This is a genomic window from Citrobacter amalonaticus (assembly GCF_037053465.1).
GTDB classification, from domain to species: Bacteria; Pseudomonadota; Gammaproteobacteria; order Enterobacterales; family Enterobacteriaceae; genus Citrobacter_A; species Citrobacter_A amalonaticus_H.
This window is the reverse complement of the sequence record NZ_JBALIF010000005.1, coordinates 253,715-308,408: the sequence shown is the minus strand read 5'-3', so window position 1 is coordinate 308,408 and position 54,694 is coordinate 253,715. Positions and strand designations below refer to the sequence as shown.

General features: G+C 50.1%; 63 protein-coding genes and 2 pseudogenes (2 of these 65 cut by a window edge). 29 read left to right on the top strand and 36 right to left on the bottom strand.

Translation table 11 applies throughout. The features are described 5' to 3' along the window. The 3 genes in view from spoT to gmk are tightly spaced (at most 54 nt apart) and all read right to left on the bottom strand, a layout consistent with a single transcriptional unit that may run on beyond the window. Positions 1–1,701, bottom strand: partial view of a bifunctional GTP diphosphokinase/guanosine-3',5'-bis pyrophosphate 3'-pyrophosphohydrolase gene (gene spoT / locus WB371_RS11165; protein ID WP_336220123.1) — the 5' portion only. 411 nt of this gene lie to the left of the window's left edge; the window shows 1,701 of its 2,112 coding nt (coding positions 1–1,701); it begins with the start codon at positions 1,699–1,701; its stop codon lies off the left edge, out of view. Between the two features lie 18 nt (positions 1,702–1,719). Then, positions 1,720–1,995, bottom strand: a complete 276-nt coding sequence (rpoZ, locus tag WB371_RS11160) for a DNA-directed RNA polymerase subunit omega (RefSeq protein ID WP_000135058.1) — start codon at positions 1,993–1,995, stop codon at positions 1,720–1,722. A gap of 54 nt (positions 1,996–2,049) precedes the next feature. Beyond that, on the bottom strand, positions 2,050–2,673 hold the full coding sequence (gene gmk, locus WB371_RS11155; RefSeq protein WP_336220193.1) for a guanylate kinase: 624 nt from the start codon (positions 2,671–2,673) through the stop codon (positions 2,050–2,052). 256 nt (positions 2,674–2,929) lie between these two features. Between gmk and ligB the strand changes: the two genes are divergently transcribed. Further along, positions 2,930–4,615, top strand: coding sequence for an NAD-dependent DNA ligase LigB (ligB, locus tag WB371_RS11150; RefSeq protein WP_336220122.1), 1,686 nt, complete (start codon positions 2,930–2,932; stop codon positions 4,613–4,615). Here the strand turns inward: ligB and WB371_RS11145 are convergent. The 7 genes from WB371_RS11145 to WB371_RS11115 form a co-directional block, all read right to left on the bottom strand. Beyond that, positions 4,612–5,229: a trimeric intracellular cation channel family protein gene (locus WB371_RS11145; RefSeq protein ID WP_336220121.1), complete on the bottom strand. Its 618-nt coding sequence runs from the start codon at positions 5,227–5,229 to the stop codon at positions 4,612–4,614. The genes ligB and WB371_RS11145 overlap by 4 nt on opposite strands. 725 nt (positions 5,230–5,954) lie before the next feature. Then, complete coding sequence (locus tag WB371_RS11140; protein WP_336220120.1) at positions 5,955–8,702, bottom strand: DUF927 domain-containing protein; 2,748 nt, start codon at positions 8,700–8,702, stop codon at positions 5,955–5,957. Further along, positions 8,699–8,920, bottom strand: coding sequence for a hypothetical protein (locus tag WB371_RS11135; RefSeq protein WP_218506282.1), 222 nt, complete (start codon positions 8,918–8,920; stop codon positions 8,699–8,701). The genes WB371_RS11140 and WB371_RS11135 overlap by 4 nt, the downstream gene beginning before the upstream one ends. Then, the gene (locus WB371_RS11130; RefSeq protein ID WP_336220119.1) at positions 8,920–9,228 is read right to left on the bottom strand and encodes a hypothetical protein; all 309 of its coding nucleotides are present in this window, start codon (positions 9,226–9,228) and stop codon (positions 8,920–8,922) included. Before WB371_RS11130 ends, WB371_RS11135 begins: the two co-directional genes overlap by 1 nt. Next, on the bottom strand, positions 9,221–9,409 hold the full coding sequence (locus WB371_RS11125) for a hypothetical protein (protein ID WP_000271786.1): 189 nt from the start codon (positions 9,407–9,409) through the stop codon (positions 9,221–9,223). Before WB371_RS11125 ends, WB371_RS11130 begins: the two co-directional genes overlap by 8 nt. Further along, positions 9,402–9,596 carry a hypothetical protein gene (locus WB371_RS11120; RefSeq protein ID WP_336220118.1) on the bottom strand — a complete coding sequence of 65 codons (195 nt, stop codon included), beginning with the start codon at positions 9,594–9,596 and terminating at the stop codon, positions 9,402–9,404. The genes WB371_RS11125 and WB371_RS11120 overlap by 8 nt, the downstream gene beginning before the upstream one ends. Beyond that, on the bottom strand, positions 9,589–9,789 hold the full coding sequence (locus tag WB371_RS11115) for a host cell division inhibitor Icd-like protein (RefSeq protein ID WP_336220117.1): 201 nt from the start codon (positions 9,787–9,789) through the stop codon (positions 9,589–9,591). Before WB371_RS11115 ends, WB371_RS11120 begins: the two co-directional genes overlap by 8 nt. Before the next feature lie 136 nt (positions 9,790–9,925). Between WB371_RS11115 and WB371_RS11110 the strand changes: the two genes are divergently transcribed. Continuing rightward, entirely contained in the window at positions 9,926–10,120 is a 195-nt protein-coding gene (locus WB371_RS11110; RefSeq protein WP_336220116.1) for a hypothetical protein, read from the top strand. Positions 10,121–10,267: 147 nt separating this feature from the next. Here WB371_RS11110 and WB371_RS11105 read toward each other — a convergent pair. The 4 genes and pseudogenes from WB371_RS11105 to WB371_RS11090 form a co-directional block, all read right to left on the bottom strand. Then, positions 10,268–10,387 (bottom strand): annotated as a pseudogene (locus tag WB371_RS11105) (hypothetical protein); the annotation flags it as partial. Positions 10,388–10,482: 95 nt separating this feature from the next. After that, positions 10,483–11,211 (bottom strand): hypothetical protein, encoded by a 729-nt coding sequence (locus tag WB371_RS11100; protein ID WP_336220115.1) that lies wholly within the window; start codon positions 11,209–11,211, stop codon positions 10,483–10,485. Between the two features lie 454 nt (positions 11,212–11,665). Beyond that, positions 11,666–12,187: an ImmA/IrrE family metallo-endopeptidase gene (locus WB371_RS11095; RefSeq protein ID WP_336220114.1), complete on the bottom strand. Its 522-nt coding sequence runs from the start codon at positions 12,185–12,187 to the stop codon at positions 11,666–11,668. Between the two features lie 8 nt (positions 12,188–12,195). Next, entirely contained in the window at positions 12,196–12,555 is a 360-nt protein-coding gene (locus WB371_RS11090; RefSeq protein ID WP_023240550.1) for a helix-turn-helix domain-containing protein, read from the bottom strand. 428 nt (positions 12,556–12,983) lie between these two features. On the opposite strand from WB371_RS11090, the gene WB371_RS11085 reads away from it, so the two are divergent. Together WB371_RS11085 and WB371_RS11080 are read left to right on the top strand one after the other, a co-directional pair. Then, positions 12,984–13,202, top strand: a complete 219-nt coding sequence (locus tag WB371_RS11085; protein WP_336220113.1) for a hypothetical protein — start codon at positions 12,984–12,986, stop codon at positions 13,200–13,202. Beyond that, complete coding sequence (locus WB371_RS11080) at positions 13,195–13,395, top strand: AlpA family transcriptional regulator (RefSeq protein WP_336220112.1); 201 nt, start codon at positions 13,195–13,197, stop codon at positions 13,393–13,395. Before WB371_RS11085 ends, WB371_RS11080 begins: the two co-directional genes overlap by 8 nt. Positions 13,396–13,463: 68 nt before the next feature. On the opposite strand, the gene WB371_RS11075 is transcribed toward WB371_RS11080, so the two are convergent. From WB371_RS11075 to WB371_RS11045, 7 genes are all read right to left on the bottom strand, one after another. Beyond that, positions 13,464–13,808 carry a hypothetical protein gene (locus WB371_RS11075; RefSeq protein ID WP_336220111.1) on the bottom strand — a complete coding sequence of 115 codons (345 nt, stop codon included), beginning with the start codon at positions 13,806–13,808 and terminating at the stop codon, positions 13,464–13,466. Continuing rightward, positions 13,805–14,365, bottom strand: coding sequence for a hypothetical protein (locus WB371_RS11070; RefSeq protein WP_336220110.1), 561 nt, complete (start codon positions 14,363–14,365; stop codon positions 13,805–13,807). The genes WB371_RS11075 and WB371_RS11070 overlap by 4 nt, the downstream gene beginning before the upstream one ends. Beyond that, the gene (locus tag WB371_RS11065; protein WP_336220109.1) at positions 14,365–14,541 is read right to left on the bottom strand and encodes a hypothetical protein; all 177 of its coding nucleotides are present in this window, start codon (positions 14,539–14,541) and stop codon (positions 14,365–14,367) included. The genes WB371_RS11070 and WB371_RS11065 overlap by 1 nt, the downstream gene beginning before the upstream one ends. Then, complete coding sequence (locus WB371_RS11060) at positions 14,522–14,710, bottom strand: hypothetical protein (RefSeq protein WP_336220108.1); 189 nt, start codon at positions 14,708–14,710, stop codon at positions 14,522–14,524. Before WB371_RS11060 ends, WB371_RS11065 begins: the two co-directional genes overlap by 20 nt. Before the next feature lie 12 nt (positions 14,711–14,722). Beyond that, positions 14,723–15,274, bottom strand: coding sequence for an XRE family transcriptional regulator (locus WB371_RS11055; protein WP_336220107.1), 552 nt, complete (start codon positions 15,272–15,274; stop codon positions 14,723–14,725). Between the two features lie 499 nt (positions 15,275–15,773). After that, on the bottom strand, positions 15,774–17,036 hold the full coding sequence (locus tag WB371_RS11050; protein ID WP_336220106.1) for a tyrosine-type recombinase/integrase: 1,263 nt from the start codon (positions 17,034–17,036) through the stop codon (positions 15,774–15,776). 187 nt (positions 17,037–17,223) lie between these two features. Next, positions 17,224–18,087 (bottom strand): YicC/YloC family endoribonuclease, encoded by an 864-nt coding sequence (locus WB371_RS11045; protein ID WP_336220105.1) that lies wholly within the window; start codon positions 18,085–18,087, stop codon positions 17,224–17,226. Positions 18,088–18,212: 125 nt separating this feature from the next. Here WB371_RS11045 and rph point away from each other — a divergent pair, with 125 nt between their 5' ends. Beyond that, on the top strand, positions 18,213–18,929 hold the full coding sequence (gene rph / locus WB371_RS11040; protein ID WP_336220104.1) for a ribonuclease PH: 717 nt from the start codon (positions 18,213–18,215) through the stop codon (positions 18,927–18,929). 77 nt (positions 18,930–19,006) lie between these two features. After that, positions 19,007–19,648 (top strand): orotate phosphoribosyltransferase, encoded by a 642-nt coding sequence (gene pyrE / locus WB371_RS11035; protein ID WP_336220103.1) that lies wholly within the window; start codon positions 19,007–19,009, stop codon positions 19,646–19,648. Between the two features lie 82 nt (positions 19,649–19,730). Here the strand turns inward: pyrE and slmA are convergent, their stop codons facing one another. The 3 genes from slmA to coaBC all read right to left on the bottom strand — a co-directional run bounded on the left by slmA (position 19,731) and on the right by coaBC (position 22,091). After that, complete coding sequence (gene slmA / locus WB371_RS11030) at positions 19,731–20,327, bottom strand: nucleoid occlusion factor SlmA (protein ID WP_336220102.1); 597 nt, start codon at positions 20,325–20,327, stop codon at positions 19,731–19,733. Between the two features lie 107 nt (positions 20,328–20,434). Next, positions 20,435–20,893, bottom strand: a complete 459-nt coding sequence (dut, locus tag WB371_RS11025; RefSeq protein WP_336220101.1) for a dUTP diphosphatase — start codon at positions 20,891–20,893, stop codon at positions 20,435–20,437. Further along, on the bottom strand, positions 20,871–22,091 hold the full coding sequence (coaBC, locus tag WB371_RS11020; RefSeq protein WP_336220192.1) for a bifunctional phosphopantothenoylcysteine decarboxylase/phosphopantothenate--cysteine ligase CoaBC: 1,221 nt from the start codon (positions 22,089–22,091) through the stop codon (positions 20,871–20,873). The genes dut and coaBC overlap by 23 nt, the downstream gene beginning before the upstream one ends. Before the next feature lie 172 nt (positions 22,092–22,263). On the opposite strand from coaBC, the gene radC reads away from it, so the two are divergent. From radC to mutM, 4 genes are all read left to right on the top strand, one after another. Next, complete coding sequence (gene radC / locus WB371_RS11015; protein ID WP_336220100.1) at positions 22,264–22,929, top strand: RadC family protein; 666 nt, start codon at positions 22,264–22,266, stop codon at positions 22,927–22,929. A gap of 265 nt (positions 22,930–23,194) precedes the next feature. Continuing rightward, positions 23,195–23,431: a 50S ribosomal protein L28 gene (gene rpmB, locus WB371_RS11010; protein WP_002436699.1), complete on the top strand. Its 237-nt coding sequence runs from the start codon at positions 23,195–23,197 to the stop codon at positions 23,429–23,431. A gap of 20 nt (positions 23,432–23,451) precedes the next feature. Then, on the top strand, positions 23,452–23,619 hold the full coding sequence (gene rpmG, locus WB371_RS11005; protein WP_001051798.1) for a 50S ribosomal protein L33: 168 nt from the start codon (positions 23,452–23,454) through the stop codon (positions 23,617–23,619). Positions 23,620–23,717: 98 nt separating this feature from the next. Further along, positions 23,718–24,527, top strand: a complete 810-nt coding sequence (gene mutM, locus WB371_RS11000) for a bifunctional DNA-formamidopyrimidine glycosylase/DNA-(apurinic or apyrimidinic site) lyase (RefSeq protein ID WP_336220099.1) — start codon at positions 23,718–23,720, stop codon at positions 24,525–24,527. An 18-nt stretch (positions 24,528–24,545) separates the two neighbouring features. On the opposite strand, the gene coaD is transcribed toward mutM, so the two are convergent. After that, the gene (coaD, locus tag WB371_RS10995; protein WP_336220098.1) at positions 24,546–25,025 is read right to left on the bottom strand and encodes a pantetheine-phosphate adenylyltransferase; all 480 of its coding nucleotides are present in this window, start codon (positions 25,023–25,025) and stop codon (positions 24,546–24,548) included. Between the two features lie 8 nt (positions 25,026–25,033). Then, positions 25,034–26,311: a lipid IV(A) 3-deoxy-D-manno-octulosonic acid transferase gene (gene waaA / locus WB371_RS10990; RefSeq protein WP_336220097.1), complete on the bottom strand. Its 1,278-nt coding sequence runs from the start codon at positions 26,309–26,311 to the stop codon at positions 25,034–25,036. 411 nt (positions 26,312–26,722) lie between these two features. Between waaA and rfaQ the strand changes: the two genes are divergently transcribed. From rfaQ to WB371_RS23795, 11 genes are all read left to right on the top strand, one after another. Further along, on the top strand, positions 26,723–27,793 hold the full coding sequence (gene rfaQ, locus WB371_RS10985; protein ID WP_336220096.1) for a lipopolysaccharide core heptosyltransferase RfaQ: 1,071 nt from the start codon (positions 26,723–26,725) through the stop codon (positions 27,791–27,793). Further along, the gene (locus WB371_RS10980; protein WP_336220095.1) at positions 27,790–28,914 is read left to right on the top strand and encodes a glycosyltransferase family 4 protein; all 1,125 of its coding nucleotides are present in this window, start codon (positions 27,790–27,792) and stop codon (positions 28,912–28,914) included. The genes rfaQ and WB371_RS10980 overlap by 4 nt, the downstream gene beginning before the upstream one ends. Further along, positions 28,907–29,704, top strand: coding sequence for a lipopolysaccharide core heptose(I) kinase RfaP (gene rfaP, locus WB371_RS10975; protein ID WP_336220094.1), 798 nt, complete (start codon positions 28,907–28,909; stop codon positions 29,702–29,704). The genes WB371_RS10980 and rfaP overlap by 8 nt, the downstream gene beginning before the upstream one ends. A 50-nt stretch (positions 29,705–29,754) precedes the next feature. After that, the gene (locus WB371_RS10970) at positions 29,755–30,684 is read left to right on the top strand and encodes a lipopolysaccharide biosynthesis protein (protein WP_336220093.1); all 930 of its coding nucleotides are present in this window, start codon (positions 29,755–29,757) and stop codon (positions 30,682–30,684) included. Between the two features lie 50 nt (positions 30,685–30,734). After that, on the top strand, positions 30,735–31,814 hold the full coding sequence (waaB, locus tag WB371_RS10965) for a lipopolysaccharide 1,6-galactosyltransferase (RefSeq protein ID WP_336220092.1): 1,080 nt from the start codon (positions 30,735–30,737) through the stop codon (positions 31,812–31,814). A gap of 5 nt (positions 31,815–31,819) precedes the next feature. Further along, on the top strand, positions 31,820–32,833 hold the full coding sequence (gene waaO, locus WB371_RS10960; RefSeq protein ID WP_336220091.1) for a lipopolysaccharide 3-alpha-galactosyltransferase: 1,014 nt from the start codon (positions 31,820–31,822) through the stop codon (positions 32,831–32,833). 20 nt (positions 32,834–32,853) lie between these two features. Next, complete coding sequence (locus WB371_RS10955) at positions 32,854–33,870, top strand: glycosyltransferase family 8 protein (RefSeq protein ID WP_336220090.1); 1,017 nt, start codon at positions 32,854–32,856, stop codon at positions 33,868–33,870. A 14-nt stretch (positions 33,871–33,884) separates the two neighbouring features. Then, positions 33,885–34,583, top strand: coding sequence for a lipopolysaccharide core heptose(II) kinase RfaY (rfaY, locus tag WB371_RS10950; RefSeq protein WP_336220089.1), 699 nt, complete (start codon positions 33,885–33,887; stop codon positions 34,581–34,583). A 175-nt stretch (positions 34,584–34,758) separates the two neighbouring features. Beyond that, positions 34,759–35,619: a 3-deoxy-D-manno-oct-2-ulosonate III transferase WaaZ gene (gene waaZ / locus WB371_RS10945; RefSeq protein WP_336220088.1), complete on the top strand. Its 861-nt coding sequence runs from the start codon at positions 34,759–34,761 to the stop codon at positions 35,617–35,619. A gap of 30 nt (positions 35,620–35,649) precedes the next feature. Continuing rightward, positions 35,650–36,726 (top strand): glycosyltransferase family 9 protein, encoded by a 1,077-nt coding sequence (locus tag WB371_RS10940; protein ID WP_336220087.1) that lies wholly within the window; start codon positions 35,650–35,652, stop codon positions 36,724–36,726. A gap of 105 nt (positions 36,727–36,831) precedes the next feature. Beyond that, positions 36,832–36,915 carry a hypothetical protein gene (locus WB371_RS23795; RefSeq protein WP_420704042.1) on the top strand — a complete coding sequence of 28 codons (84 nt, stop codon included), beginning with the start codon at positions 36,832–36,834 and terminating at the stop codon, positions 36,913–36,915. A 53-nt stretch (positions 36,916–36,968) separates the two neighbouring features. Here WB371_RS23795 and WB371_RS23790 read toward each other — a convergent pair. The 4 genes and pseudogenes from WB371_RS23790 to rfaD form a co-directional block, all read right to left on the bottom strand. Next, a pseudogene (locus WB371_RS23790) lies at positions 36,969–37,496 on the bottom strand (O-antigen ligase family protein); the annotation flags it as partial. 535 nt (positions 37,497–38,031) lie between these two features. Further along, positions 38,032–38,994 carry a lipopolysaccharide heptosyltransferase RfaC gene (gene rfaC / locus WB371_RS10930; protein ID WP_336220085.1) on the bottom strand — a complete coding sequence of 321 codons (963 nt, stop codon included), beginning with the start codon at positions 38,992–38,994 and terminating at the stop codon, positions 38,032–38,034. 3 nt (positions 38,995–38,997) lie between these two features. Next, positions 38,998–40,044, bottom strand: coding sequence for an ADP-heptose--LPS heptosyltransferase RfaF (rfaF, locus tag WB371_RS10925; protein ID WP_336220084.1), 1,047 nt, complete (start codon positions 40,042–40,044; stop codon positions 38,998–39,000). Between the two features lie 79 nt (positions 40,045–40,123). After that, positions 40,124–41,104 (bottom strand): ADP-glyceromanno-heptose 6-epimerase, encoded by a 981-nt coding sequence (rfaD, locus tag WB371_RS10920; protein WP_336220083.1) that lies wholly within the window; start codon positions 41,102–41,104, stop codon positions 40,124–40,126. Between the two features lie 215 nt (positions 41,105–41,319). On the opposite strand from rfaD, the gene kbl reads away from it, so the two are divergent. From kbl to WB371_RS10905, 3 genes are all read left to right on the top strand, one after another. Further along, on the top strand, positions 41,320–42,516 hold the full coding sequence (gene kbl, locus WB371_RS10915) for a glycine C-acetyltransferase (RefSeq protein ID WP_336220082.1): 1,197 nt from the start codon (positions 41,320–41,322) through the stop codon (positions 42,514–42,516). Positions 42,517–42,525: 9 nt separating this feature from the next. After that, positions 42,526–43,551 carry an L-threonine 3-dehydrogenase gene (gene tdh, locus WB371_RS10910; protein WP_336220081.1) on the top strand — a complete coding sequence of 342 codons (1,026 nt, stop codon included), beginning with the start codon at positions 42,526–42,528 and terminating at the stop codon, positions 43,549–43,551. A gap of 236 nt (positions 43,552–43,787) precedes the next feature. Continuing rightward, positions 43,788–44,822, top strand: coding sequence for a glycosyltransferase (locus WB371_RS10905; RefSeq protein WP_336220080.1), 1,035 nt, complete (start codon positions 43,788–43,790; stop codon positions 44,820–44,822). Here WB371_RS10905 and WB371_RS10900 read toward each other — a convergent pair. The 3 genes from WB371_RS10900 to gpmM are packed head-to-tail and all read right to left on the bottom strand — an operon-like array spanning position 44,809 to position 48,609. Continuing rightward, positions 44,809–45,768 (bottom strand): divergent polysaccharide deacetylase family protein, encoded by a 960-nt coding sequence (locus WB371_RS10900; RefSeq protein ID WP_336220079.1) that lies wholly within the window; start codon positions 45,766–45,768, stop codon positions 44,809–44,811. The two genes, WB371_RS10905 and WB371_RS10900, sit on opposite strands and share 14 nt — an antisense overlap. Positions 45,769–45,771: 3 nt before the next feature. After that, positions 45,772–47,055, bottom strand: coding sequence for a murein hydrolase activator EnvC (envC, locus tag WB371_RS10895; RefSeq protein WP_336220078.1), 1,284 nt, complete (start codon positions 47,053–47,055; stop codon positions 45,772–45,774). Between the two features lie 9 nt (positions 47,056–47,064). Further along, a complete protein-coding gene (gene gpmM / locus WB371_RS10890) occupies positions 47,065–48,609 on the bottom strand; it encodes a 2,3-bisphosphoglycerate-independent phosphoglycerate mutase (RefSeq protein WP_336220077.1) in 1,545 nt (514 codons plus the stop codon). A 245-nt stretch (positions 48,610–48,854) separates the two neighbouring features. On the opposite strand from gpmM, the gene WB371_RS10885 reads away from it, so the two are divergent. The 5 genes from WB371_RS10885 to cysE all read left to right on the top strand — a co-directional run bounded on the left by WB371_RS10885 (position 48,855) and on the right by cysE (position 52,133). Then, on the top strand, positions 48,855–49,286 hold the full coding sequence (locus WB371_RS10885) for a rhodanese-like domain-containing protein (RefSeq protein WP_336220076.1): 432 nt from the start codon (positions 48,855–48,857) through the stop codon (positions 49,284–49,286). A 145-nt stretch (positions 49,287–49,431) separates the two neighbouring features. Continuing rightward, on the top strand, positions 49,432–49,683 hold the full coding sequence (gene grxC / locus WB371_RS10880) for a glutaredoxin 3 (RefSeq protein ID WP_336220075.1): 252 nt from the start codon (positions 49,432–49,434) through the stop codon (positions 49,681–49,683). 62 nt (positions 49,684–49,745) lie between these two features. After that, complete coding sequence (gene secB / locus WB371_RS10875; RefSeq protein WP_003024155.1) at positions 49,746–50,213, top strand: protein-export chaperone SecB; 468 nt, start codon at positions 49,746–49,748, stop codon at positions 50,211–50,213. Then, positions 50,213–51,232, top strand: coding sequence for an NAD(P)H-dependent glycerol-3-phosphate dehydrogenase (gene gpsA, locus WB371_RS10870; protein ID WP_336220074.1), 1,020 nt, complete (start codon positions 50,213–50,215; stop codon positions 51,230–51,232). The genes secB and gpsA overlap by 1 nt, the downstream gene beginning before the upstream one ends. Before the next feature lie 79 nt (positions 51,233–51,311). Continuing rightward, positions 51,312–52,133, top strand: coding sequence for a serine O-acetyltransferase (gene cysE / locus WB371_RS10865; RefSeq protein WP_022646641.1), 822 nt, complete (start codon positions 51,312–51,314; stop codon positions 52,131–52,133). 116 nt (positions 52,134–52,249) lie between these two features. On the opposite strand, the gene trmL is transcribed toward cysE, so the two are convergent. The 3 genes from trmL to lldR all read right to left on the bottom strand — a co-directional run. Continuing rightward, positions 52,250–52,723 (bottom strand): tRNA (uridine(34)/cytosine(34)/5-carboxymethylaminomethyluridine(34)-2'-O)-methyltransferase TrmL, encoded by a 474-nt coding sequence (gene trmL / locus WB371_RS10860; RefSeq protein ID WP_336220073.1) that lies wholly within the window; start codon positions 52,721–52,723, stop codon positions 52,250–52,252. Between the two features lie 187 nt (positions 52,724–52,910). Beyond that, a complete protein-coding gene (gene lldD / locus WB371_RS10855; protein ID WP_336220071.1) occupies positions 52,911–54,101 on the bottom strand; it encodes an FMN-dependent L-lactate dehydrogenase LldD in 1,191 nt (396 codons plus the stop codon). Continuing rightward, a protein-coding gene (gene lldR / locus WB371_RS10850; protein ID WP_336220070.1) for a transcriptional regulator LldR crosses the window boundary here: on the bottom strand, positions 54,098–54,694 show its 3' portion. 180 nt of this gene lie beyond the right edge of the window; the window shows 597 of its 777 coding nt (coding positions 181–777); its start codon lies off the right edge, out of view; its stop codon occupies positions 54,098–54,100. Before lldR ends, lldD begins: the two co-directional genes overlap by 4 nt.

Genomic DNA, 54,694 nt, shown 5'->3' with positions numbered 1-54,694 from the left:
CACGCCATCTGCGCCTTTTATCGGCAGATGGCCGTGGCTTGTTGCCACGGGTTGGGCACTGGAAGCCTCTCCCTGCTGGAGATTTTTCGCGACCACGACGCTCATGGCGTTGCCGAGACCGATTTCCGCCAGCAGGTCGTCGAGCGTGGCGAGTTTCATGCGCTCAAGCTCACGCTGGATACTCTCTTGCGGGATCTCGGCCAGCTTACGGCTACCACCTAACGCATGGTTGAGCAGGCGACGTCCCAGACTGACGGAGTCATCGCGTTTGAGGTTCTTCAGCAACTGGCGAATCTTGGCGCGGGCTTTTGAGCTGACGACAAAGTTTAGCCACGCTGCGTTCGGACGTGCGCCCGGCGCGGTAATGATCTCGACCGTCTGACCACTGGTCAGCGGTTGTGACAGCGGGTAAGGTTGCCTGTCGACGCGAGCGCCCACGCAGGCGTGACCGATGTCGGTATGTACCGCGTAGGCAAAGTCGACGGGCGTTGCACCGGCAGGCAGTTCGACAATGCGCCCTTCCGGTGTGAAAACGTAAATCTCATCCGGGAAGAGATCGGATTTAACGCTCTCGATAAATTCAAACGAGCTGCCTGCGCTTTGTTGCAATTCGAGCAGGCTTTGCATCCAGCGTTGAGCACGAATCTGGGCAGTAGTGCTGGTTTCACCGTGCTCTTTATATGCCCAGTGCGCTGCAACCCCCATTTCCGCCATCTGATCCATATCTTCGGTACGGATCTGGACCTCAACCGGGACGCCGTGTGGCCCGATCATCGACGTGTGTAAAGACTGATAGCCGTTCGCTTTTGGAATAGCGATATAGTCTTTGACTCGTCCAGGACGTGGCTTATAGAGGCTGTGCATCTGGCCGAGCACGCGATAACAGGTGTCTGAATCATGGACGATAACGCGAAACGCATAAATATCCATGATTGAGTGAAAACGCTGCTCTTTAAGCACCATCTTGCAGTAGATGGAATAAAGGTGCTTTTCACGGCCACTTACGCGACACGGGATCCCCGCTTCCTGCAGACGTCCTTCGATTTCAGAGAGGATTTTTTGGATCATCTCCTTACGGTTACCGCGTGCGGCTTTAACCACCTCTTTAATCACGCGATAGCGGTTTGGGTACAACGCCTCAAAACCCAGTTCTTCGAGCTCGGTTTTAATGTGATGAATACCTAAACGGTGCGCCAGCGGGCTGTAGATTTCGAGGGTTTCACGGGCGATGCGGCGACGTTTGTCCGGGCGTAATGAACCCAGCGTGCGCATGTTGTGGGTGCGGTCAGCGAGTTTGATGAGAATGACGCGGATATCCTGCACCATCGCCATAATCATCTTACGAAAGTTTTCGGCCTGCGCCTCTTTCTTATCGCGGAACTTGAGTTTATCAAGTTTGGATACCCCCTCGACCAGTTCAGCAACGCTTTTACCAAAAAGCTGTTCCATGTCCTGGTAGGTGGCGGGAGTATCTTCAATCACGTCATGCAGCAGTGCCGCCATCAGCGTTTCATAGTCGAGTTTCATCTCGGCCAGAATGCACGCTACGGCAACAGGGTGCGTGATGTAAGGTTCACCACTTGAACGTGTCTGGCCCTCGTGAGCGTCACGTGCAACGAGATACGCCTGCCGAAGACGTTTTATCTGGTCTTCCGGCAGGTAGTTTTGAATCAGTTGATTCAGGCTTTCAAACAGATACAAGGGCGACCCGCTTTGTGATTAACGACGACCTTCAGCAATTGCGGTAACGGCTTGTAATTCAGCGGCTTCCTGCTCTTGCTGTTCCTGGCGCTCACGTACGTCGAGGATCTGGTTATTGATCAGACCTTCTTCGATTTCACGCAGCGCGATCACGGTAGTTTTATCGTTTTCTTCCGGTACGAGCGGATCCTTTCCGCCTACCTGCATCTGACGAGCGCGACGCGCGGCGACCAGTACCAGGTCAAAACGGTTACCAATTTTCTCTACAGCGTCCTGAACAGTTACGCGTGCCATACTTAAAATGCTCCACAGGTGAAGAAATGACTGGGCATGATACTGAAAGTGGGTTCAGTCTGCCAACAGTTTGCTGATTAAAGCGTCATGACGCTGCTTTTGGCGGCTCATGCGCAGACGTTCGGCGCGAATGATAGTCTTCAGATCGCCAAGGGCAGTGTCGAAATCATCATTCACAATAAGATAATCATATTCGGCGTAATGGCTCATTTCTGCAACAGCTTGCGCCATCCGTTTTGCAATAACCTCTTCGCTATCCTGGCCGCGACCCCGCAAGCGGCGGTCTAACTCGATTTTAGAGGGCGGCAGAATAAAGATACTCCGTGCCAGCGGCATCCTCTTGCGAATTTGTTGCGCGCCTTGCCAGTCGATATCTAAAAACACATCAACGCCGGAGGCCAGTACTTGCTCAATGGCTTCACGCGAGGTGCCGTAGTAATTGCCAAACACCTCAGCATGTTCCAGAAACGCATCGTTGCCAATCATGGTTCTGAATTCATCATGATTTACAAAGAAATAATGTTCGCCGTGAACTTCACCCGGGCGCGGAGCGCGTGTGGTGTGCGAAACAGAAACCTGGGTGTCATACAACGGTTGGGTTTTTAACAATGCCTGAATCAGGCTGGATTTACCCGCGCCACTAGGGGCAGAAACAATATAAAGCGTGCCTTGAGCCATGAGTCTTTTACGTATGTGATTATCGAAAATGAACCTACATACGGGCTTATTATACACATCACTGCTACGCGACGTAGTCTTTGTCACACTTTTTGCGTCAAATTATCGCGTTTTACGAGCCTGTTTCCTGATTTACGGGACATTCTCTGCAATCAAGAAGAAAGCCTGGAAGCAAGTACGCAATCTGCATATTTGCCTCTCGGCTTTGGCCACGCAGCACGTTATACCTGCCAGCCAACATACAGTGGAGGTAGCGATGAAAGCATGGACAACGATGTTGATGAGCGTGTGGTTGTGGCATACCCAGACTTATGCGGTATGTCCCGCCTGGTCGGAAAACCAGGCCCGTGAAGAGATTTCCCGCTTACAACGGCAAATTGAACAATGGGATGAGGCCTACTGGAGGGAGGGTGTTAGCGAGGTCGAGGACGGCGTTTACGATCAACTTTATGCGCGGCTTCGCCAGTGGCAGCACTGCTTTGGGGAGGATGTTCCCCCCAGTCTGACGCTACCTTCTCCTGGCGGTACAATCCCACATCCTGTTCCTCATACGGGAGTTCGAAAGCTTGCGGATAAAGCGGCAATTCAACAGTGGATCCACGGCCGCAATGATGTGTGGGTTCAGCCGAAGGTCGATGGCGTGGCGGTGACGCTGGTGTATCAGAATGGCAGGTTAACCCAGGCAATCAGTCGTGGTGATGGTCTGAAGGGCGAGGACTGGACGCAAAAAGTACAGCGTATCCCTTCAGTGCCGCAAACGGTCAAAGGCGTGCTGGCAAACAGTGTCCTGCAGGGTGAAATTTTTTTGCATCAGGCAGGGCATATCCAGCAGCAAATGGGGGGCATGAACGCGCGCTCGAAGGTAGCAGGTTTGCTCATGCGCAAGGATAACAGCAGCGAGTTAGCGTCTCTGGGCATTTTTATCTGGGCCTGGCCTGGTGGTCCGCTCACCATGACGGAAAGAGTGAATCAGTTAAGTGCGTCAGGGTTTACGCTCACCCGGGAATTTACGCTTCCGGTCGAAAATGTCGGGGCCGTCGAACGGGCGCGTACGCACTGGTGGACCTCTGCTCTACCTTTTGTCACTGATGGGGTCGTTGTGCGCACGAGTAAAGAGCCTGAATCCCGCTATTGGTTGCCAGGACAAGGGAACTGGCTGGTCGCATGGAAATACGCCCCAGTTGCGCAAGTGGCTGAGGTGACGGCGATTCACTTTACGATTGGCAAAAGTGGAAAAGTTGCTGTCGTCGCGACGCTTACCCCCGTCACGGTTGATGATAAGCGGGTTCAGCGCGTGAACGTGGGGTCTGTGAGGCGTTGGAAGGAGTGGGATATTGCGCCGGGCGATCAGATCCTGGTTAGTCTTGCCGGACAAGGGATCCCCCGTCTTGACGAGGTTATCTGGCGTGGTCTGAAACGCACTAAACCCATACCGCCTGAAGGTCACTTTTCGTCGCTGACCTGCTTTTTTTCTTCTGCCACGTGTCAGGAGCAGTTTATCTCCCGCCTGATGTGGTTGGGCTCAGGCGGTGTTTTGCAGCTTGAGGGGATAGGTGAAGCGGGCTGGAAGGCACTTCATCAGCACCATCACTTTACGCACATTTTTTCATGGCTTGCACTAACGCAAGAGGAGATTCAGAACACGCCCGGTTTTGCCAAAGCGAAGAGTGAACAGGTCTGGCATCAGTTTACTCTGGTGAGAAAACAGCCATTTATCCGCTGGATAATGGCGATGGGGATTCCGTTACCTTTATCGACACTCAACGCAGACGGCGATCGCTCATGGCGGCAGTTGTCAAAGCGAACGGAAGCTGAGTGGCAGCAACTCCCGGCGATTGGTCCGCGTCGTGCTCGACAGGTATTGGACTGGCTGAATAACGAGGACGTTAAAAAGCTGAGCCACTGGTTAGCAGCTCAGCGTATCGAAAGCTTTATTCCTTAATGGCTCTCGTGGCGGTAGTAAAAAACGGGCAAACCCAGTTTAAGACGCAGTGCCAGCAGTCTGGCGACAAAACCAAACATCAGCGTCGAGATAACCACGATATCCTGGTTGGTGACGTAATGTTGCAGGACAATATAAAGCACCGCAGAGGCGAAAGAGACTCCGGCGTAAAGTTCTTTCTGGAAAACAAGCGGAATGCGTTTACAGAACATATCGCGCAGGACGCCGCCAAAGACACCAGTGGTGACGGCGGCAACGACGGCAATAATGGGTCCGTGTCCCATGTCCAGTGCAACCTGGGCACCGATGATAGAGAACACGACCAGACCTAAGGCATCAAGAACCAGAAACACTTTGCGCAGATAAGGCATGACCGGCGCCACGATAGTCGTCAGTACTGCCGCAGTGGCAACGATGATGACATATTCGGGATGCTTGACCCAGCCAAGAGGATAGTGCCCGAGCAGAATATCGCGCACAGAACCGCCGCCGATGGCCGTCGCGGTAGCAATAATAATGACTCCAAATGTGTCCATACGACGACGGCCCGCCGCCAGTGCGCCTGTCATGGCTTCGGCCGTAATTCCTATCAGGTACAAAACGTGTAACAGCATGACTCCCCCCAGCAATTAGGGGACAAAGAGTAGTGATTTGTGCTGGCCTTAACGATTGAGATTTTCTAAGGCGAGTGGTTTTTAATAAATACAGCTAATGCGAAATGTTGATTTAATTGAAGGTGCGTGTGATTTGGTGGTTTTTCTTTTGCTGAAATAGATGAAAAAAACTAAATGTAAATGAATGGGTAAATATCTTGTGGGCCAAAAATCGTAGCCCGTCATCAGATGAGGGCTACGCGGGGAGACCTTTTACTCGATTGGATCTGAATGTTGAGTATTCGAATTAATCCTTGCTATTGCTGAGTTCTATCTTTATGCGCACTCTCTTGGGTACAGCCTTGGGTACAACACAAAAAGGAGTGCTTAAAAATTACTCATGCGACTTGAACTGCTCCTCAACAAATTTTTTCCAGCACTCTACGTTTTGCTACGCGTTTCTGTTTTCAACTCACCGCAGAATCCATAATAAAATCGCAATCGCCATATTATACATGCACTCAAAATCACGGTTTCAGCGGTTTTACGGTTTCGTCGGGCTGAGAGCCGCGTCAGCTCTTACATTGTATAAAATCGGTAGTTGTATCATTTCGGTTTCGCACGGTTTCACAGAATAAAAAACTAAGCATATTGCTTTGATATGACGCGAGGAAGGGGAATATCTTGTAAAATTTTACGCATTCATTAAAAAGCCCGCGCTTCATATGAATTGCGGGCTGCGTGGATTAAATCAGATCGGTCTCGGGTGCTGCCTCTGATTCTTCACCCTCTACCACCGGAACGAGCATTAAAGCGTACGTCCAGTACTGTTGACCGTTAATTCGTGGTGTGAGTGAGGTGTATCTGTCCTTGGTTTTCTTCCATAAAACACCTTCTTCATGCAGGATCTTGGCAGCCTGGACGTGTTCTTTACCCGGTATAGTCTCTGCTTTGAATACGCCGGGAAGCACGTAATAGACATTCCGGCCATCAGGAGCGCCGTTAAGCGCCAGCCACCCCGCACGACGTATTTTGTCAGTCGATAGTGTGGGAAACCCTTCCGATTCCGAACTCGCAATAACATCAAACCGGCTTTCGTTCACCAGCAGGAAGTTTTCCACCATTTCCACGACCTGGACAAACTCGCGGTTACCTGCCCCGTACAGCGCAACCCACGTCCTGAAATTATGCTCAACCGCCGCCCGGCATTCAGCAATATCCCACCCCGTGAGTGGCTGTGAAAGCACCAGTGCCGCTTCAAGAATGGCGAAACAATCTGCCACGCGTCCGGCCTGCTCTCCATGTTGCGTGGACAGTAATGATTTCCAGCGCATTTTTGCCACGGCTACGGCATCCTGTGCCGCTTTCGGGTTATCCGCCAGCATAGACACCCACTTACGCCCAACCGCGCCGTAGTGGCTCTGGTAGGACGATTTAAGGGCGTCGGCGTGCGCTTTACCATCGGGCAGTGTGTGGTAGCTGGTGGCTCGGGTCAGCGGGATATTCAACAGGCGCACCAGTTGCCCGGCGTTAACATTGCCGCCATCTTCACGAATGAAGCTCTCCAGATCGGTTTCACCGGTACTTAGGGCGACGGTGGTATATCGCAGAATTTCGCGGTTCCCACCCTCACGACGTCCCTGCAATTTCCCTACGCCGTTGAACAACGCATAAGCCGACTCGGCCACATCGCGCCGCCGGGTGTTCTGGCTAATTTCATCCAGCGACATAAACCCGTCGTTGTGAGCAGCTGCTTCGTTCACCATACCCAACGCAGTGCCGTACCAGGTCAGTTTCGTCTTGTCCGGCGAACCGTAGATACTGGCTGCGGTGTTGGCCGTAGTCGTCTTACCGGCGCTGGATTGCTCATAAAAGTGGATGCCGAAACCATCAGCGCCCACCAGCGACAGCATAGGCGCGGCGAACGCTGCGGCGATGGCGGTCACCATTGAAGGATTACCGGCCGCCAGACGTGCCACGTTATCGCGCCAGCTCTCCGGTGTGCCTTTAACGGTATAGCCCTGCGCTGTAGCTGAATGACCGCAAAAGATCACCGGCTTAGAAGCTGTACCAATGATCTCGCCGTCCGGCATGATATACGCGCCATGCTGCCAGCCCGTCGTTTTTGCCACGTTCCAGCGAGTCTGTTCACCACATAGCTGCAGGTGGTCACCCAACACTGCCCGTAAACTGGATTTTGATGTGACATTCATCCCACCAGCTTTCATACGTCGCCAGCCTTCTCGCTCTCCAATATCACAGAGAGGTAGCGCTTCCGTTACCTTTTGACCGTTACACAGCCAGGACAGCACGAGATATTCTTCGCCGCCATCAGTACCGCGACCAATAACCTCGACCGGGGAACATAACCAAACGGAGGGTTCTTCAACTTCGCCCGTCTGCTTGTTCACTCGCGGGGTAACGTGGTACAGGCCATCACTTCTGGCTTCAACCCTCGGCAGCATCCTTGCAGCTGCGCGTTTCGTCGACTCGTTAACCCAGCCCATATTCTGCGAATCGGCAAAAATTCCCCGATAGCTGGAGCGCTCAGCGTTGAATGTTTCCCATTTTTCCTCTGTAAATTCGGGATTGTTCGCCACCGAACGTGCGCTGTACTCGAGCCACAACGCTTTTGCTTCGTCCTCGTATTCGGTACCTTTCAGCGATGCCAGGCGAATACCGTTCCCGATCCACGTCTCGTAGTCGTCGCTCGGATTTTGCCATTTAGGGAAGCTGAGAGCGCTACGCAGATCATCAATGACAAAGGCATCTGGTGCAGTGGCCATGTCGTCAATCTCTGCACCCTGCTGAGGCTGTTTTGTTACAGTCGTTTTGCTGGTGGGCTTCTTGGCTTTTGGCGCTTCTGCGGATCGTGTGAGAGCGTCAACGTCAATAATTTCGCCAGCGTAAGTCTGTACTTTTGCGCCTTCATGAGGGCAATAAAGATAACTTTGCTGACCATACACGTTGCGGTCTAACGCCACGTAATCGCCGCCTTTCTCCCAGCGTGATTTCTGCCCCTCCAAGCTCACGAGCGTAAAACCTGCGCTTTGCATCAGCATCGTTTCTACTGCGGTGAGGATGGCTCCCCGTTCTGCTGGTTCTATCGGTTTGGATAGTTCGCAGACGATACGCAAGCGCGGCGCTTCGGCGGTATGGCTAGCCGTCGTGTAAACCATCACAGAACGGCGTGTTAAAACAGGTGTGAGAGCTTTTATTGCGCCGGGCGTGCTCTCGTCAATGTCCAGAGAGCCGAAGGCACATGCCGCCATATTCGCCACAATACGCCGCTGCCCGGCTTTCTGCGTTGGTGCAGAGAACCAGTATAATTTCTGCTTTTCTTTGCGCCGTTCTTCATCCGTCATTTCCGGTGTGATGGAAATTTGCACACGATGCGATAGAATGGCCTTGCACAGGTCAGAAAAGCTGTTTGCTGTAAAACGAGCAGGGGTGCGTTTCTGCCCCTGCTCCATCAGGTGATCGAATCCACTCACTTCTGACCTCCTTTCAGGTCACACATTCTTTTTGCTTCAATACCGTGAAGCTTGCGCAGCATGCGGCGGGTATGTCGGTTCGTGGCGTAGGTGCCGTCCGGCTCATGCGGCGTTAACGTAGAGCGGCTGCTTGCGGTCTGAATATCGTCGCGCCCTACACCCTTCTGGCGCTCCATTAGCTTGATCAGGTTGCTTGATGAACGATGTTTGCGTGGCATTATTCGTCCCCCTCTTTGTCGTCGGCCAGTGCGTCCAGGTGTCCCGCCATAAACTCAGCGGCGCGTGCCATATCAGCGGTATGTTTCAGGAACGCGCCCAGCGCCGGCAGGTCGGCTTTATGGTCGGTGTAGTTGGGGTTATCGCACGCCCAGAAGATCAGATTGCCGATAGCGCTCACGCCGCGCAGATAGTCGTTGCGAGCCTCGTCACCCACAGCGGCCAGCAGACGCAGATCGCCTGATGCTGTCTCAGCGGCGCCACCGTTCAGCGGCAGCGTGAAAAGATTCAGGGTATTGAGATTAAGCATTGTCCACCTCCGGGGTGTTACGTTGCGCAGCTGAGGCGCGTGCGGCTGTTTCAAGTGCCCAGGCGATCAGCTCATGGGCTAAATCGGTGTTCTCCGGGTCGAGCGCGATAAACTGCGCGGCCTCGAGTGCAACGGCGATCGGACGGAGTGCGTCCTTTGGGTTCAGGTAGGCGTCATACATGGCGCACCTCCACTACTTCCGCCGCGTGGGTCACAATTCTGCTCACTCCATCATCCAGATAGCTGGTATGGATTAACTGCTGCGCCGCTTTCTCTGCGAGCTCACGATTATTGAAACGTTCCGGAATAGCAAAACGACGGATCGTTCCCGAAAAGTGATAGGTGACCGTGACAATGACGTTAAACATGGCGCACCTCCTGAACAGGCAGAACGGCGGACAGTGACAGGATGTAGTGAGGCGCCAGCACTTTACGCGCTTCATGCTCGCTGGTGGCTTCGACAATGATTTTGCAGAGTTTCGCTTGGCGGTCAGCGCGATCGAGCGCCATAAAGCGATACTGATATTTAGGATGAGTTTGGGTATGCTGTAATCCAGCCATAACTGTTACTCCGATTAACGGTTCGTGGTTAGACGCCCTGTATGTGTTGCGAGCACTACGGGGCGTTGTTTTTGGTAGCCTTAACATGTTAAGGTGTGTACCTATTGATTTAAATCTTAGTTTAATAGGTACACACATGTCAACAGTAATACAGCGTGACAAACAGCCTAAAGGCGGGGGAAAGGCCCCAGCTTTCCAAGTGAGAATTGCCCCGGAACTGAAAGAACAGTTTGAGTCTGCTGCTCGCGATGCTGGTATGAGTTTGGCTAACTGGATGAAGACATTGGGCCGCAATGAGCTCAAGCGTCTTGGCATTGAGCCGAAAGCCTGACCCACCAACAGTGGTAATCGAACGACGGCCGGGCAGTGTGTGGACACGGTAGCGTTAAGCATTCCCGCCCCCGGTTCTCTGGGCGTTCCATTGGCGTACGGCAGCGGCGTCAAAGACGGTGACGCCATCGGTTAATTGATGGGGCTTTGGAAAATCAGGGCGCTTTGCGTAGCGCCATACGGTGCTGATGTGCACACCAAGATAGTGCGCTACGTGCCGAGCGCGGGCGTTACCGCTGGTGGGGAAAATGAAAGTTTGCGATTTCATGCGATTACATCCTACGTGTTTGGGTGTAATCGCAAGGCTACGGATCGGGTGATACGGCAGAAACGACGCTACTTTTTAGCGTGCACACACTAAAATTACGGTGTTGTTTTCCCTGCCCGTCGGCGCGTCGCGGGGAGTTTGAAAATATCGCGGATTATGTCCTCGGTTACTCTTATGCTCGGTATATCGTTATCGTCACCGAATAAGTGCCAGTGATCCAGCAATGCAGCTGCCCATGCTGCACAAGACTCTTTGCCGCGCTTATTTTTGCATTCTGAAGGATAGGTAAATTTTACGTACCCCGCTGCAAGCAGGATCCTTTCGCGCATTAGAGCATTGCGTTCTGTATTACCGTGAACCATTTTTATCAGTTCTGTTGATACTATCTTGCTTTCATCCGAGCAGGGGGTATCAAGGCCTTTTACCATCTGGTAAATCTTCTCAACTTCCGCACGGGGTAGCACCATGCTCGATATGTGTAGCGACAAGAAAAGTAACTCTTGATGATCGGTATCACTATCGCAGTATTCGCAGAAGTGTGGAATTTTCAGCGGTGAGAATGCTACATTCACACCGTATGGCTTTGCGTCTATTTGGCTAATGTATGTAGGGTGAGTGGCCGGATCGTTCCAGATAGCGTTCATATCATCCCAGCTGGGTACAATAAGGGTGCCCCAATTAAAACACAGCTCTATCTTCCCTTCGCTGAACCATGTTTCCACATCGTCTTGAGTTATCTTAAACGGCGCAATTCCCATCTCGTTAAGTTTTGCTAGAGTTTCGGGGACCGGTAGGGAGTCGAAAGGAAAAATAAAATCGTTCATGCACGTTCGCCTTACACGTCACCGCCTTAAGATAATGGGCGAGGCAGGCGGCAAGGCGTGGCCGCTTTTCTCCCCGTCGGGATAGCCTCAATATCACTTTGAACCAATAAAAAAGGTGGTGCAACCTCAGCTACACCACCATGTGAATTAGCAACGGACTAAGAAAGCCCATGCTTCGTACCCGTATGCGTGCGCATCAAGTACTTTGTTGGATTTCCCACGCACCTTGCGGTAGCGGCAGAATACCCAGCGGAACCCTTTCGGAGCCGCTTTTTTTACGATAGAACGTAAACCCATCCATCAAACACCTCCTTACCAAGAGAGATTTTTCCCTTGAACATCTTCCCCGAAGGTGTTAAGTTCGGGCTGTCTATTGAAGCTGTTCACGGTGGTGATGCCTCTTGGATTCATCACCTAAAGACCCCTTGCATTGGTTGGCGCCTTGCAGGGGGTTTTACATTTTGTCTAACTGGTAACGTGCGGCGACGAGTGATACGCCACATGCTTCAGCTACATCCTCATCAGTCATTCCCTTGAGAACATTGGAATGCATTGCTGGCACTAATAGTTCCCCGCTAAAACATTTTGCCTGCCATTCGCTACTCTCAAAAGGGCGGATTTTAACCCCTGGAGCTGCTCGAGCGAACGCTATGTTTTTATGCATGAGAAGATGGCCTAACTCATGCGCTGCAGTCATACGGTCACGACCTACCCCATTCAATGCTCCTTCATAAATATCTTCACGTAGGATCAGTAAATGGTCTTGGGGATAGGTGAGCCCGTGTGTCTCGCCCATCTCCTTCATTCCTCCGATGTGGAGTTCGAAATCCGGAATCAACTGGGGCAATGCGAACTCGATTACCTCCATAACAGGAAATTTCAAACCTGTGATACCGAACGTGCTCCGCAGCGATCTAACGATAGAGCGTATTGATTCGCGATTCTGCGGGGGTACACGGTAATCTTGTCCGCTCAAGCTTCCTCCTACTGCTCTTTCTTATTCAAAATCTGACGTAAATTTCTGAAATCTTCTTCGTTTAACTCATCGAAACTGCGTGCAAACGCAATTGCGACCTCACGAGCATGGCCGTTCTTACCTGACAAGCTGATCTCTACTGATTGCTGAGAGTCACGAGCCGCACTGATAAGCTTTTCTTTTTGTTTTTCATCCGCATTGAGATAGCCAATGATGCTATCAAGTACGGGTTTGGTGACCGCCCTTTTACCAGTTTCAATTGCTGAAAGATAAGACGAGGTCATGCCCATAGCCTCGGCCATGCTTTTCAGCGTCAGTCCCAAGTCTATGCGCATCTTTCTAACTGTCTTACCAAACGGCGTTAACATGGTTGTATCCTCGTTGATTACTGGTGAGCAAGCGTGTTGCCATGCTTGCCTAGTCTTAGATTAACAGACCTCAGAAAAAAAATCAACAAAAATATGTTGATTTGTTTTCTTTTCAAAGAACATCTTCGTGTCTGAAGGATGTTACTTTCTTATACTAGCTTAATAATGACTACGGCATTTATCGATAAACGCTTTCAAATTGCACCGCTCATAGCGTACGATCTTCGCTGAAAACCGAATCGGTGCCAGCAGCTGGCGGTGCCGATGCGTATTGTTCCATTCACAAAGCGTCTTCTGAGTTATCCGTAAAATTTCGCACACTTCGTCTGGAGTGAGCAGATCATCATCATTTGCCTCATTCGTTTTTGTCATGATGGTATTTCCCTTTAATTACAGAGGGATAATTTTATTATCGAATGAGGTTAAAAATGAAAATAGATCTAATGACCGAAGAGGAAGTGTTTTCCCTACTCAATAAAAGAAAAACAGCGGTGTGGCGCCTGAGAATGAAGTGCGGCTTCCCTGCCCCTATACTCACACACCCAACGGTTTACAGCCGGGCAGCTGTTGAACAATGGATCGCGGATGGCGGTGTTAACAGCAAGGCCAATCAGGCGATTAAGTATGAGGAAGCGCAAAATGTTTAACGATTCGCCAACAGACCTTATAACCATCAAAGAAGTAGAGAAAACCACGGGGTTTAAGAAATCGGCGATTTATCTTCGCATCGGGCAGGGGGCTTTCCCCAGACAGGTGAAGTTAGGGAGCCGGACAGCAAGGTGGGTGCGTGGTGAGGTTGATGCCTGGAAGCTGGATATTATTAAGCAGAGAGATAAGTAGTTACCGGTGGCCAAGCCCGCAATAACGCGGGCTTACAGATTAAAGACTATGAGTACCAGCTATCCTGTTTAGCCGCCTGTGTACCAGTCGAACCCACTTAGCCCACTGTCGCACTGTTCGCGATTGAGTACACGCGGCGGGAGCTCTCTCGTCATAAGCTCCAGCACTGCGTTACCGCCTTCTGTGGTCATACGGTACTGTCTATCCGCCGTTGTGATGTTATCGGGCAATAGGGTAAGTGTCGCTTGTGAATAGTCGTGGTAAGCCCCGGAAAATTTAACCGATACAACGCGCATACTATCGCCGTTGATTGTCGTCATGTCCCTGCCAGGCTGAACAGAGAACGCCCCGCATTGTATGGCGTAAGCCGGAATGCACAGGGCTGAACATATAACGGCTAAGGGTATTTTCATGAATCAAGCTCCTGCAGGATGCCGCGAGGTGACTGTAGGGACAAGAAATGACTCAGGAAGCCACTAACTTTATTCTGTGGCAAATAACTGTAATGTTCCAGCATCTTAGCGAGGGCGATAATCTCCCACCAATAGCGCGTTACCAGTTTGAGTGATAGTGAATAAGCCTTATCATGCATTGTCTGGCGTTCTTCCAGCGTTGCACCCTGCCTATGATACTCATCAAGCGCTGTTTCAATATCTCGCGCGTCACCTTTTGCGATCTTTAGTAACGCTTCGGGAGCCTCCCCCGTATACAGGTGCTGCGCCATTACACCGGCGAATGAGATCACCAGCTCGTCGATTAGCTCATGGCTAGCAAGCTGGGAAGAACACACAGCACGACAATCGTCAGCTTGTTTTCCATTGCTCAAATAAGCAATCCTGAATTCATTGGCCAGGGCAATTTCTATATGTCGTGAACCGCTGATCCACGCGGCGATAGCGTGCCCTGCTTCGTGCAGGGCAACACTTCTGTCCCATAGTGGCTTTTTGCTGATTTCAACAATAAGCCCCATCACGCGCCCTCGGTTGCCAGTGAAGCCAGCGCCTTAGCCATAAGGCCACGGGCTATCTGGTGAACGGTGGGGGCGACGCCGAGATCGGAGCGCTGGCGTTCGCGTTCCTGAATGTTGCGTATGGCCTGTATCTGCTCGGCGGACAGCAAGACTGGCTTAACGTTTGGCTTTCTCATCCTGTTCACTCCAGAACTGTGCGTTTGATTCGTTGAGTTGCTGCAGGCTGCGACTCTGGCGATCGAAGTTATTTCGCGCTTTTGCCGCCTCAAGGTCCTGACGGGTCAGCATCTGGCGGCGGCCGCTCAGTGTGTTGCCTGCTGCTAATTTCGGGTCATAAATAGACATGCTCATATCTCCTTAGTGTTTTTTGCCCCAGAAACTGGCGTTGTCGGCATTAATGCTGCGGATGGCGTCGCCAGTGTTGAAAACCTTCGGTTCGACGTTGTTGGCCTTCATGTAGTCGCCTACCTGTTCCAGCACGTCGATAGCCTGATCCAACTGAATTTCTGACATCGGGGTAGGGTGTACGGCGCTGAACGCCTCAGCAGGGGCGTAGCGCAGCACATCGAGCGTGACGAGGCGCGGGTCAGCGTCGGGCAGGGCTGAATCGTATTTCGGCGCTACGGCGCGTACCAGGCGCATAAACTCGGCGGTCATTGCGGTGGGAGCTGTGGAGAGGGAAGGCGCGCTATTCAGACCGCGGGAAACCATATCGCTGTCGCGGGTGTACATGCGGCGCAGACGGTCGCCGGTAGCGATGCGCATTGTGCGTTCTTTCTCAAGTGTCGTTGCGAGACTTGCAATGATGTTCGCAACGGTTCCACTGCACTCGAACTCTTCTTTGCTGCCATCGGCATAAGTCACCACGCCATCTTCGCCAGTCACGGCGATGTTTGTAATATCTTTCATCGGTCAGACCTCAGTTTGTTCTATCGGGCATTTGCATTTCATATTGTGCAATGATGATAATCTTTGTTGCGATTATTGCAATGTGATTTTCTTGTGGTAATATGCAAAGTGAGGTCAGAACTCAATGATGTAATTCCGAACATGGTTACCAGTACCCAAAAGCCCAGGCGTCTCCAGCTTGGGCTTTTTGTTTTTGGGGACGGGTGCGAGCTAGTGGCATAAAGCAGATTTGCTCTACTCTTTAAATCAATAAGTTAGGGTGGTTTGTAGGGGGAGGGCCGGCGGTATCCTCCAGATCTGGAGGATGATGATTTCGCAGGTTTTTTTAGCGCTGGTGGCTGGCGTGTTCTCGGGCAGGGGGTAATTACTGAAACCGCTATAAAAAACACGGTTTCAGTGAACGGTTTCAGATAACCATCTAATTTTTAATATAAATAACCATAATGAAACCGTAAAACCGTTGAAACCGTTAATGCAAAGTCACACATGAGAAAAACGATTACATAGTTTTAGCTATGGGGACAATGTTGTAGTTTTCCCCTCGTTCAAGCGAAACCAGAAGCCCCGCCCACAGCTCCAGCGCTGCCCGTCGTTCCTCAAAGTACTGGTGGCGGTTGTAGATACCCTCAACACCTTTAATGCGGTGATTTAGGCAACGCTCTGCGACTACGGGATCCACACCCAACGCCGCTAAATGGGTGCGGGCGGTACGTCTGAAATCATGAATTGTGAAGTTTGGCACTTCTGCCATTTCGCGGCGCACTTTTGCCAGCGCCACAGGGAGTGTGCTTTCCTGAATGTGGGGGATCATGCGATGCTGCATCTTCCGCGCAGGGAGAACCCATTTACTCCCCCTGCCCGCTATCGTACGCAGCTCTCTCAACCATCCCACCGCAGGTGGAGGTAGCGGTATATCAATAGCGTCGCCGTTTTTAACGCGTTCTGCTGGCAAGCGCCACACCGCTTCATCGAGATCGAATTCATCCCATGGAGCGCCGCACAGCTCCATTTTGCGACAACACAGGCAGAGGATTAGCTTCATGGTGAGCTCGTTCTCACGGCTGAATCCTTTTGCGGTGCGCATAGCCTGGAAAAAACGGATAAGCTCGTCACGGGTCAGCCAGCGCTCGCGGCTGCTCTCCTGGCCGCCAGCGTCTGACAGGTCAAATGCCCCAGCCGGGTTTAATTCCAGTGCATGACGCTTGATAGCGTAATCGAATATGCGCTTAGTCCAGCGCAGAACGTCATTAGCTACGGTCGGAGCACCACGATCAACAACGCTCTGTAGCATCGCATCGATATGACGGGGCTTCACGTCCTCCACCTTCAGGTTGCCAATATGAGGGTTAATATCTTTATCGATTCTCCGGCGCAGAAGATCGGGATGTTTCCAGCGCCCCATAATCTGCCGTTCGAAATACTCGGTTGCTAACGCTGACACGCGAAGTGCGTTTTTCTCCTGCTCCATCCTCTCTACAGCGGCCGCCTTGCGCTCTTTCTTTTCCCCGGCAACGTCGAAGCCGAGGGCAACACGCGCAGATAATTCTCTGGTCGTTTCTCTCGCTTTGGACAGGGATATCTCGCTATAAGAGCCAATCATCATTACCCGTGATTTCCCGGCGAACTGGTACCGGAAACGCCATACAGGGACTTTATCCCCTTCCCGGTAACGAAGGTACAACCCGTTGCCGTCTGAACGTCCCTCGAAACGCTCTCCTGCTTTAATCCATGCCTTGATCTGGATATCTGTGAGCTTTGCCATATTGCCACCTGAAGATTGAACTGCACTTTGTACCCAGATTGGAGCTGAAAAAAGAGTGAGGGTACAACCTTGGGTACAAGGATGTTGCGCGATTTTATGCAATCATATGCGACAATATGAAAATAAAAAAGCCCGCATTATGCGGGCTAGTTTGGCTTTCTGCAATTTCATGCGACGGCATGCAAATTTACTCGATGTTCTGGATCTGTTCGCGCATCTGCTCGATCAGGACTTTCAGCTCAATGGCAGAATTCGTCACTTCAGCATTGATGGATTTTGATGCCAGCGTATTCGATTCGCGGTTGAATTCCTGCATCATAAAGTCCAGACGGCGACCTACTGCCTCTTTTTTCTTCAGGATGTTGTAGGTCTCTTTCACGTGTGCTTCCAGTCGATCCAGTTCTTCCGCCACATCAATGCGCTGCGCCATCAGAACCAGTTCCTGCTCCAGACGGTTATTTTCCAGTTGCACCTGCGCATCTTCCAGTTTTGCAACCAGGCGTTCACGCTGCCATTGCAGGATTTCTGGCATATGGGTGCGGACCTTAACCACTTCAGCACTGACCCCTTCCAGACGCTGTTCGATCAGCGCTTTCAATGCCTGGCCTTCCGTTTCACGCGCCACGATGAAATCATCAAGAGTGCTATCCAGCGCAGTGAGGATTTCTGCCGCAATTGCATCCAGGTCTTGTTCCTGGGCTGCCATCACACCAGGCCAGCGCAGGATATCGACAGGATTGATTTCCCCTTCGTCGCTCTGCATTTTGACCCAGTTAGCCGCGTTAACGAGCTGTTTTGCTAATTTTTCATTGAGGATGAGTTCGCCCTGGGCGCTGGCATCGGGTTCAAAACGCAGCGAGCACTCGATTTTTCCGCGCGTCAGACGTGTGCGAATGCGTTCGCGAACAACAGGCTCAAGGCTACGGAACTGCTCCGGCAGACGAAAGTAAGTTTCCAGATAACGCTGGTTTACCGAGCGCATTTCCCATGTGGCGCTACCCCATTCACCCTTGATTTCACGCCGGGCGTAGGCGGTCATGCTGCGGATCATAGACGTTCCTGTTTTTAAAGGAGAGATGGGAGGATTATAGCCATCCCGGCCTTATCAGGATAGGAATAACCGCCGGAAGCCCGTATAATGCGCAGCCACATTCGTTTCAAGCCGGAGATCTCAATATGCGTCCAGCAGGCCGTAGCGCTAATCAGGTGCGTCCCGTAACCCTGACTCGTAACTATACAAAACACGCTGAAGGCTCAGTGCTGGTCGAATTTGGTGATACAAAAGTGCTGTGTACCGCTTCAATTGAAGAAGGCGTTCCGCGTTTTCTGAAAGGTCAGGGCCAGGGCTGGATTACGGCTGAATATGGCATGTTGCCACGGGCAACCCATACTCGTAACGCCCGTGAAGCCGCAAAAGGTAAGCAGGGTGGCCGCACAATGGAGATTCAGCGTCTGATCGCGCGTGCGCTGCGTGCCGCGGTAGATCTCAAAACGTTAGGCGAATTCACCATCACGCTGGATTGCGATGTGATTCAGGCGGATGGTGGTACGCGTACCGCTTCCATTACCGGAGCTTGTGTTGCGCTGGCAGATGCGCTGAATAAGCTGGTCGCCAGCGGAAAGCTGAAAACCAATCCGATGAAAGGGATGGTTGCTGCGGTTTCTGTAGGGATCGTTAATGGCGAAGCGCTCTGCGATCTGGAGTACGTGGAAGATTCGGCGGCAGAAACTGACATGAACGTGGTGATGACCGAAGACGGGCGAATCATTGAGGTGCAGGGCACCGCAGAAGGCGAGCCGTTCAGCCATGAAGAACTTCTTACCTTGTTGGCATTAGCCCGAGGGGGAATTGAATCCATTGTCGCGACGCAGAAAGCGGCGTTAACCAATTGATTTTAAGGCGACCAGTGAGTCGCCTTTTTTTGTCCATAGATTTTGTCAATGATCAAAATGAACAGAGGAGCGAATCCATGAAAGCCTATCAACGCCAGTTTATTGAGTTTGCGCTTAACAAACAGGTGCTCAAGTTTGGCGAGTTTACGCTGAAATCCGGGCGCAAGAGCCCCTATTTCTTCAACGCCGGACTGTTTAACACCGGGCGCGATCTGGCACTGTTAGGCCGTTTTTATGCAGAAGCATTGGTGGATTCTGGGATTGAGTTTGATCTGCTTTTTGGGCCTGCTTACAAAGGCATTCCGATTGCGACGACCACGGCGGTTGCGCTGGCCGAGCATCACGACAAAGATTTTCCGTACTGCTTTAACCGCAAAGAAGCCAAAGACCACGGCGAAGGCGGCACGCTGGTGGGGAGCGCATTGCAGGGCCGCGTGATGCTGGTAGATGATGTGATTACCGCGGGTACGGCAATTCGTGAGTCGATGGAGATTATTCAGGCGAACGGCGCAACGCTTGCCGGCGTACTGATCTCTTTGGATCGTCAGGAACGCGGACGTGGCGAGATTTCTGCGATTCAGGAGGTTGAGCGCGATTATGGTTGCAAAGTGATTTCCATCATCACTCTTAAGGATCTGATTACCTGGCTGGAAGAGAAACCAGAAATGGCGGAATATCTGGCGGCGGTGCGGGCGTATCGGGAAGAGTTTGGCGTTTAAATGAATGGCCCGGTGACACTGCGTTTACCGGGCTTTATTGATCAGTTACCGGAGGAGGCGAAGCCGCCATCCGGTAACCATGTTATTGCAGTTGCGCGGCGAGCAGCGGCCAGCGAGCGTCAAAATCGTCTGTTGGACGATACTTGAATTCGCTGCGTACAAAGCGCGACAGCATACCTTCACAAAAAGCGAGAAGCTGGCTTGCTAACAGCGTTTCATCTGTTACAAAGCCTTCCCCTTCGCGCATTCGCTTTTCCCGCAGAACCTGGCGAATTTGCGCCTCAATGCGTTCGAACAACTGGTTAATTCGCCCTTGCAGACGATCCTGTTCAAACATTAACGCATGCCCGGTCAGGATCCGCGTCAGGCCAGGATTTCGCTCACCGAAGCCCAGAATCAACAACACAATCAGACGCAGACGCGCGTACGTGTCTTTTTCATCTTTCAGTATTAAATTGATACGCGTGATCAGGCTGTCTTCGATAAACTCGATCAGGCTATCGAACATGCGAGTTTTGCTGGGAAAGTGGCGATACAACGCCGCTTCGGAAACGCCGACAGAAGCTGCCAGTTTTGCCGTTGTGATGCGTTGGCTTCCATCGCTTGATTCCAGCATCAGCGCCAGAGACTGAAGTATTTCCTCGCGACGATTCCTTTTCGCAGTTTGTTTTTCTGCCATGTTACAAAATACCCCTGAAAATAAGCACTTGCCAGGCGAGCATCCACGCTATGACCGCAAACCCAGGTTTGCGGTAATGTTATGACTTATTGGGATGCGTAAATGTCTTATTTACGACCAGAATGGCCGAAACCGCCTTCACCACGATCGGTGGCGTCAAACTCTTCCACCAGATTAAATTCGGCCTGCACAACCGGAACAAAGACCATTTGCGCGATACGTTCGCCTGGTTCAATGGTAAAGCTGTCCTGACCACGGTTCCAGACAGATACCATCAACTGCCCTTGATAATCGGAGTCAATCAGCCCCACCAGGTTTCCCAGTACGATACCGTGTTTATGGCCGAGCCCGGAGCGCGGCAGAATAATGGCAGCCAGAGAGGGATCGGCAATATGGATAGCCAGCCCGGTTGGCAACAGCGTTGTTGCGCCTGGAGCCAGTTCTACGGCGTCATCGAGACAGGCCCGCAGGTCAAGTCCGGCGGAACCGGAGGTGGCATACGTCGGTAGCGGAAATTGCTTACCCACACGCGGGTCCAGAATCTTAACGTCGATTTTTTTCATCATAACGGGTCACGATCTCGTCGAGTAATAATTGGCCCAGGAGTGCTTTACGTTCAAGCGGTAAGACTTTATCTCCATCCTGCCAGAAAAGGTGCAATGCATTGTTGTCGCTGTTAAAGCCTTGTGTTGAAAGCGAAACATCGTTCGCACAGATCAAATCAAGGTTTTTACGGAGACGTTTTTGCCGGGCATATTCTTCCACATTATTCGTTTCCGCGGCAAACCCAACGACATAGGGACGATGGTCTTTAAGTGCCGCGACCCCTGCGATGATGTCGGGGTTTTTAACCATTTTTACTGTTAATTCATCGCCCTGTGTCGCCTGCTTTTTAATTTTTTCACTGGCGACTACGGCCGCCCGATAGTCTGCGACAGCGGCACAGCCAATAAAAATATGTTGCTGCTGCACGGCAGATTGCACGGCCTCTTCCATCTCCAGAGCGGTCATGACATCAATACGCTGCACGAATGGCGGGGTAGGTAATGCCACCGGACCGGATACCAGTGTCACGTTTGCGCCACGACGGGCAGCCGCTTCGGCGATGGCAAAACCCATCTTGCCGGAGCTGTGGTTGGAAATATAACGCACCGGATCGAGCGGTTCACGCGTTGGACCCGCTGTAATCATGATTTTCAGATGTTGCAGATCGTTGACAGGGGCGAAATGCGCCGCGGCCATGTCGACGATGGTTAAAGGATCCAGCATACGGCCCGGGCCAATGTCGCCACATGCCTGGCTACCGCTATCTGGTCCCCAGATGAGCAATCCACGGGAGGACAACACTTCCAGGTTATGTTGGGTGGCTGCTGCCCGGTACATTTGCTGATTCATCGCGGGTAAGACGGCGACAGGGGCGGGGGTGGCCAGGCAAATCGTAGAGACCAGATCGTTTGCCATACCTGCCGCAACACGCGCAATCAGATCCGCCGTGGCAGGAGCAAGAATCACCAGATCGGCCCATTTCCCTAACTCAATATGGCCCATTGCGGCTTCTGCTGCGGGATCCAGCAGACTATCGGATACGGGGTATCCGGAAACCGCCTGTAAGCTGAGTGGGGTAATAAATGCTTTAGCCGCCTCGGTCATTGCCACACGGACATCGGCACCGCGTTCACGCAGGCGACGCACCAGTTCAGGGGCTTTGTAGGCAGCAATACCGCCGCTGACGCCGAGAACGATTTTTTTACCGGCCAGACCCATCATGATCTTTCCTGTTGGATGTCATCAGAAGGCGGACATTTTATCACAATCCGTAAAATGTCGTGTGTTCACCCGTAAATCACTTTGCGAGGCGCTACGCAGGAGTAGAAATTGTGCGTCGATTACCTTTAAAGGCTATGCCACCCTGCTTTCAGGCCTAAGGAGGTGTGGGATGAACACGGTTGAGCGCTTATTACCAAGAGAAAAACTGCTGGCGCAAGGGGTCGAGACGTTAACAGATGCTGAATTGCTGGCGCTTTTCTTACGCACCGGCGCGTCCGGGAGAGATGTGTTTACGCTGGCAAAGGAGATCCTGGAACATTTTGGTTCTCTGCGCAGTTTGTTGACGGCGGATTATTCACAGTTCAACAGTGTAACGGGGATTGGCGTGGCAAAATATGCGCAGCTAAAAGGCATTGCTGAACTGGCCCGGCGCTATTATGACGTACAAATAAAGGGGGCGAATCCGCTGCTCAGTCCGGAACTGACACGAGACTTTTTGCACAGCCAATTTGTGGAGGAGGCGCGGGAGGTTTTTATGGTTATTTTTCTCGATGCTCAACACAAGGTCATAAAGCACAGTCGCCTTTTTTCCGGCACGCTAAGCCATGTTGAGGTTCATCCACGCGAAATTATTCGCGAAGCGATAAAAATCAATGCATCAGCGGTGATCCTTGCGCATAATCACCCGTCAGGCTGTGCAGAGCCGAGTAAAGCGGATAAACTCATCACCGAGCGTGTCGTAAAATGCTGTCAGTACATGGATATCCGTGTGCTTGATCATCTTGTCATTGGACGTGGAGAGTACGTTTCTTTTGCAGAACGCGGTTGGATTTAACGCACTTTGCGCGATCCATCGGGATCTTTGTCTGTTCGGGACTTGAGCACATCGCTGACTCAGCGTATACTACGCCACCTTTGAGAATCTCGGGTTTGGCATTTGGGCCTGGCAATCGAGTGTTCACTTAGACACACAATGATTCAAGTTGCGTCAAGCATTCTGAATGATGGTGTGTAGAACCGCGATGACCGGGCTGTAAAGCCTGACGAGGCGCCGATACCCCATACGAAGCTCGAGCTAATTTGATTTTTGGAGAATAGACATGTCCCGAGTCTGCCAAGTTACTGGCAAGCGTCCGGTGACCGGTAACAACCGTTCCCACGCACTGAACGCGACTAAACGCCGTTTCCTGCCTAACCTGCACTCTCACCGTTTCTGGGTAGAGAGCGAGAAGCGTTTTGTCACCCTGCGTGTATCTGCTAAAGGTATGCGTGTAATTGATAAGAAAGGCATTGATACAGTTCTGTCTGAACTGCGTGCCCGTGGCGAAAAGTACTAAGTACTTAGAGGAAATAAATCATGGCTAAAGGTATTCGTGAGAAAATCAAGCTGGTTTCTTCTGCTGGTACTGGTCACTTCTATACCACCACGAAGAACAAGCGTACTAAGCCGGAAAAACTGGAACTGAAAAAGTTTGATCCAGTTGTCCGTCAGCACGTTATCTACAAAGAAGCGAAAATTAAATAATTCTCGCTTTGTTGTAATGAAAAACCTCGCTTCGGCGGGGTTTTTTGTTATCTAAGCGTCCCCATATTAGTGAGACCTGATATCCAGCCGGAGACGTTATGCCTGAATTACCTGAAGTGGAAACCAGCCGCCGCGGTATTGAACCGCATCTGGTCGGGGCAACCATTCTGCATGCAAATGTGCGTAATGGGCGTCTGCGTTGGCCGGTGTCGGAAGAGATCTACCGTCTGAGCGACAAACCGGTGTTGAGCGTTCAGCGTCGGGCAAAATACCTTTTGCTGGAGCTGCCCGATGGTTGGATCATCATCCATTTGGGGATGTCGGGGAGCTTACGGATTCTTCCCGAAGAGCTACCCGCGGAAAAACATGACCACGTTGATTTGGTGATGAGTAACGGTAAAGTGCTGCGTTACACCGATCCTCGTCGCTTTGGCGCATGGCTCTGGACGAAAGAGCTGGAAGGGCACAACGTGTTGGCGCATCTCGGCCCGGAACCGCTGAGCGATGATTTTAATGGCGAGTATCTGCAACAGAAGTGTGCGAAGAAGAAAACGGCGATTAAACCCTGGCTGATGGATAACAAGCTGGTGGTGGGTGTCGGGAACATCTACGCCAGTGAATCGCTGTTTGCCGCCGGTATTCATCCTGACCGGCTGGCCTCGTCCCTGTCACTGACGGAATGTGAACTGCTGGCGCGGGTGATAAAGGCCGTTTTACTGCGCTCAATAGAGCAGGGCGGGACAACGCTGAAAGATTTCCTGCAAAGCGATGGCAAACCGGGCTATTTTGCGCAGGAATTACAGGTGTATGGTCGAAAAGGAGAGCCGTGCAGAGTGTGTGGAACGCCGATTGTTGCCTCAAAACACGCGCAACGTGCGACGTTCTATTGCCGTCAGTGCCAGAAGTGATGCGTCGATAAGAAAGGGTTATTTGAGCTTATCCATCAATGCCTGGTGGATATTCGCGGGCAGAAAGTGCGTGACATCGCCCTGATGACGGGCCACTTCTTTGACCAGCGAAGACGAGATAAAGGACCACTCCTTTGAAGGCATCAGAAATACGCTTTCAAGCTCAGGCATTAAATGGCGATTCATATGGGCAAGTTGCATCTCATATTCAAAATCCGCCACGGCGCGTAAACCACGAATCAGTATGTTTGCCTGTTGCTCGCGGGCAAAATTTGCCATCAGATCGCTAAAGCCCAACACCTCAACCCCGGGCAAGTGCGCAGTGGCCTGCTGTGCCAGCGTAACGCGTTCATCCAGTGTAAACATCGGTTTCTTACCGGGACTTGCCGCAATGGCCAGAATGACATGGTCAAACATCTGCGTGGCACGTGTGATGATATCAATATGGCCGTTGGTCAACGGATCGAAAGTGCCTGGATAAATCGCCCGTTTTTGCATAACAGCCCTCAATGCGTTTTCGGTGGCAGATAAGGTTCAAGCAGTTGCAGCAGGCGCTGGAGCGCACCCTGGTTTTGATAGAGTACTTCAACTGCGTGACGACCATAGAAATTACGATAATCAGCATCGGTCAGTAAAGAGGAAACCTCTTTGGCAAGGCTGGTCACATCCGTGACCGTAATCAGACCGCTGGCCTGTTCCAGACGTGCGCAGATATCTTTAAAGTTAAAGGTGTGCGGTCCCATCAACACCGGAATAGCGTGCGCCGCCGCTTCCAGCGGATTATGCCCGCCACGTTCAACCAGAGAGCCGCCAACAAACGCGAGATCGGCAATCCCGTAAAGTAGCATCAGTTCGCCCATCGTATCACCGACAACCACTTGCGTACTGGATGAAGGGACTTCACCCGAAGAACGGGTGGTATAGCTGAGACCGGCATCACGCACGAGATTGATCGCATCAGGAAAACGTTCCGGATGGCGTGGCACAAGGATGAGCAGCAGGTTCGGAAACTGGTGCAACAATGCCTGGTGAGCGGCGATAACAATGCTCTCTTCACCGTCATGTGTGCTGGTTGCAATCCACACCGGGCGATGCGGTGCCCACTGGCGGCGGAGCGTCACCGCCTTCGCGGCGAGCTGTGGGGTAACGGAAATATCGAACTTAAGGCTGCCGGTGACGGTCACCTGATTATTCTTCGCGCCTAACGTCACAAAGCGCTGACCGTCTTCTTCATTTTGCGCTGCAATTAGCGTAATACGACGCAGGATCCGGCGGATAAATTTACCCAGCTTCGCATAGCCTTGGGCGGAGCGGGCGGAGAGACGCGCATTGGCGATGATCAGGGGAATATGACGTTTATTCAGCGCGGCAATCAGGTTTGGCCACAGCTCAGTTTCCATAATCAATACCAGTTTGGGGTCAACCTTATTCAGGAAACGGCCCAGAGCATCGGGTAAATCATAGGGAAGATAAACATGCTGGACATCGCTGCCGAAGGCGGATTGAACGCGCTCGGAACCGGTCGGTGTCATGGTAGTGACGGTGATCGGCAGGTCGGGATAGCGATGACGCAGAGCGCGAACTAACGGGATGGCCGCCAGTGTCTCACCAACAGAAACGGAGTGGAGCATGATTCCGCCCGGTTTCAGGGGGCGGCGGTAAAATCCGTAGCGTTCACCCCAGCGTTTACGGTAGGCCGGGGCCTTACGTCCGCGCACCCAAAGCCGTATCCAGATCAAGGGCTGAATAAGGTAGAGAAGGGCGGTGTAAAGCAATTCGAGCATAGTAAATAGCTGACTTGTGGATGTGCTGGGGATTCTATGTATTTAGCTGAGGCTTTACCATTACTTTTCCTGTTTTTGACTTAAATAGCTTTAAGTACGACTAACGTCGGCAACCCTGCACAGATTTTTTGCATTTTTATGCTATTTATTGATTTTTATCGTCCTTGCCTTTGTTTCCAGCATACAGTGGTCATACAAAGTATAGTGGTTTAATGAATATCAGTTTGATTTAAATAAGAAATATCCAAAGTATGCTTATAATTTATTCGAGTCGGATCGCTGCGAAAGAAATGATACACTAGCGCGTAAAAATCAGTACGGTATCAGTAATCAGGTAGCTGTTGAGCCTGGGGCGGTAGCGTGCTGTTTTCTGCTTAACTTTACCGGACAATCACAACAAAAGAGTCGCGTGTGGAAAAGCCTTTTCGAAAAATTCTGGTTATCAAAATGCGTTTCCACGGGGATATGCTTTTAACCACCCCCGTTATCAGTACGCTGAAGCAGAATTATCCTGACGCCAAAATTGATATGCTGCTTTATCAGGATACGATACCTATCTTGTCTGAGAACCCTGAAATTAATGCGCTTTATGGCATCAGTAATAAAGGGACGGGAGCAGCAGATAAAATTAAAAATGCGCTTTCGCTGATTAAGACCTTACGCGCCAATCATTATGATCTGGTTATCAATCTTACCGATCAGTGGATCGTTGCACTGATTGTTCGTTTTCTGAATGCAAGGGTCAAAATATCCCAGGATTTTGCCAACCGGCAGTCTGCATTCTGGAAACAGAGTTTCACGCACCTTGTTCCCTATTCCGGTGAACATGTCGTTGAACGTACGTTGTCTGCGCTTAAACCGCTTGAGCTGGAACATATTGTCAGTAAAACGACGATGAGCTATCGCCCGGAGCACTGGGCGAATATGTGTCAGCAACTTCAGCGACTTAGTGTCTCTCGTCAATATGTGGTGATTCAACCTACCGCAAGACAGCTATTTAAGTGCTGGGACAACGATAAATTTTCTCGCGTCATCGATGCCCTGGAGCATCGTGGTTACCAGGTGGTGCTGACGTCGGGTCCGTCTGCTGACGATTTAGCCTGTGTGGAAGAGATTGCACAGGGGTGTAAAACGAAACCGATTACCGGGCTGGCGGGTAAAACGCGATTCCCTGAATTAGGCGCATTAATTGATCATGCTGCCCTCTTTATTGGCGTCGATTCTGCGCCGGGCCACATTGCTGCTGCGGTTAACACGCCAGTGATCTCTCTTTTTGGCGCAACTGACCACGTATTCTGGCGCCCATGGACCGACAATATTATTCAGTTTTGGGCCGGAGACTATCAGGCGATGCCAAAGCGTTCTGAACTGGATCGTGACAAAAAATATATGTCCGTTATTCCCGCTGAAGATGTGATTGCCGCAACTGAAAAAATGTTGCCGCAGAATGCGCAAGTTATCGAAATGGATGCGCCGGTATGATTGTCGCTTTTTGTTTGTATAAGTATTTTCCGTTCGGTGGATTACAACGTGACTTTATGCGTATTGCGCAAACCGTTGCCGCTCGCGGTCATCAGGTTCGGATTTATACGCAATCCTGGGATGGCGAATGCCCGGATGATTTTGAGCTGATTCGCGTGCCGGTTAAATCGCGGACCAATCATGGACGCAATGCGGAATATTATGCCTGGGTGCAGGCACATTTGCGCGAACATCCAGTGGACAGGGTTGTGGGCTTTAACAAGATGCCTGGCCTGGATGTCTATTTTGCTGCTGATGTCTGTTACGCCGAGAAGGTTGCGCAAGAAAAAGGTTTTTTCTACCGTCTGACATCCCGTTATCGCCATTATGCGGCGTTTGAACGGGCAACGTTTGAACAGGGAAAATCGACGCAATTACTCATGCTGACGGATACGCAAATCGCGGATTTTCAGAAACATTATCAAACCGAAGCTGAGCGTTTTCATATCCTCCCGCCGGGAATTTATCCGGACAGAAAATACAGTGCGCAAATTCCGAATGCCCGGGAACGATATCGCGAGAAAAACGGCATCACAGAGCAGCAAAATTTATTGTTGCAGGTGGGGTCTGATTTTACCCGTAAAGGCGTGGACCGCTCGATTGAAGCGCTGGCTTCATTGCCTGAGGCATTACGACATAACACGATTTTGTATATTGTCGGGCAAGACAAACCGCGAAAATTTGAAGCTCTGGCGGAAAAACGCGGTGTGCGAGCAAATGTGCATTTCTTTTCCGGACGCAATGATGTGGCGGAGTTAATGGCTGCCGCCGATTTATTATTGCATCCGGCCTATCAGGAAGCTGCGGGTATCGTTTTGCTTGAGGCGATAACTGCTGGTTTACCTGTTCTGACCTCTGCGGTATGCGGGTATGCGCACTACATTGCGGACGCAAACTGTGGCGCAGTCATTGAAGAACCCTGGCGACAGGAAGCGTTGAACGATATTTTGCGTAAGGCGCTTACACAGCCGTCATTACGTACCGCATGGGCTGAAAATGCGCGGCATTATGCCGATACGCAGGATTTATACAGTCTGCCGGAAAAGGCGGCGGATATCATAACAGGTGGTCTGAATGGTTGAATTAAAAGAGCCGTTAGCCACGTTATGGCGCGGAAAAGATGCGTTTGAGGAAGTTAAAACGCTGCAGGGCGAAGTTTTCAGAGAGCTGGAAACTCGTCGGACGCTGCGATTTGAACTGGCAGGGAAAAGCTATTTTCTCAAATGGCACCGTGGCACGTCTCTCAAGGAGATCGTAAAAAATCTACTCTCGCTGCGTATGCCGGTTTTAGGTGCGGACAGAGAGTGGAATGCCATTCATCGCCTCCATAATTTGGGGGTGGATACAATGCACGGCGTTGGGTTTGGTGAAAAAGGTCTGAATCCACTGACCAAAACGTCGTTCATCATTACCGAAGACCTTACGCCAACTATTAGTCTGGAAGACTATTGCGCAGATTGGGCCACCAATCCTCCCGACATAAAAGTGAAGCGAATGCTCATTGAGCGCGTTGCGACAATGGTGCGTAACATGCATGCGGGCGGTATTAACCATCGCGACTGTTATATTTGCCACTTCCTGCTGCATTTACCGTTTAATGGCCGTAAGGATGATTTAAAGATCTCAGTTATCGATTTACATCGTGCGCAGATTCGTTCACGTGTTCCACGTCGCTGGCGTGACAAAGATCTGGTCGGTCTCTATTTTTCGTCACTGAATATCGGTTTGACGCAACGGGATATCTGGCGGTTTCTGAAGGTTTACTTTGGCGAGCCTTTAAAAGTCATTTTGCGCAAAGAGGCGGGTTTACTCTCACACGCTGAAACAAAAGCAGTGCAAATAAAAGAGCGAACGCAGCGTAAAGGGTTGTGATTTTCACTTTTTATCTGAATATTATAAAAACACTGCTGGTGTGACGTTACATGACTGTCTATTTTATAAACTGGAAAGCCGATTATGAACTGAAAATGATCGACTACTTACGTCAACATTATCAGGTCATTAATCTGCCCGTTCCCTCCCGTTATGTCTGGATAGCCAAAAAATTGAGAAAACTGGGTATCAGTACAGACTGGCTGGGTAAATTATTTATCAGAAATCACCTGAAAAATCTAAAATGTAATGATATTTCGGTATTTAATGATAGTGTTATCAGTAAAGGCATTACACCACAAATCATTAATAATCTAAAATGCAAGAAAGTCCTGTTGTTGAGAAATTCGGTAGGTGCATCTTTTATTCATAAGCATAAAGATTCTTTTGATCTGATTTACGATTTCGAAAATAAACAAAATGAAACTGAAAAAGTAAAATATCTGGATCAATTTTTCCCTGTTGGTCTTAATGAAATATCCCATTTTGTATCTGAGGAGAGAAAAAACAGACATATAATCTGTTATTTTCTTGGTAAAGATAAAAATCGGTTGAGTACATTAATGCCGTTGGCAAAAAAATTACTGTCATTTGGTGCTGTTTTAGATTTTAACATTGTCAGAGATAATACAACGAACGATGATTCAGCTTATCTGATAGACAATCCATTATCTTATAAAGAAAATCTAAATCGTGCATTAGCATCGGATATTATTGTTGATATTACACAAGAAAATCAATCCGGTTGGACGCTGCGTATTTTGGAAGCTTTGTATTTTAATAAGAAGGTAATCACAAATAATAAGTCTATCCTGAACTCTGAGATATACACAAAGGAACGCTTCTTTATCCTTGATGTAGATATCTGGGACGAATTTGATTATTTTATTAATTCTCCAAAAACGCCTGTTCCACAAGATATTCTTTACAGATACAGTCCAGAACATATGCTTGAGGAAATTAAGAAAGCATTCAGATAAAATGATTTCCATAACAACTCCTCATTTTAAATACAAAACAATAACCCATTATGAAAATTGCATTTGTAGGTGAAGCGGTCTCTGGTTTTGGTGGCATGGAAACGGTTATTCGGGATGTTATTCATAATTTCCAGACCGAACATGCTGAAATATCTTGCGAGATGTTTTTCTTTTGTCGACACGACAAAATGGATAAGGCATGGCTGAAAGGAATTGATTATACATGCTCTTTTTCTAACATCCGTCTGGGTTTTTTTCGTAGGGCAAAGCATATTCATGCTTTTAGCCAATGGTTAAAGAAAACAAAGCCTGATGTGGTGATCTGTATCGATGTGTTGTCCTGCCTGTTAGCCAGTAAAGCGCGGGAAAAATCTGCTGTAAGTTTTGTGCTTTTTTCATGGCCACATTTCTCATTGGATCATAAGAAACACGCAGAGTGCATCACCTGGGCGGATTATCATCTGGCAATCAGTAGTGGTATTAAAGAACAGATGATGGCAAGGGGCATTGCCGACCAGAATATCACAATCGTTTATAATCCGGTTTCAAGAAAAACGGACATTATCCCGCAGCCCAAAGATTCTCAACCCGCAGTCTTTCTTTACGTGGGGAGGATGAAGTTTGAAGGTCAAAAAAGGATTAAGGATTTACTCGATGGCTTATCCCGCGCCGAAGGGGAATGGCACTTACATGTGATAGGCGATGGTTCAGATTTTCAAAAATGCCAGGATTATGGTCAGGAGCTGGGTATCGCTGATTGCATTACCTGGCACGGATGGCAGATTTCTCCCTGGGAGGTTGTAAAGCACGACATTAAGAATGTCTCAGCGTTACTACTGACATCGTCATTCGAAGGTTTTCCTATGACTTTACTGGAGGCTATGTCCTATGGCATCCCATGTATTAGCTCTGATTGTATGTCAGGTCCGCGAGATATGATCAGACCTGGAATTAACGGGGATTTGTACCCGCCGAACAATATTGACCATTTTACCCTTCTTCTCAATGAAGTTATCGCGGGTAAAAGGAAATACAATAATAATATAATCCCAGCAACGATAGATAATTTTTATAATGAAGTCTATTTTAAAAATTTAAAAAGCGTAATTTTTTCAAAAATTAATAAGTGATCACTATGACTGAAAAGTATTTTGAAGAAAAGGTCATTCAACAGACTTTAGATTACAACTATGCAGGACATAGTGACGTTGAACATTTTAATATCGCCTATGGCATCGACAAGAACTTTCTTTTTGGCTGTGGGGTGTCAATTGCATCAATTTTAATTGCTAATCCAGATACACCTTTTGCTTTTCATGTATTTACTGATTCATTCAGTGATGAAGAACAAAAACGGTTCAAAGCGTTAGCAAAGCAATATGCCACCCGGATTGTTGTCTATTTAGTTGACTGTGAACAGCTAAAATCGTTGCCGAGCACTAAAAACTGGTCCTATGCAACGTATTTCAGATTCATCATCGCCGACCATTTCGCCGATAAAACAGATAAAGTGCTTTACCTGGATGCCGATATAGCGTGCAAAGGCAGCCTACAGGAGCTAATCGATCTCCAGTTTGCTGAACATGAAATCGCAGCCGTGGTGGCTGAGGGGGAGACGGGCTGGTGGACAAAGCGTTCAGTCAGTCTTGCAACGCCGGGTCTGGTTTCGGGTTATTTTAATGCCGGTTTTTTGTTAATCAACATACCTCGCTGGTCTGCTGAATCTATTTCGCGTAAAGCCATTGAAATGCTTCGCGATCCGGATGTTGTGCAGCGTATCACCCATCTGGATCAGGACGTACTGAATATGCTATTGGTCGGTAAAGCGCGTTTTGTCGACAAAAAATTCAATACCCAGTTCAGCATCAATTATGAATTGAAGCCGGATGTTGAAAATCCTGTTACTGAGAGCACGGTTTTTATTCACTATATTGGACCGACTAAACCCTGGCATCAATGGGGAGATTACCCTGTTGCACAATGTTTTCTGAACGCGAAAAAGTTGTCGCCCTGGTGTAATGCTGAATTGTTAAAACCAAAAAATAGTCACCAACTACGTTATGCAGCAAAACACATGTTTAATCAGAAGAAATATTTTTCTGGTATGGCAGATTATTTACTTTACTTTAAAAGTAAAATTGTCAAATAAAAATAATTATAGGTGATGCAGTGGACTCATTTCCTGAAATAGAGATATCAGAATATAAAACTTTTGATGAGCGTTCTGATAAAAATGGTAATGCATTAAATATCTCTTATGGAATCGATGAGAACTATCTCGATGGCGTTGGGGTATCTATTACCTCGGTGTTAATCCATAATAAAATCAATGTCGCATTTCATATCATCTGTGATCATTATACAAATAGTTTTGTCGAGAAAGTTGGAGTACTGGCAGCTCAATATAAGATTAAAATTTCCTTGTATCTTATTAATGTCACTTGCCTTGAAGCATTGCCGAAAACACAAGTCTGGTCGCGAGCCATGTACTTTCGACTGTTTGCTTTTGATTATTTGAATCATAAAATTGATAAATTACTTTACCTCGATGCTGATGTGGTTTGCAAAGGTCCATTGGATGAACTACTGCACCTGAACATAAATAACATTGTTGCGGCAGTGGTAAAAGATGTTGATTCTATTCAAGCCAGAGTAAATGAGCGGTTGCCATCTTTTAATCTTCAGGGACGTTATTTCAACTCTGGTGTCGTTCTGGTTAATCTACAGCAATGGGCTGAAAACAAACTCACTGCAAGAGCATTATCATTATTGACAGGCAAGGACGGTAATGCCACATTCTTTAAATACCCTGATCAGGATGTATTAAATATTTTACTTATTGATAAGGTTTATTTTTTACCTCGCGAATTCAATACAATTTATACGATAAAAAGCGAACTAAACGATAAGACACATGAAAAGTATCGGGATGTAATCCATGCTGATACTAAATTAATTCATTTTACAGGAGCCACTAAACCATGGCATGCCTGGGCAAATTATCCCTCTGTTATCTATTACAGGAATGCGTTAGTTAAATCACCATGGAAAGATGTGCCTGGCAAAGATGCGCGAACGATGGTTGAGTACAAAAAAAGATATAAACATCTTTTGGTTCAGAAGCGTTACTTACATGGCATTATCGCGGGTGCAGCTTACCTCTATCGAAAAATTCTGGCGAAATAATATCTTCCTAAACTATGATTATTGAAACAAAAATAAAAAACTACACTGTCTTTACCAAGAAAGATGGCAAAAAATACATCGATATATTCAATGATTTTTTGTCACATAACCTAAAAGTAATAAAAGTATTTCGTAGTATTGAAGATACAAAAGTCGTATTAATCGATACAGAATATGGTAAATATATACTGAAAGTATTTCACCCAAAAGTTAAAAATACTGAACGTTTTTTAAAGTCGCTGGTAAAAGGTGACTACTACGAAAAGCTTTTTTATCAGACGGATCGTGTGCGTCGGGAAGGTTTTGAGGCATTGAATGATTTTTATCTTCTTGCTGAAGTAAAAACGTTACGTTACGTACATACCTATATCATGTTAATTGAGTATATCGAAGGTGTGGAACTGGCTGATATGCCAGAAATTTCGCCAGCGGTGAAAGAAAAAATTCAGCACTCCATTCATAAACTACATCAACATGGTATGGTTTCTGGCGATCCGCATAAAGGTAACTTTATATTACAAAATGGCGAAATAAGAATCATCGACCTTTCAGGTAAGCGTCCTTCCCGGCAGCGTATGGCGAAAGATCGCATTGATTTAGAACGGCATTATGGTATTGAAAATAATGATAAAGATCTGGGCTTCTATCTTTTAATTTATAAGAAAAAGTGGCGAAATTTTCTGCGTCGTCTGAAAGGTAAGAGTGTGCGCTAATCTGCAATCTCATCGTCAGAGCATTGCAATTGCTAGATCGAAATGCAAAAATGTTTGTTCATTTTTTAGTCAAACACAGCTTCCTACTTCGTTCATCCTCGCAAAAGATAACCATGAACACTTTCTCCAAAGTTTCATCGCGATTTAAGTTGCATGATAAACATACAGGTTTTATATGAGTAATGTTAAGTTTTTAACTCGTACCGGTGTTCAGCGACTTATAGCAAGCAGAGCATCTGAGAATGTCATCATTTTTTTATCGGGGCCAACTTCCCGAAAGACACCGCTTTCTCTTTTGCGTAACACTGATGTTATCACCGTTAACGGTGCGGCCGAGTACTTACTGAGTAACGATATTGCCCCTTTTATTTATGTCTTAACAGATGCGCGTTTCTTGCTACAAAGGCGTCAGGATTTTTATAAGTTCAGCCAGGGTAGCCAGTATACGATTGTTAATACTGATGTTTATGATGCAGCTTCGGAAGAGGATAAGCAGTATATGCGCACGCATTGCCTTATTCTGAAAGCGTTTTATAAGCGTGAAAAGGGGGGGCTTTACAAAAAACTGAAGCTGGAGTTGCTATCGAAGTGGAATAAAAACCTGTTGATCCGGGTTCCTGTTTCTAAACGCAAAAGGCTGGTGGGATTTAGTAAAGATATTAGCATTGGCTACTGCTCATGTCATACTGTCGCCTATACCGCGATGCAGATCGCCTATTCATTGGGTTATGATAATACCATTTGTTCCGGTCTGGATATTACCGGAAGCTGTGCTCGTTTTTATGATGAAAGCAACAACCCGATGCCTTCTGAATTAAGCAAGGATTTGATTAAAATCGTTCCATTTTTTAAATTTATGCGTGAAAATGTCGATGATTTCAGGATTTATAATCTTTCTGACGATACTGCAATTAGTTATGATATTATTCCGCATATCCTTGCTAAAGACGTCGCCATGTTGTCGCCTAAAAAAAACAAGATGAATAGCACATCAGGTCTTCGTGAACAGGCTGACTCTTGTGTCAGCGAGATTTAACTTCTTTCTCATTGCAGTGTGGTAATTAGCATGGGCTTCGGTGCTTTCCATAAAAAGAAAAGATATCTCATTAATAAAATTAAAATCAATTTTCTATCTTTGTTTTTTACTAAACCAAAATGTATCAAAGCCAATGCCCGGACAATCCAATCCTGCCTGCTTATCCATGATAACAATAAATTGGGTGATCTCATCGTATTAAGCTCGTTGTATCGGGAGTTGGCTAATCGAGGCGTGAAATTATCTGTTCTGACGACGGCGCCAGGGCAGGCATTTCTCTCAGGTAATAACAAGATACATCGCTTTTATATTAAAAAATCCAACAAAATTAGTGATGTACTGGCGTTACGTAAGCAACTCTCTCGCGAGTCATTTGATATCGTACTGGATCCGTTTGAAACCATGCCCTCCTTTGCCCACAGTCTGCTGCTGACCGCCGTCAGAGATTCGCACATCCTGGGTTTTGATAAGTGGTATAAACGTTATTACACTTTCTATCATCCGCACGATGAGAACCTAACGACGCATATGTGTACGCGGGCGACCGAGATCCTGCGTTATTTTTATACTGACGAGTCTGATAAGTTTAATGTGAGTTATGATTTACCCTTATCCGAGACGATCGAAAAAGAAATTATCAAATTTGTCGGTAACACTAAAATCATTATTATTAATGCGTTAGGTGCTAAAAAAATCTGTCGGTTATCCCATGAGCAAATTGACGCAATTTATTCACACCTTTGCCTAAAATATCCTGAATACAGAATTATTTTTACAGGTTTACCCGAGGATATTCGTTCGATTGCAATATCCGGTATTGAATCGCTTCCTTATAAAGAATTTATTTATACCGTTGCGCTGACAAAACGTAGTCAGTATGTGATCTCTGTGGATACCGCCCTGGTCCATATTGCATCGGCTTATGAAATACCCACGCTCGCGCTTTACCCGAATGCGCGACAAACGACCTATCCCTCACACCTCATCTGGGCACCCAATAATAGCAATGCGTTACAGGTGGTATCGCCTACATATACGGTGAAAGATATCAGTCTGGATACGTTGATTGAGTCTGTAGATAGTTTGCTGACAACGCATCAGAAGTGAGCAACAGCTCACTTCTGATAGTCAATTTATTGCTGTGCGATTTCACTGCGTGATCTGTTCTTCAGAAAGAGCAGGAGTACGATAGCGGTTATCAGGATAATCGGAATGCTGCGGGACCAGAGAATGACATCGCTCAGGCCAGTCCCGATAATTGCCAACGTTAACGCAAAAAGCCCAAGAGAACGGTGATAATAAACCGTAAAGAACAGCGCGATATAGAAAAAAAGCGTCGACAGTATGCCGGCGAGTCCTTTCAATGAAGCGGCTTCGATAAACTCATTGTGTAAATGAACATTTGCAAATTCTAATGCACCTTGCAGATAGGTATGTTCAGTCGCTAATTCCGTCATTCGTTGGGCACGCGTATCAGCCGATCGGGCAGAAAATGGGGCTTCTTTAAAAATATCGTAGCCAATCTCATACATTGCCAGACGAGCCCCCAGCGAACTGCTACTGTTACCGCTATTGTATTGCTCGATATCCGAAATGCCCTCATGATACCGTTCGTAAATTGGCTTACTGAATATCGCGATGAGAACGGCCATGGCAACCAAAAAGCTAATTACAGAAAAGAATAATTTCTTCGGGGATTTAATATAAACCGCGACCAGAGTCAGCGCACATATCACAGGATATATCAGTAACGTAGAACGAGTCTGCGTCAGGGCAAGCGCATAAAGCACGGCAACAGCATTTAACAGAAAAAGTAACGGATGATTTCGTTTGGTATATAAAATGGCTATTCCACTGACGATCCCAACAAACACCATCGAATAGGCCGCGCCTGTCGCTGTGCCGATACCAAAATCAAGGCGCGTCATGCCTGTCGTCGATTTCACATAATATGCATATCCTGCGATAATAAATGAGAGCGAATAAAGGCAATAAAGAACCTGCTCTTTCTTAATTTTTATTTTCGATGTCAGTACCAGCAGCGTTAAGAATGCACCAAAAATGAAAATTTTCCCGGTGTTCAGGTAGCTATGATAAGTCGCGCGGAAAGGGGAATTATCTACTTTAAACGCTGAATACCAGGCAATATCGATAATCCCGATGAGAAGGATTGAGAGCGGGAGCAGCCAGTTTTTCACCGAGTAACTTTGTGGCTTTCCGCGAAAGCATAGCGCCAGAATGCCGACGATCGCTGTGATATTAAAAAGCTTCATGCTGAGTGTATTATCAAACAAAGCAACAATCAGGGTCACGAAGCAGAGCAGATAGGCACTCATTTCAAAAGAGCAGGATACCTTTTGGGCGTATGACTTCCATGGACTCATAAGACTCTGGGTTGGCATTCATTTACCTTTAGAATAATGATGATAATTCATTTCGAACTGAATCGGCGCTCAGCATCGCTAAATTGTTTTCCGGGGAACGACACGCTATCTGGTTCTTGCCGTAACCACCAATAAGTCCCGGATCGGTAGGACCGTATAACGTGATATTGGGTCGATCGAGCGCTGCCGTCAGGTGACTTAAACCGGTATCGACAGAAACCACATATTTTGCCCCCGCGAGAACGCGCGCGACCTCTTCCAGACTCATTCGCGGCAATACCGAAACGTGTTCAAATCCTTGTGCTAATCTTTTTGCCCGCGCTTCCTCATGAGGTGCGCCCCAGGGTAATTTTATGCTCATCCCCGTGTCCGCTAACAGCCCAATTAATGCCCGCCAGTTTGCTTCCGGCCAGTGCTTATCATCACGCGTCGTGGCATGTAAAAAAACGGCATAGGGCGGTTCATTGGCATTTGCGAAGGCCAAAAAATGCCGGGCAATAGCATAATCACCCTGTGATGTGGGTTTGTGATATCCCAGACTTTTTGCAAACAGCTCGCGGGTGCGTTCAACGGCATGTTGCTGTCGGGGAATGTGATGACGACGGTTATAGAACAGACTGGCGAGCGGTTCGCGTGCGCTCTGCCAGTCCATGCCGTGTTTTATCCCACGCGCCAGGCGGGTCACCAGCGCCGCACTTTTCACCAGCCCCTGGGCGTCGATGATGGCGTCATAACGTTCGGCCTGAACAGCCTCGCGAAAAGCTCTGCGTTCAGCTTTGATAGGAGCCGAAAACCAGGCCTTACGCCAGCGACGAATCGCCACGGGGATCACGCGGTTTACCGCAGAATGCCAGGATGGTATCTGCGCAAACCCTTCTTCCACTACCCAGTCAAACTGAATATCCGGGAAAGCCTGTTGTGCATCCGTCAGGGCGGGCAGCGTATGTAATACATCACCCATGGAGGATGTTTTGACGATCAGAACCCGCATTCGTCAGGCTTCCTCTTGCAGTAACAGACTGTTTAGCTCTTCCAGAACGCGCGCGGGCGTAATGTCGATCAGACTCTGATGGTAACCTTCGGCAGCATCACCTTTACGCACTTTGTGATAACCCGTAATCAGGCGGATCACGCGGGCTTTATGTGACAGTGGCGGCGTGAAATCCGGACTGCTGGGGCCATAGAGGGCGACCAGCGGACGGTTAAGCGCGGCAGCGACGTGCATCAGACCGGAATCGTTGGTAACTACCGCTTTGCACGCGCCAATCAGAATGACGGCTTGTTCCAGCTGTGTTTCGCCTGCCAGATTGCGACACCACGCCTGCTGCTCGTCGCTTAAGGTTGCGAGAATTTCATTCCCGGCTTCATGGTCTTTCGCCGAACCAAACAGCACAATCTGATAGCCTTCATCAATGAGCTGTTTAGCCAGTTCCGCATAGTGATAGTGCGGCCAACGTTTTGCCGGGCCGAATTCCGCTCCTGGACAAAAGCCAATCATCGGACGTTCGTCAGAAAGAGAAAACGCGCTACAGGTCATCGACTTCTCACCCTCGCTCACCTGCAGTTGTGGCCACATCAGCGGCTGCGGCAGATCTTTTGCTGTGCGCATCACGCCTTTGTCGTAGGCCAGCGCCACGTAGCGCTCAACCATTAAGGGCCAGGCCTCTTTATCCAGCACGCGCGCGTCATTGAGCAGGCCGTAGCGCATTTCGCCACGCCAGCCCGTGCGATGAGGAATACCGGCGAAGAAAGGAATCAGTGCAGATTTAAACGAGTTGGGCAGGACATAAGCACGGTCGTAGCGTTTATCACGCAGACTCTGACCGAGTTTACGCCGTTCACCCAGTTCCAGTGCGCCGTGCCCAAGCGGCATGGGTATCGCCTCGTTGACTTCCGGCATACGCGATAGCAGTGGACGGCACCACGCGGGTGCCATCACGTCGATTATCGCCTGGGGATAGCGCGCCTTGAGCGTGCGATAGAGACTTTGCGACATCATCATGTCGCCTACCCATGACGGGCCGATCACCAGTATCTTCATTCACTTCATCCTTCAAGCTGTCTCTGCGTTGGCTGCCTGCGTTCACTCCGGTCACTTACTCTTGTAAGCTCCCGGAGATTCACTTAGTTGCCGCCTTGATACCGCTCGAATGATTTTGTGAATTTGTAGCGTTGTCGCGATTCAGCCAGGCCATATATTCCGTTACGCCTTCGGCAACGGTCTTGAAGGGCTTATCGTAGCCCGCCGCACGCAGGTTAGTCAGATCGGCCTGCGTGAACGCCTGGTAGCGACCTTTCAGTTTTTCCGGGAACGGAATGTACTCAAGCTCGCTTTTCTTATGATAGGCCAGCGCGGCATCGGCTACGGCCTGGAAAGATTCCGCACGGCCAGTACCCAGGTTAAAGATGCCAGATACGCCGTTTTCGAGGAACCACAAATTCACGTCTGCCACATCGCCAACATAGACGAAATCGCGCTTGAAGTTTTCGCTACCTTCAAACAGCTTCGGCGTTTCACCGTTGTTAAGCTGTGTATTGAGATGGAACGCCACGCTTGCCATGCTGCCTTTATGGCCTTCACGCGGTCCATACACGTTAAAGTAACGGAAGCCGACAATTTGTGAGTTAGCTTCTGGCAGGATTTGACGCACATACTCGTCAAACAGGAATTTTGAGTAGCCGTAAACATTCAGCGGTTTCTCATACTCGCGGGATTCGATGAAGTCAGCCGTGCGGCCGCCATAGGTGGCAGCGGAAGAGGCATACAGGAACGGAATTTCGCGCTCCAGGCAGTAATGCAGCAGCTCTTTGGAGTACTGATAGTTGTTATCCATCATGTACTTGCCGTCCCACTCGGTGGTGGAAGAGCACGCGCCTTCATGGAAAATCGCTTCGATCTCGCCGAACTCTTCGCCCGCCATAATCTGGATTAAGAAATCTTCTTTATCCATATAATCGGCAATGTTCAGATCCACCAGGTTGACAAACTTGGTGCCTTCTTTCAGGTTGTCCACCACCAGAATATCGGTGATACCTTTATCATTCAGAGATTTAACGATGTTGCTGCCGATAAAGCCCGCGCCGCCGGTAACGATGATCATAACTGTAACCTATGAATTATGGAGTCAGAGACAATCTCAGACACGAATGCCTCTTATCATATCACTACATAGCGCAGGCTTCAGCCATTCACCGAACGGTTGTATGGGTACGCGTGATTTATCCTGCATTTTGAAGAAGTGATAATGCGTCATCTCGTATCAACGTCCAGGGTTAGGTAAGATGTGCTGAAATTTGCCCAGTCTGGAGAATCGCAATGCGTGGGGATTTTTACAAACAGTTAAACAACGATCTGGAAACCGCACGTGCGGAAGGATTGTTTAAAGAAGAGCGCATTATTACGTCTGCGCAACAGGCCGATATTACCGTGGCGGATGGAAGCCACGTCATTAACTTCTGCGCCAATAACTATCTGGGACTGGCGAACCATCCGGAGCTGATTGCCGCAGCAAAAGCGGGCATGGATTCTCACGGTTTCGGAATGGCGTCAGTACGTTTTATCTGCGGTACTCAGGACAGCCATAAACAGCTGGAACAAAAGCTGGCGACGTTCCTTGGCATGGAAGATGCCATTCTTTACTCCTCCTGCTTTGATGCCAACGGCGGCCTGTTTGAAACGCTGTTGGGCGCCGAAGATGCGATTATTTCAGATGCGCTGAACCATGCGTCGATCATTGATGGTGTGCGGTTGTGTAAAGCAAAGCGTTTCCGCTACGCCAACAACGATATGCAGGAGCTGGAAGCCCTTCTGAAAGAAGCCCGTGAAGCTGGCGCGCGTCATATACTGATTGCCACCGATGGCGTGTTCTCGATGGACGGCGTGATCGCTAACCTCAAGGGCGTCTGCGATCTGGCAGATAAATACAACGCGTTGGTGATGGTCGATGACTCTCATGCAGTTGGGTTTGTCGGTGAGAATGGCCGTGGCTCCCACGAATATTGCGATGTGATGGGCCGTGTGGACATCATCACCGGGACGCTGGGGAAAGCGCTTGGCGGTGCATCCGGCGGTTACACTGCCGCCCGCAAAGAGGTGGTTGAGTGGTTGCGTCAACGCTCTCGTCCCTATCTATTCTCCAACTCGCTGGCGCCGGCGATTGTCGCAGCCTCCATTAAAGTACTGGAGATGGTTGAGTCTGGCGGTGAACTACGCGATCGCCTGTGGGCCAATGCGCGCCAGTTCCGCGAGCAAATGTCTGCCGCCGGGTTTACCCTGGCCGGGGCCGATCATGCAATTATTCCGGTGATGTTGGGTGATGCGGTGATTGCTCAGGAGTTTGCCCGCGAGCTGCAAAAAGAGGGTATCTACGTTACAGGTTTCTTCTATCCGGTTGTTCCGAAGGGTCAGGCACGCATCCGTACCCAGATGTCTGCGGCACATACTCCGGAACAGATCACCCGCGCGGTGCAAGCGTTCACGCGCATTGGTAAACAACTGGGCGTTATTGCCTGAGGATGTGAGATGAAAGCGTTATCCAAACTGAAAGCGGAAGAGGGCATCTGGATGACCGACGTTCCGGAACCGGAAGTCGGCCACAACGATCTGCTGATTAAAATCCGTAAAACAGCCATCTGCGGCACTGACGTTCACATCTACAACTGGGATGAGTGGTCGCAAAAAACCATCCCGGTTCCCATGGTCGTCGGCCATGAGTACGTTGGCGAAGTGGTCGGTATCGGTCAGGAAGTGAAAGGCTTTAAGATTGGCGACCGCGTTTCTGGCGAAGGGCATATCACCTGCGGACACTGCCGTAACTGCCGTGGCGGACGTACGCATCTGTGCCGGAACACCACCGGTGTGGGCGTCAACCGTCCGGGCTGTTTCGCCGAGTATCTGGTGATCCCGGCATTCAACGCTTTTAAAATCCCGGACAATATCTCTGACGATCTGGCTTCCATTTTCGACCCGTTTGGCAACGCAGTACACACGGCGCTGTCCTTCGATCTGGTCGGTGAAGATGTTCTGGTTTCTGGCGCAGGCCCGATTGGTATCATGGCGGCGGCGGTTGCGAAGCACGTCGGTGCGCGCAACGTGGTGATCACCGACGTCAACGAGTATCGCCTCGAACTGGCGCGTAAGATGGGGATCACCCGTGCAGTCAACGTGTCGAAAGAGAGTCTGAGTGATGTGATGGCTGAGCTGGGGATGACCGAAGGGTTTGACGTCGGTCTGGAGATGTCCGGCGCGCCACCGGCATTTCGTACCATGCTGGACACCATGAACCACGGTGGTCGCATTGCGATGCTGGGTATTCCACCGTCAGACATGTCTATCGACTGGACGAAGGTCATCTTTAAGGGTCTGTTCATCAAAGGGATTTATGGCCGTGAGATGTTCGAAACTTGGTACAAGATGGCGGCACTGATTCAGTCTGGTCTGGATTTGTCGCCGATTATCACCCACCGCTTCACGATAGATGAATTCCAGAAGGGCTTTGACGCAATGCGTTCAGGCCAGTCCGGAAAAGTCATTCTCAGTTGGGATTAATCGTAAAAGGCCGGAATACCCGGCCTTTTTTATGAGGATTATCCGGAAAGTTGTAAATAAATGTCATTGTCATAAATAATTCGTAATTGCGCCGTAGTCTTATATTGCTGTTTACCTGATGTTTATACGCTAAACCCTCCTGCAACCGTTGCAAATGTTATTTTTCAGCCTTAATCGTTTCTTAATACAAAGGCTGTAAAAAGGCGGGTAACTTCAAAGGTATTCGGTGATTTATTATGATGAACAGTACAAACAGACTCAGTGTTATTATTCCGTTATATAATGCGGGTAATGATTTTAAAGCCTGCATGGAATCTCTCATCGCGCAAACATGGACTGCTCTGGAAATAATCATCGTTAATGATGGCTCAACGGATAATTCTGTTGAGATAGCAAAGTATTACGCGGAAAATTACCCCCATGTGCGACTTCTGCACCAGGCGAATGCTGGCGCATCGGTCGCGCGCAACCGGGGGATGGCGGCGGCGACCGGCAAGTATATTGCTTTTGTTGATGCGGATGATCTGGTCTACCCGCATATGTACGAAACGTTGATGACAATGGCGCTGGAAGACGATCTGGACGTGGCGCAGTGTAATGCTGACTGGAGCGAGCGCGATTCCGGGATAACCTGGCAATCTATTCCCACCGACCGCATCTGTTCAACAGGGGTGTTAACCGGTCCTGACTGGTTGCGTATGGCACTCTCTTCTCGCCGGTGGACGCATGTGGTGTGGATGGGGGTTTATCGCCGTGAGGTAATTGAAAAGAATAATATTCGCTTTATTCCTGGCTTACATCATCAGGATATTGTCTGGAGCACGGAGTTTATGTTTAATGCGCTGCGCGCGCGTTATACCGAAGAGTCCTTATATAAATATTTTTTGCATAATAATTCTGTAAGCCGACTGAAACGTCAGGGTAATAAGAATCTTAATTATCAGCGACATTATATAAAAATCACTCGCTTATTAGAGAAGCTGAACAGCGATTATGCCGACCGGATTACGATTTATCCGGAATTTCATCAGCAAATTACCTGGGAGGCGTTACGCGTGTGTCATGCCGTACGTAAAGAACCGGATATTTTGACGCGCCAGCGAATGATTGCCGAGATTTTTACCTCAGGGATGTATAAACGCATGGTCATGAACGTTCGTAGCGCTAAGGCTGCCTATCAGATGTTGTTATGGTCTTTGAGATTATACCAATGGCGCGACAAAACGCGTTCGCATCATCGTACTGCGCGTAAAGCGCTTAACCTGGGTTAGTGGTGTTATCGCGGGGCGCGTTTCCCCAGCCTTGCCACTGGTGCTGGAACCAGTTCACCAGCGTACTCTGGCGGATGCTTTCGCTTAACACGCTAAAGAATCGGCTGGTGTAGACCGGTTCTAACGGTTTTTTCGGTTGACACAATTTCACGCCGTGGAACGGATTACGCGGCGCGTCGTTATTTTTCGGCGACGTCAGATTGGGCGTGGAAGTATCCACCTGCGGTTCATTAAGAAGGCTGCTCGGGCGTACGAGGGTGATATCGGCGGGCAGGTTATACACCATTTGCTGAAGCACACGCACCGTTGACGGGTGCGGATGCCCTATCGCGATGGCGGACCCGTTGCGGCGGGCCAAATCAAGCGCACGATTAAACTGGCGACGAATGTCCGCCTCGTTTTGTGTGTCGTCGAGAAACACCTTCCGCTTAATCACCTTCACGCCTGTTCCTGATGCGGCACGCATCGCCTGGCTGTTGCCAATCGTCATACTGTCGAGAAAGTAGAGATCGTAACGACCAAGCGCCTGCATCACTTTCTGCATACCGAACAGACTGGAGGTCATCGCGCTTCCCATGTGGTTATTGAGCCCCACGGCATAAGGGACTTTACCCACCGCTTCGCGAATGATTCGCTCAATTTCGTCGCTACTCATCTCCGGGCGCAGGGTGTCTTTCTCCAGCGGCTGTTTACTCAGCGGCGCCATCGGCAAATGGATCAGGACTTCATGTCCGCTGTTATGCGCTTTGGTCGCCATTTCCCGGGCATGAGGGGCGTTTGGTAAAACGGCGACGGAAATCTGCGACGGCATCGCCAGCACCTGATTTTCATAGTGGGGACGATAGCCAAAATCGTCAATGACGATGGCAAGTTTGCCAGCAAAAACAGGGGAGGCGAAGGCCATCAGGCTGGCGAATGACAGAACGGTACGACGAAATTGAGGCAAAACTTATCTTCCCAACCACGGCTGTGGATTGACGGCCTGACCCTGGCGACGAATTTCGAAATAGAGCGACGGTCGGCCCTGACCACCACTGCTACCGACCAGCGCAATAGGTTGACCAGCACGAACCTGCGTTCCTACGCTGACCAGTGCGCTCTGGTTGTAGCCATAAAGACTCATGTCACCCTTACCGTGTTCGACAACGACGACAAGTCCATATCCTTGCAGCCAGTCCGCAAGAATGACACGGCCATCGGCAATAGCTTTCACTTCGGTCCCTTCAGACGCACCGATAACCATCCCTTTCCAACGTAGCTCACCTTGTAGTTGTTCGCCATAGCGATGCAGCGTTGGACCACGAACCGGCCAGAAGGCCTGGCCGCGTGGCGAACCCAGGCCGCCGGTACGCGACATCAGCGATTTCTCGCTTTCGGTAGGTTTGTAGGTGGTGCCTTTACGCGTTGCTTCCTGCTGCTTATTGCGCACTGCCTGCGCCTCGCGGGCTTCGCGCTCTGCGCGCGCTTTGGCTGCAGCTTCAGCACGTGCAATGCTGTTACGCAGACGAGATTCGTTGGCGCGCAGTTCGCTGAGCTGTTGCTGTCCCTGCTGAATGGAGGATTCCAGCCCGGAGAGCGTTTTCTTACGTTCGTTACGTGCCTGCTCCAGCTTCGCCTGTTGGGCGCGCTGTTCATACAGCAGCGTTTGTTGCTGGCTCTGTTTCTCTTCCAGCTCCGCGCGTTGTGCGGCGACCTCTTCGCGCGTCTGCTTCAGCTCGTTGATGGTCTCCTGGCGTGCCTGGTTCAGGTAACCGAAGTAAGCCTGCAACCGTTGTCCACGCTGGCTCTCTTCACCGCTGAGAATAAGCTGAATGCCGGTATGTTCACCCTGACGAAACGCGGCATCCAGTTGCGCGGCGAGGCTGCGCTCCTGGTTCGCTTTCTGCTTTTCCAGCCTGGCGATGGACGCGTTCATTTCATCAATTTGTTTGTTCAGTTGCGCGAGCGTGTTTTGCGTTTCTCGCAACTGGCGTGCGGCGGCGGAGATGGCTTCTTCCTGCGCTTTCAGTTGCGCAAGCAGGGTTGAGCGTTGTTGCTGTTGCTGACGAACGGCACGTTCTTTGGCGGCGATATCCGCCTGAATAGACTTAAGCTGATCGCGGTCATCCGCGTGGGCGGAAAAGGCGCACAACAATACGCCAGCGCTCACCACGCTGGCGTAAATCAGGGGCCTGACTGAAAACCGTCGTGTTTTCATGGCCCCGGCTTTGGTATTCATCGCCTTTCCCCTCATGGGGAGGGATTATTCCACGATGAACAGCGGCTTACCAGTCATCTCTTGCGGGATTTCCATCCCCATCAGCGTCAGCATGGTCGGGGCGATATCCGAAAGTTTGCCGCCTTCCACCGCTTTCACCTGTTTGTCACCGACGTAAATCAGCGGAACGGGCAGGTTGGTGTGCGCGGTGTGCGCCTGGCCGGTTGCCGGATCGCGCATCTGCTCAGCGTTACCGTGGTCGGCTGTGATCAGCAATTGACCGTTTACGGATTCAACCGCTTTCGCAACCTGCTCAACGCAGTGATCCAGCGCTTCAACCGCTTTAACCGCCGCTTCCATCACCCCGGTGTGACCAACCATGTCGCCATTCGGATAGTTACAGATAATGGTGTCGTATTTTCCGCTCTTGATTGCCGCAACCAGTTTTTCGGTTAGCTCTGCGGAGCTCATTTCCGGTTGCAGATCGTACGTTGCTACTTTCGGCGAGTTAATCAGGATACGCTCTTCACCAGCAAACGGCTCTTCAACGCCACCGTTGAAGAAGAAGGTGACGTGCGCGTATTTTTCGGTTTCAGAGATACGCAACTGCGTTTTGTCGTGCTTCGCCATCCATTCGCCGAAGGTGTTTGCCAGTGAGGCTGGTGGATAGGCAACGGCCGTTTTGATGTCAGCCGCGTATTCGGTCAGCATCACGAAGTTCAGGTTAACCACTTTTTTACGTGCAAAGCCGTCGAAGTCAGCGTTAACAAAAGCACGGGTAATTTCACGCGCGCGGTCAGCACGGAAGTTCATGAAAATCAGAGTATCACCATCTTCCATTGCGGCATCGGCCTGACCTTCGGCGCGAATCACAGTCGCTTTCACGAACTCGTCGTTTTCATCGCGCGCATAAGCCGCCTGCAGGCCTTCAACGGCGGTATTGGCCTGGAATTCACCCCGCGCCAGCGTTAACAGATCATATGCTTTTTCCACGCGATCCCAACGGTTGTCGCGGTCCATAGCGTAGTAACGGCCAATGATGGACGCGACGCGACCTTTGCCCAGTGCGGCGAATTTGTCTTCGAATTTTTTCAGCGAGGATTCAGCGCTGCGCGGCGGCGTGTCGCGACCGTCAAGGAAAGCGTGCAGATAGATTTTCTCTGCGCCACGTTCAGCGGCCAGTTCTACCATCGCCATAATGTGATCTTCATGGCTGTGAACGCCGCCCGCAGAAAGCAGGCCCATGATGTGTACGGCTTTACCGGCGTTTTTCGCCTGATCAACCGCAGCGGTCAGCGTCGGGTTTGCAAAGAAAGTACGTTCTTTAATTTCAACGTCCAGACGGGTCAGGTCCTGATACACGATGCGGCCCGCGCCCAGATTTACGTGACCGACTTCAGAGTTACCCATCTGACGGTCAGGCAGACCGACTTCCAGACCGGAAGCATCAATCAGGGTATGCGGACGTTTTGCCCACAGTGCGTCCATTACCGGGGTTTTGGCAGAAAAAATGGCGTTGTCCTGGCTCTCTTCACGGTAGCCATAGCCATCCAGAATCACCAGTACCATAGGTTTTTTAGAAACCGACATTGCGAAACCTCACACTCAAGAGACAAAATAATTGCGTAATTTTACTACAGCTGAATCGATAAAATAGCCTCAGAAGATCAAAGAATGAGACCGGGTTGTTCATAGAGGCGGCGTATTTGCACTATTTTTTCCGTAGCGCCCCGCAAAAATGCAATCCATTGCACGCTCTGGCTGTATTTGCGCCAACGCGCAGGTATACTCCTGTCCTGGTTTTTTAATCACTGAGTCGGGAGTTGTTACCCCCCATGCAAGAAATTATGCAATTTGTTGGTCGCCATCCCATACTGAGTATCGCCTGGATTGCGTTACTGGTGGCGGTTTTATTCACCACGTTTAAAGGCCTGACGTCTAAAGTTAAGGTTATCACTCGCGGTGAAGCTACGCGTCTTATTAACAAAGAAGACGCTATTGTCGTTGATTTGCGTCAGCGTGATGATTTCCGCAAAGGTCATATCGCAGGTTCCGTTAACCTGCTGCCGAGCGAAATTAAAGCGAATAACGTTGGCGAGCTGGAAAAGCACAAAGACAAACCGGTAATCGTGGTCGATGGTTCCGGCATGCAGTGCCAGGAAGCCGCAAACGCGCTGATTAAAGCAGGCTTTGAGAAAGTGTCTGTGCTGAAAGAAGGCGTTGCAGGCTGGAGCGGCGAGAATCTGCCGCTGGTTCGCGGGAAATAATTTACCTGTCGCCTTTTATGCCGCAGGGGGTGGCAGCAATTATTCATCCTGGCGACTTACTGATGTGAGCCCCAGGGGATTCATTATTTTGCCGCCTGACTGCAACATGAAAGGCATAGGGTCAAATCGAATATCGGAGATAAGTATGGCCAATATCGAGATCTACACCAAAGCAACCTGCCCGTTTTGCCATCGTGCGAAAGCGCTGTTAAAGAGCAAGGGTGTGAGTTTCCAGGAGCTTCCGATTGACGGCGATGCCGTGAAACGTGAAGAGATGATCAAGCGCAGTGGCCGTACTACGGTTCCGCAGATTTTTATTGATGCACAGCACATTGGCGGCTGTGATGACTTGTATGCGTTGGATGCGCGTGGTGGACTTGATCCCCTGCTGAGCTAACGCTGGGCCAACTTATTGGCATCGAGCGGTATTTAAGGACAACACTTAAGGGTTTTATACACATGTCAGAACAAAACAACACCGAAATGGCTTTCCAGATCCAGCGTATTTACACCAAAGATGTCTCTTTCGAAGCGCCAAATGCGCCGCATGTTTTCCAGAAAGATTGGCAGCCAGAGGTTAAACTTGATCTGGATACCGCATCTACCCAACTGGCAGATGACGTATACGAAGTGGTGCTGCGTGTTACCGTAACGGCTTCCCTGGGTGAAGAAACCGCATTCCTGTGCGAAGTTCAGCAAGGTGGCATCTTCTCTATCAGCGGAATCGAAGGCACCCAGATGGCGCATTGCCTCGGCGCGTACTGCCCGAACATCTTGTTCCCGTATGCCCGCGAATGCATCACCAGTCTGGTTTCACGCGGTACATTCCCGCAACTGAACCTTGCGCCGGTTAACTTCGATGCGCTGTTCATGAACTATTTACAGCAGCAGGCTGGCGAAGGTACTGAAGAACATCAGGATGCCTGATGAATCAAAGTAATGCTTCAATGACTGTGATTGGTGCCGGCTCGTACGGCACCGCTCTTGCCATTACTCTGGCAAGAAATGGCCACGAGGTTGTTCTGTGGGGCCATGATCCTCAACACATCGAGACCCTTGAGCACGATCGCTGCAACGTCGCGTTCCTTCCGGATGTGCCTTTTCCTGATACCTTACGTCTTGAAAGCGACTTAGCCACTGCGCTGGCCGCCAGCCGCGATATTCTGGTGGTGGTGCCAAGCCACGTCTTTGGCGAAGTGCTACGTCAGATCAAACCCCTGATGCGCGATGATGCACGTCTGGTGTGGGCGACAAAAGGACTGGAAGCGGAGACGGGACGTCTGTTGCAGGATGTCGCCCGCGAAGCGCTTGGCGATCACATTCCACTGGCGGTGATTTCCGGCCCGACGTTCGCCAAAGAACTGGCGGCAGGCTTGCCGACGGCTATCTCCCTGGCATCGACTGACGACGACTTTGCTGATGACTTGCAGCAACTACTGCACTGCGGCAAAAGTTTTCGTGTCTATATCAATCCGGATTTCATCGGCGTCCAGTTGGGCGGTGCGGTGAAAAACGTGATTGCGATTGGGGCAGGCATGTCTGATGGCATTGGTTTTGGCGCCAACGCCCGTACTGCGCTTATCACTCGCGGTCTGACGGAAATGTCGCGTCTGGGCGCGGCGCTGGGGGCCGATCCAGCAACCTTTATGGGGATGGCAGGATTAGGCGATCTGGTGCTTACCTGTACCGACAACCAGTCGCGAAACCGTCGTTTTGGCATGATGCTCGGCCAGGGCATGGATGTGCAAAGCGCGCAGGATAAGATTGGACAGGTGGTTGAAGGCTACCGCAATACGAAAGAAGTCCGTGAATTGGCGCACCGTTTCGGTGTCGAAATGCCAATAACCGAGGAAATTTATCAAGTATTATATTGCGGAAAAAATGCGCGCGAGGCAGCATTGACGTTATTAGGCCGTGCTCGCAAGGATGAACGTAGCAACCATTAGTCTCAAGGATCCGTTTATTAAAAATGACCCGGCCCGCGAAGAACGGGCCGGTCGTTAGCCTCATTACCTGGAGTTCGCAATGCCGTGTGAAGAACTGGATATCGTCTGGAATAACATAAAAGCCGAAGCCCGCGCGCTGGCAGATTGTGAGCCTATGCTGGCCAGTTTTTATCACGCAACGCTACTCAAGCATGAAAATCTGGGCAGTGCGCTGAGCTATATGCTGGCGAACAAACTGGCGTCGCCCATCATGCCTGCCATTGCCATCCGTGAAGTGGTGGAAGAAGCCTACGCCGCAGATCCGGAAATGATCGCATCAGCTGCCTGTGATATTCAGGCGGTACGCACACGAGATCCGGCCGTTGATAAATACTCGACGCCACTTTTGTACCTGAAAGGTTTTCATGCCTTGCAGGCTTATCGTATTGGCCACTGGTTATGGAACGAAGGCCGCCGCGCGCTGGCGATTTTCCTGCAAAACCAGGTTTCTGTCACCTTCCAGGTGGATATTCACCCGGCGGCGAAAATTGGCCGTGGGATCATGCTCGATCATGCTACGGGGATTGTGGTCGGTGAAACGGCGGTAATCGAAGACGACGTGTCGATCCTGCAATCGGTTACCCTCGGCGGTACCGGTAAAACCAGCGGCGATCGCCATCCTAAAATTCGTGAAGGCGTGATGATTGGCGCAGGGGCGAAAATCCTCGGCAATATCGAAGTGGGACGTGGCGCGAAAATTGGCGCCGGTTCCGTGGTGTTACAACCCGTTCCGCCGCACACCACCGCCGCTGGCGTCCCGGCACGTATCGTCGGGAAGCCAGACAGCGATAAGCCGTCAATGGATATGGACCAGCATTTCAACGGGATACACCATACTTTCGAGTATGGCGACGGTATCTGATACTTGCCTGTGCTTTAGTGCTTTGTAGGTCGGATAAGACGCCCTGGCGTCGCTATCCGACAAGATCAGGGCTTCGATGCCGGAAGGCGGCGTAAACGCCTTATCCGGCCTACAGGTTAAGAGCGCAATATCGCACCGGGATATCCCAACTGACGCCACGCCTCATACACCACCACCGACACCGCATTAGACAGATTCATACTGCGACTGTCCGGCATCATTGGAATACGGATTTTCTGGTCAGCGGGCAGGGCATCAAGAATGGTTGCTGGCAGACCGCGCGTTTCCGGGCCAAACATCAGGTAATCGCCATCCTGATAGCTTACGGCGCTGTGTGCGGGCGTTCCTTTCGTGGTGAGCGCGAACAGACGTTGCGGGTTTTCTGCAGCGATAAAGGCGTCATAATCATGATGACGCTGGACGGCGGCGAACTCGTGATAATCCAGCCCGGCACGGCGCAGGCGTTTGTCATCCCAGGTGAAACCCATCGGTTCGATGATATGCAGGCGAAAGCCGGTATTGGCGCACAGGCGAATGATATTGCCGGTATTGGGTGGAATTTCTGGTTCGAATAAGACGATGCTGAGCATGCTGCCCCCTTAGAGCCTACCCCATTAGGCTATTTTATTTGCCATTTTGGCCCTGGGCAGTGCTCACAATCCTCGCGTACTTCGTGTACGCTCCGGTTGTTTCGCGCTGTCCGAGTCCAAAATGACTGCAACAATATACGCCTATTGGGATAGGCTCTTAATATCGGGGGGCAGAATAGCACTTTCGTTACGCGGCATCACCCTGGGTCAGTGGTGCCAGTGCGGCAGGTAAACTCTTACCCAGATCCTGAACCAGAGAATCACGGCTGATTTCACTAATAGATTTCGCACCGGTGAGCGTCATGGCCACTTTCATCTCTTTCTCGATCAGATTCAGCAGATTCGCCACGCCGGCCTGACCCGCTGTCGCCAGCGCGTACAGATATGCACGACCCAGCAGGACGGTATCGGCGCCCAGCGCAATCATCCGCACCACGTCCAGTCCGTTACGGATACCGCTATCGGCCAGAATGGCGATATCACCTTTAACCGCATCGGCGATAGCAGGCAGGGCGCGGGCGGACGAGAGCACACCGTCCAGTTGGCGACCACCGTGGTTAGAGACCACAATCCCATCGGCACCAAAGCGAACCGCATCACGGGCGTCGTCCGGGTCAAGGATCCCTTTGATCACCATCGGACCGTCCCAGAATTCGCGGATCCACTCCAGGTCTTTCCAGGAAATCGATGGATCGAAGTTATTCGCCAGCCAGCCAATATAATCTTCCAGTCCTGTCGGCTTGCCGAGATAAGCGGAGATATTGCCTAAATCGTGCGGACGACCATTCAGGCCGACATCCCACGCCCACTGTGGATGGGTGACCGCCTGCCAGTAGCGACGCAGCGCAGCATTCGGGCCGCTCATCCCGGAGTGGGCATCGCGATAGCGCGCGCCAGGCGTTGGCATATCGACCGTAAAGACCAGCGTTGAGCACCCGGCGGCTTTGGCCCGCTCCAGCGCATTGCGCATAAAACCGCGATCGCGCAGAACGTATAACTGAAACCACATCGGGCGGTTGAGGGTGGGAGCCACTTCCTCAATCGGGCAAACGGAAACGGTAGAGAGGGTAAACGGGATCCCCTTCGCATCGGCGGCGGCAGCAGCCTGTACTTCGCCGCGGCGGGCATACATCCCGCACAGACCAACCGGCGCCAGCGCCACCGGCATCGAGAGTTTTTCTTTAAACAGCGTGGTTTCCAGGCTTAAGTCAGACATGTTTTTCAGAACACGCTGGCGCAGTGCGACATCCGATAAGTCTTCCACATTACGGCGCAGGGTGTGTTCCGCATAGGCTCCCCCGTCGATGTAGTGGAATAAGAACGGGGGCAGAATGCGTTGGGCTGCGGCGCGATAGTCGCTGGCTGCTGAAATAATCATGCTTTGTTCTCCCTGACATTTTCATTGTGGTCTCCGGGCAGGCGGGTTATTCGCGCCTGGCGGGCCTGGTCTTCATCAAATTGTTTAATCGTGGTGTGGACAAAACTGAGGTGCGCCATCATCGATTTGCGCGCGCCATCGGCGTCACCCGCAAAAATGGCATCCATTACGGCCTGATGTTGCTCTGTCAGTTTTGAAAAAACGGGTGGGACGAGATACATACGCTGACGGCTCTGCTTGACCGATGACTGCAACACATCGAAGAAGCCGCGCATGGTCTGTAGCAACACCACATTGTGCGAAGCTTCGGCGATAGCCAGATGAAAACGGACGTCGGCCTGTGAGGTGAGATCGGGGTCTTCGCTCAGCGTGGCGTCGAAGCAGAGTTTGATTTTTTCTTTGTCGGCAATCGTGGCGCGCATCGCGGCATGCCAGGCTGTGCTGGCTTCGATGGCGTGTCGGGCTTCGAGAATATCGAAGCTGTAATCCGGGTCGTCAGCCATCAGGGTTTTGAGGGGCTGAACGATGTTTTGCTCGGACCACGCTTCATGCTGCCAGCGGACAAACGTTCCACCGCCGCGACGGCTGAGCAG

What these genes read in the sequence shown, in the direction of transcription:
- WB371_RS11100 (WP_336220115.1), bottom strand. Translation starts at nt 11,211, where the DNA reads ATGAACGATTTTATTTTTCCTTTCGACTCCCTACCGGTCCCCGAAACT.
- WB371_RS23795 (WP_420704042.1), top strand. Translation starts at nt 36,832, where the DNA reads ATGCTGCGGGACCAGAGAATGACATCGCTCAGGCCAGTCCCGATAATT.
- rfaP (WP_336220094.1), top strand. Translation starts at nt 28,907, where the DNA reads ATGGTTGAATTAAAAGAGCCGTTAGCCACGTTATGGCGCGGAAAAGAT.
- WB371_RS10980 (WP_336220095.1), top strand. Translation starts at nt 27,790, where the DNA reads ATGATTGTCGCTTTTTGTTTGTATAAGTATTTTCCGTTCGGTGGATTA.
- rph (WP_336220104.1), top strand. Translation starts at nt 18,213, where the DNA reads ATGCGTCCAGCAGGCCGTAGCGCTAATCAGGTGCGTCCCGTAACCCTG.
- rfaY (WP_336220089.1), top strand. Translation starts at nt 33,885, where the DNA reads ATGATTATTGAAACAAAAATAAAAAACTACACTGTCTTTACCAAGAAA.
- WB371_RS10970 (WP_336220093.1), top strand. Translation starts at nt 29,755, where the DNA reads ATGACTGTCTATTTTATAAACTGGAAAGCCGATTATGAACTGAAAATG.
- WB371_RS11125 (WP_000271786.1), bottom strand. Translation starts at nt 9,409, where the DNA reads ATGTATGACGCCTACCTGAACCCAAAGGACGCACTCCGTCCGATCGCC.
- WB371_RS11065 (WP_336220109.1), bottom strand. Translation starts at nt 14,541, where the DNA reads ATGAGAAAGCCAAACGTTAAGCCAGTCTTGCTGTCCGCCGAGCAGATA.
- trmL (WP_336220073.1), bottom strand. Translation starts at nt 52,723, where the DNA reads ATGCTCAGCATCGTCTTATTCGAACCAGAAATTCCACCCAATACCGGC.
- coaD (WP_336220098.1), bottom strand. Translation starts at nt 25,025, where the DNA reads ATGCAAAAACGGGCGATTTATCCAGGCACTTTCGATCCGTTGACCAAC.
- WB371_RS11050 (WP_336220106.1), bottom strand. Translation starts at nt 17,036, where the DNA reads ATGGCAAAGCTCACAGATATCCAGATCAAGGCATGGATTAAAGCAGGA.
- gmk (WP_336220193.1), bottom strand. Translation starts at nt 2,673, where the DNA reads ATGGCTCAAGGCACGCTTTATATTGTTTCTGCCCCTAGTGGCGCGGGT.
- rpmG (WP_001051798.1), top strand. Translation starts at nt 23,452, where the DNA reads ATGGCTAAAGGTATTCGTGAGAAAATCAAGCTGGTTTCTTCTGCTGGT.
- waaB (WP_336220092.1), top strand. Translation starts at nt 30,735, where the DNA reads ATGAAAATTGCATTTGTAGGTGAAGCGGTCTCTGGTTTTGGTGGCATG.
- rpmB (WP_002436699.1), top strand. Translation starts at nt 23,195, where the DNA reads ATGTCCCGAGTCTGCCAAGTTACTGGCAAGCGTCCGGTGACCGGTAAC.
- grxC (WP_336220075.1), top strand. Translation starts at nt 49,432, where the DNA reads ATGGCCAATATCGAGATCTACACCAAAGCAACCTGCCCGTTTTGCCAT.
- rfaC (WP_336220085.1), bottom strand. Translation starts at nt 38,994, where the DNA reads ATGCGGGTTCTGATCGTCAAAACATCCTCCATGGGTGATGTATTACAT.
- rpoZ (WP_000135058.1), bottom strand. Translation starts at nt 1,995, where the DNA reads ATGGCACGCGTAACTGTTCAGGACGCTGTAGAGAAAATTGGTAACCGT.
- mutM (WP_336220099.1), top strand. Translation starts at nt 23,718, where the DNA reads ATGCCTGAATTACCTGAAGTGGAAACCAGCCGCCGCGGTATTGAACCG.
- tdh (WP_336220081.1), top strand. Translation starts at nt 42,526, where the DNA reads ATGAAAGCGTTATCCAAACTGAAAGCGGAAGAGGGCATCTGGATGACC.
- WB371_RS11090 (WP_023240550.1), bottom strand. Translation starts at nt 12,555, where the DNA reads ATGTTAACGCCGTTTGGTAAGACAGTTAGAAAGATGCGCATAGACTTG.
- slmA (WP_336220102.1), bottom strand. Translation starts at nt 20,327, where the DNA reads ATGGCAGAAAAACAAACTGCGAAAAGGAATCGTCGCGAGGAAATACTT.
- gpmM (WP_336220077.1), bottom strand. Translation starts at nt 48,609, where the DNA reads ATGTCGGTTTCTAAAAAACCTATGGTACTGGTGATTCTGGATGGCTAT.
- WB371_RS11080 (WP_336220112.1), top strand. Translation starts at nt 13,195, where the DNA reads ATGTTTAACGATTCGCCAACAGACCTTATAACCATCAAAGAAGTAGAG.
- WB371_RS11115 (WP_336220117.1), bottom strand. Translation starts at nt 9,789, where the DNA reads ATGGCTGGATTACAGCATACCCAAACTCATCCTAAATATCAGTATCGC.
- envC (WP_336220078.1), bottom strand. Translation starts at nt 47,055, where the DNA reads ATGAGGGGAAAGGCGATGAATACCAAAGCCGGGGCCATGAAAACACGA.
- rfaF (WP_336220084.1), bottom strand. Translation starts at nt 40,044, where the DNA reads ATGAAGATACTGGTGATCGGCCCGTCATGGGTAGGCGACATGATGATG.
- WB371_RS11135 (WP_218506282.1), bottom strand. Translation starts at nt 8,920, where the DNA reads ATGCCACGCAAACATCGTTCATCAAGCAACCTGATCAAGCTAATGGAG.
- pyrE (WP_336220103.1), top strand. Translation starts at nt 19,007, where the DNA reads ATGAAAGCCTATCAACGCCAGTTTATTGAGTTTGCGCTTAACAAACAG.
- kbl (WP_336220082.1), top strand. Translation starts at nt 41,320, where the DNA reads ATGCGTGGGGATTTTTACAAACAGTTAAACAACGATCTGGAAACCGCA.
- WB371_RS10885 (WP_336220076.1), top strand. Translation starts at nt 48,855, where the DNA reads ATGCAAGAAATTATGCAATTTGTTGGTCGCCATCCCATACTGAGTATC.
- ligB (WP_336220122.1), top strand. Translation starts at nt 2,930, where the DNA reads ATGAAAGCATGGACAACGATGTTGATGAGCGTGTGGTTGTGGCATACC.
- WB371_RS11060 (WP_336220108.1), bottom strand. Translation starts at nt 14,710, where the DNA reads ATGTCTATTTATGACCCGAAATTAGCAGCAGGCAACACACTGAGCGGC.
- radC (WP_336220100.1), top strand. Translation starts at nt 22,264, where the DNA reads ATGAACACGGTTGAGCGCTTATTACCAAGAGAAAAACTGCTGGCGCAA.
- WB371_RS11070 (WP_336220110.1), bottom strand. Translation starts at nt 14,365, where the DNA reads ATGGGGCTTATTGTTGAAATCAGCAAAAAGCCACTATGGGACAGAAGT.
- coaBC (WP_336220192.1), bottom strand. Translation starts at nt 22,091, where the DNA reads ATGGGTCTGGCCGGTAAAAAAATCGTTCTCGGCGTCAGCGGCGGTATT.
- WB371_RS11055 (WP_336220107.1), bottom strand. Translation starts at nt 15,274, where the DNA reads ATGAAAGATATTACAAACATCGCCGTGACTGGCGAAGATGGCGTGGTG.
- WB371_RS11045 (WP_336220105.1), bottom strand. Translation starts at nt 18,087, where the DNA reads ATGATCCGCAGCATGACCGCCTACGCCCGGCGTGAAATCAAGGGTGAA.
- waaA (WP_336220097.1), bottom strand. Translation starts at nt 26,311, where the DNA reads ATGCTCGAATTGCTTTACACCGCCCTTCTCTACCTTATTCAGCCCTTG.
- rfaD (WP_336220083.1), bottom strand. Translation starts at nt 41,104, where the DNA reads ATGATCATCGTTACCGGCGGCGCGGGCTTTATCGGCAGCAACATCGTT.
- WB371_RS11145 (WP_336220121.1), bottom strand. Translation starts at nt 5,229, where the DNA reads ATGCTGTTACACGTTTTGTACCTGATAGGAATTACGGCCGAAGCCATG.
- waaO (WP_336220091.1), top strand. Translation starts at nt 31,820, where the DNA reads ATGACTGAAAAGTATTTTGAAGAAAAGGTCATTCAACAGACTTTAGAT.
- secB (WP_003024155.1), top strand. Translation starts at nt 49,746, where the DNA reads ATGTCAGAACAAAACAACACCGAAATGGCTTTCCAGATCCAGCGTATT.
- lldD (WP_336220071.1), bottom strand. Translation starts at nt 54,101, where the DNA reads ATGATTATTTCAGCAGCCAGCGACTATCGCGCCGCAGCCCAACGCATT.
- WB371_RS11130 (WP_336220119.1), bottom strand. Translation starts at nt 9,228, where the DNA reads ATGCTTAATCTCAATACCCTGAATCTTTTCACGCTGCCGCTGAACGGT.
- gpsA (WP_336220074.1), top strand. Translation starts at nt 50,213, where the DNA reads ATGAATCAAAGTAATGCTTCAATGACTGTGATTGGTGCCGGCTCGTAC.
- WB371_RS10940 (WP_336220087.1), top strand. Translation starts at nt 35,650, where the DNA reads ATGGGCTTCGGTGCTTTCCATAAAAAGAAAAGATATCTCATTAATAAA.
- dut (WP_336220101.1), bottom strand. Translation starts at nt 20,893, where the DNA reads ATGATGAAAAAAATCGACGTTAAGATTCTGGACCCGCGTGTGGGTAAG.
- waaZ (WP_336220088.1), top strand. Translation starts at nt 34,759, where the DNA reads ATGAGTAATGTTAAGTTTTTAACTCGTACCGGTGTTCAGCGACTTATA.
- WB371_RS11075 (WP_336220111.1), bottom strand. Translation starts at nt 13,808, where the DNA reads ATGAAAATACCCTTAGCCGTTATATGTTCAGCCCTGTGCATTCCGGCT.
- WB371_RS11110 (WP_336220116.1), top strand. Translation starts at nt 9,926, where the DNA reads ATGTCAACAGTAATACAGCGTGACAAACAGCCTAAAGGCGGGGGAAAG.
- WB371_RS10905 (WP_336220080.1), top strand. Translation starts at nt 43,788, where the DNA reads ATGATGAACAGTACAAACAGACTCAGTGTTATTATTCCGTTATATAAT.
- WB371_RS11120 (WP_336220118.1), bottom strand. Translation starts at nt 9,596, where the DNA reads ATGTTTAACGTCATTGTCACGGTCACCTATCACTTTTCGGGAACGATC.
- WB371_RS11085 (WP_336220113.1), top strand. Translation starts at nt 12,984, where the DNA reads ATGAAAATAGATCTAATGACCGAAGAGGAAGTGTTTTCCCTACTCAAT.
- cysE (WP_022646641.1), top strand. Translation starts at nt 51,312, where the DNA reads ATGCCGTGTGAAGAACTGGATATCGTCTGGAATAACATAAAAGCCGAA.